We start from the raw sequence: 43,031 nt of genomic DNA, 5'->3' as shown, positions 1-43,031 counted from the left end.
TTCCCATTCCGAACAGAGAAGTTAAGCCCGGTCGTGCCGATGGTACTGCGTATAAGTGGGAGAGTAGGTTACCGCCGTTTTAAAAGGGAAGTCCTCGTACAGATAATGTATGGGGACTTCTTGCGTTTTATTACCTTCTGTTTTAACAGGCCTCACAATTACGGATCACGCTATCCAATAACCATTTTTCGCAAATCGGAAGTTGGATTGATGATGCAAATAACTTTGCTTCAGGTCAGTACATTGGGCAGTCCTTGTTTTTCATGGTTACAGGCTGCTTCCTCGAAACAGATCGATATCTGACTTTGCGAGGGGCACGAGGCGAGTACACAACCGCCGACGAAGACAGTTTATGTATGGTTTGGATATTTCAAGGAGGCCACGGGGCAATGAGCGGCGGTTACCAAACAGGTGCTCGCAGCGTATGTTGTGTAGCAGAATAGCTATATGAGTACGTAGATGTTTAATTCTCCTCCTGCACTAAAAGCAGGAGGAGTTTATAGAATATGGCTGTACACCAATAGGGTGTAAGAAAGACACCCCAGCAGATCATAGAAAATCAATAGCCTTAGTTTACAGTAACTTCAATAATAGAATCTATATCATCCAGATTACCATTTCTAGAAAATGTTACATCTCCGCTTTTTTTATCTTTTTTCCAGATTAATTCAGAATCTACATTTATCCATTTTGCTGATTTGATGTTTGGTATATTTAGCGTAATGGATGGAGTGTTTTTGTCTAAAATATGGATATAGTAGGTTTTTCCTTTTTGAGTAGAAGCTCCCCATGATTGAGGTGAAACAAAGCCCTGTTTGGTTTCATATATAGTATAACCGTATTTTTTTAGCCAAGCACCCATCTGTTCCAGGCGTTCCACGCATTCCGGTTGTATTTTTCCATTTGGCATAGGGCCTACGTTGAGCAATAAATTAGCTCCTGTTCCGGCTGTGCGGATGAGTAGATGTAACAGTTCCTTTTCCGATTTATACTTATCATCTGTTATACTGAAACCCCATGTAGCATTTATCGTTTGGCATGTTTCGAGCGGTAATTGTTGTGATATCTCTTGTCCACTGTGCCCCGCAGTGTTTTCTCCCGGTACATCGCGTTCAAATATTTGGTAATCTTCGCCCGCGAAAGGAGGCAAGTGATGATTGTTTGCGACCAGACATTCGGGTTGTAGCGTATGTATCAACTTATATATATCATCATAATGCCAGTCTACAAAAGTTTTAGGATTTGTCCGGTTTTTATCTTCTGTCTGATCCCAATGCCCGTCGAACCATATTCCGGCAATAGGGCCGTAGTTGGTAAGCAATTCGGTTAATTGGGCTTTCATAAAGTTTATATAATCGCTCCAGTTCCCTTTTTCGGTTCGCCCTGTACCTTTTCCTGTTCGTCCGGTCTCATATTGATAGTCGTTTCGCATCCAGTCTAATAAGGAATAATAAAGCACAAGTTTGATCTCCTCTTTGTGACATTCGTCTGCCAGTTGTTTTATCAAATCCTTTCCGTATGGAGTATTCATAATATTCCAGTCAGATTGTTTTGTTGCCCAATTGCTAAAACTATCATGGTGGCGCGAGGTAAATGTAATATATTTCATACCGGCATTCTTAGCAATTTGTACCAATTCCTTTGCATCGAATTGTTGTGGATTGAAGAAATCCAATAAACGTTTGTAATCAGTTGTTTTTATGGGTCGATTGTTCATAATCCATTCCCCATTAGCTAATACACTATAAGGGCCAAAGTGTACAAATAATCCGAAGCGAGCGTCCTCAAACCATTTCTTACGATTGTTGTCATTTGTATTTATATTAGACTGCCCATGTATTAAATTGATAGAAAATAAAAAAAGGATAAGGGTGTAGATTATCTTTTTCATTGTTTATAAGGTTTTAAGATTAGATTAACGCAAAGGTAATGTTTTTTAAGGGAAAATTTGTCTTTGTCGTTAAAATTCTGTAACCTGATATTTATTGTAGGCGGCGGCCAATTTTTCTTTTGTAGTAGCTGTTTTATGTAATAGAAAAGCAAAAAGAGAAAAATAAATAATAATAAAAGTAACTGCCGGAATGCCTATAGCCTTATCTTTGTTAAGGTGAAAAATTTTTAGATCAATTTCCATGAAAATATTAAAGACAGTTATTACTCTTGCTTTATTAATATTGTTATGTATTCAAACCAGCTGTTCAGCAAAACGAAATGGTATTTCTTCAAATACATCAGATTTAAAGGCTATCATGCAAAAGGTAGCTGATTGGCAAATCAAGAATTTTACGTACAAAAAAACAGGGAGTTCAGGCTATTTACATGATTATGGTATAGACGCTTGGACAAACGCCACTTTGTATATAGGGATGTTGGAATGGGCTAAAATGGCAGAAAATCAAACGGTTTACTTTGATTGGTTAAGAAAAATAGGTGCAGATAATAATTGGAATATTCCGGCAAATTTTAAGTCTAACCAAAGACTTAAATTATATCATGCCGATGAATTATGTATAGGACAATTCTATTTGGGTATGTATGATATATTCAAAGATGCAGCCATGATTAAATCTACTGAAGAACGTGTAGATTGGATAATGCACAATCCTCCCGATTCGGATATGAAAAATAAACAATCTTGGAGTTGGTGCGATGCTCTTTTTATGGCTCCTGCTGTTTATGCGCATATGGCGAAAATAACAGATGACGAAGCCTATCTTCGGTTTATGGATGTAGAATTCAAAAAAACTTATGACTATTTATATGATAAGGAAAGCCAATTGTTTTTCAGGGACGGAAGTTATTTTGAGAAGAAAGAAAGGAATGGAGAAAAGATTTTCTGGGGTAGAGGAAATGGTTGGGTAGCAGCCGGACTGGTAAATATATTGAAGTTCTTGCCGGAGGAATCTGCTTACAGGCCATTTTATGAATCTCTTTTCAAAGAGTTCGTCCCTGTTCTCGCTAAATTGCAGGATAGCAATGGTTTTTGGCATGCCAGTCTTTTAGATCCCGAAAGTTATCCTGCACCCGAAACAAGTGCAACAGCCTTAATTACATATGCCTTAGCCTATGGTATCAATAATGGCCTATTATCTAAAGACGTATATCAACCTGTTACGGAAAAAGCATGGGAAGCCCTTATCTCTGTCGTTGATAGAGACGGGAAACTAGGATGGGTACAGCCCATTGGAGCCGACCCGAAGAATGTAACAGCAAATATGACTGCTGTTTATGGCGTGGGGGCTTTTCTGCTGGCTGGGAGTGAAATGTATCGATTGAATAAGTAAGTTGGTTTTATATGAAATGAGAACCCTTTGGGTCAGTTTCAATAAAGTTATATAAAAAGTATTGCCTCCGCACGACAGGAAATGAACGAAAAAAGAGCTATAATAAAATGTTTTGGTAAAATTTAAACAGGCTCTAAGTATTAGCGAAAAAACTCTTACATTTGTGGCTCGACAAGTATGTTTGTCTTTATGCTGGAATTGTCTGATAAAAATACTTTTACTAAGGAAGAAAAGTTGTGTAGTACAAAAGCAATTGATACGCTTTTTTCTATTGGTGGATCATTTGTCGCTTATCCGCTGCGAGTGGTGTATTTAATTCATGACAAGTCTGAAGCTGAAACCCAAAGCGCTTCTGTGATGATAAGTGTTTCTAAAAGGAAATTTAAAAGAGCAGTGAAGCGTAACAGGGTCAAGCGTCTGATCCGTGAGGCATACCGGCTGAATAAACATGATTTGACGGTCCTTTTGGCAAAGCGTAATAAGCGTATGGATATAGCTTTCTTATATTTGAAAGATGAATTGCCGGAATTCTCAGAAATAGAAAAATCTATATTAAAGACACTAACAATACTTACTGATAAAATGGAGAAGGATAGATGAAAAAGATACTTGCATGGTTACTTTTATTACCTGTTTATTTTTATAAGTATAGTATTTCGCCAATGCTTCCCCCCTCATGCCGTTATACTCCAACATGTTCTGAATATGCTATTCAAGCAGTAAAAAAGCATGGGCCTTTCAAAGGCTTTTGGTTGGCAACGAAGCGTATCGCCCGCTGTAATCCGTGGGGTGGTCACGGCTACGATCCCGTTCCTTAAAAAAATAACCCACACCGGTAACGATGTGGGTGTAGAATAACTCTGAAGGAAATCATTATAGATTAATAGATTCCTTTATTTTTAATTTTTCTATTTCTTCTTCAGCTTTTTTCTGGGCTTTCACTTTTGCTTTTTCTGCCTTATCTTTAGCTTTAGCAATTGCATTTTCTCCTTTTTCCTGAGCTTTTTGAGCTCCTTTCTTAGTGTCTTCCTCTGCTTTTTTCTTAGCCTTTTCTGCTGAACTTACAATGTCTTTTTCTACTTGTTTTTTTGCTTCTTCAATTTCTTGTTTCATTTTTTTGTCTGCGTTTTCGGCGTCTTTGGCGGCTTTAGCCTTTATTGATTCTATCTTTGCCGCAGTCTGATTGCTTATTACTACTTGTTGTGCTGAGACTGATGTTGCGGCCAGAGCCATTGCTGTCATTATAAACAGGCCAATAAATAATTTTTTCATTTTTTTTAGTGTTAGTTAGTTCCGTTTGTATACATTTTGATACAAAGATAATATTAATTTTTTTTATCTGGTTGTATTTAGTATTGGTTGTATTTATAATTACTATATCCAGCTATACCTATAGTTTATAGGTCACTTAACTAGTATAACAAAACTTATATAACTTTTGTTTATTCTAAATTGTTATAAAAAAGTATTATACTGATGTCAATTATTTAAAAAAAATATGTTCTTTTAAAGAATAAATCAAATGACATGAAAGATACTATATTAAGAGAAGTTACTCCGCTTTCGCCAAGAGATTGTTTTATGATATTTTCACGAGTAAAGGCTCAATTTACCTTTCCTGTGCATGTACATGCCGAATATGAACTTAATTTCATCGAGAATGGTAAAGGTGCCAAACGTGTTGTTGGCGATAGTTTAGAGGATATTGATGATCTCGAGCTTGCTCTTATTACAGGCTCTAATTTGGAGCATGGTTGGTTAAATCATAAATGTACATCGGATGAGATTAAGGAGATAACAATACAGTTTCATGGTGATTTGCTGAATGAGCACTTTTTACAAAGAAATCAGTTCCGTTCGGTGAAAGAAATGTTTGAAAAAGCATCTTATGGTGTTGTCTTTTCCAGAAAAACAATAGAGGATATAAAAGAAAGCCTCTACTCTTTGGCATCCGAGCCCGAAGGTGTACATTCTGTATTGAAGTTTTTTGCGATCTTATATGATCTGTCATTGTCGCCAATGCGGGAACTGTCAAGCAGATCATTTAATGTACATGAGCAAAATTATAATAGTAGGCGGATTGAGCGTGCATATAATTTTATGTTAGAGAACTATAATAAGGAAGTCCGTTTGAGTGATGTCGCAGATCTTGTCGGCATGACGGAGGTTGCATTTAGCAGATTTATCAAACAGCGTACCGGACGTAATTTTATAGATTCGCTTAATGATATTCGATTGGGGCATGCCACACGTATGTTGTTAGATACGACTCATAGTATTGCAGAGGTTAGTCTTACATGTGGATTTAATAATTTGTCTAATTTTAATAGAATATTCAGAAAGAAAAAAGGGTGTACTCCCCGTGAATTTAGAGAAAACTATAAAGAATCCAGATATTTTCTGTGAATATTTATGATACTTTTTTGATTGTTCTAAATGCTAAAAAGTATCAGTTTTATTTATTGTTTTCACCTGATAGTTTACCTTTTATCTTGCCTATATATACTTGTTATGCAGATATTCACTGGTTTTTGTTGAATATCTGTATATTTTTTTTGATAAAAAAGTATTAAAATAAGATAATAAAGTATTTGTTATTTTTTGTATTCATAAATACTTTTGCAACATATGAATGTCTAACACATAAAAGCAGTTATTCACAAATTATATATTAACCATAATCGAAACCTTATGAGAAAAATCCTTTTTTTATTACTCCTGATTGTAGCTCCGTGCATTATATATGCTCAGAGCTATCAGATATCAGGGAAGGTAACCGATGCCGCTGACGGGTCCCCTGTACCGGGTGTTACTGTTCAGACTCAGGCAAAGGTTGGCGTTATGACCGATGCAGATGGAAATTATTCAATAAGAGCAAATAAGGGTGACATCCTTACATTCTCTTTTATTGGTATGACTGCCCAATCAGTAAAGGTCGAATCAAGTAATAATATTAATGTAACCCTTAAAGAAGACAATGTGGCTTTGAATGAAGTTGTTGTCGTGGGATACGGTACAGTCAAGAGAAAAGATCTGACAGGGTCTGTAAGTTCCATGGCTGGAGATAAACTGAAAGAAATACCTGCCGCTACCTTCGATCAAGCTATGCAAGGCAAATTGTCAGGGGTGCAAATTACTTCTAATTCAGGAACTCCCGGTGCACCAACGACTATACGTGTACGCGGTATTACATCTTTAAATAGTGGAAATGAACCTCTTTATGTAATAGATGGTGTGCCTCAGAAAGGAGAAGGAGGAACTATTGCCGGATTCGATTGGGCCGGAGGCGCTAACGGGCAAAACGTGACTAATCCCCTTGCGGGTATTTCTCCGAGTGATATTTTAAGTATCGACGTACTGAAAGATGCTTCGGCAACAGCTATTTACGGAGCTGCAGGATCTAATGGTGTTATCATGGTGACTACGCGTCGTGGTAAAGCAGGAGATATAAAGATAAACTATGATGGATATGCTACAGTTTCTTCTATTCCCAAAACGCTGGATATGATGAATTTACAGCAATATGCTTTGTATCAACAAGAATTGTCTGCTGATCTGGGCAATACTCTATCCGATTATTTTAAAGATCCTTCCATTCTTGGCAGTGGTCAGAATTGGCAGAAAGCTGTATTTCGTGAAGCGTGGGCTCAGAGTCACAATGTAACTATTGCGGGAGGATCTGAGAAATTACAATTTTCTGCTTCGGCCGGATGGTTCGACCAGGATGGAGTAGTTATTGGTTCGGGCTTTAATCGTTTCAATGGTCGCTTAAACTTTGACGCTCAGGCAAAAAAATGGCTTAAAATCGGTGGTTCATTAGCATACTCACGTACAAATGAAACTATTACATTGAATGATGGGGGGGACGGTGTTATTATGACAGCTCTGATGATGGGGCCGAATGTGCCCGTGTATGATATGGATGGTAATTTTGCAGGTCCTGAATCTGTTGAAGGCGTATCTTGGAATCCTGTAGCAATCGCTATGCAGCGTAGTAACAACCTGTTACGTAATAACTACTCGGGAAATTTTTATGCATCAGCAGATATTATGAAAGGTCTTACATTCCGTTCCGAATATTCATTTGCCGGTACTAGTAATACAAACAAGGCGTTTCATCCTACCTATAAGTGGGGAGCATTGCAGAATGATATAAGCCGTATCATGCAACGTGACGATCAGTCTTATTTCTGGATTAATACAGATTATTTGACATGGACTAAAGATTTTGGTCAGCATAACATTGTAGCTATGGCCGGTTTTGAAGCTCAACAATCGACTTGGGAAGCAAGCCAGTTAATAAAGAGTAATTTGAGTTCCAATGATATACATGTAATTGGCAGGGATGGGATATATGAAGATAATGATGGCCAGAAAGATAAAGAAACCAAGGCCTCTGTTTTTGGCCGTGCCAATTATAATTATGCAGGCAAATATTATTTGACCGCTACGTTTAGACGGGATGGTTCTTCCAAGTTCGGAGAAAATAATAAACGGGGTCCATTCCCCTCATTTGCAGCAGCATGGCGTGTGAGTGGAGAATCGTTTTTGGAAAATAATAAAGCAATTTCGAATCTGAAACTTCGTCTGGGCTATGGTTTAGTGGGGAACGATAAAATTCGGAATTTCTTGTACGGATCGGCTATGACAGTTCTGAATACACCGCTAGGCACAGGTTATCGTGTGTCGCGTATATCCAATCCTTCTCTAAAATGGGAATCATCTGTTCAATACAATGCCGGCCTCGATGTGGGATTGTTTAACGGGCGTTTCGACTTGACTGTGGATCTCTATTATAAGACTACCAAAGATATGCTGATGCAGTTTTCCATACCGAGCTATTTGGGAGGTACGGACTGGAACGATATTCAATCGCCTTGGGGTAATATGGGTAAAATGGATAACAAAGGAATAGATATTACACTAAATGCTCATATAGTAAAAGGTAAAGATTTTAACTGGAACTCAAATGTTGTATTTTCTCTGAATAGAAATAAAGTAAAAGAACTGAATGCTGAAAATCAGGCGTTTTATGGTGAACTGAACTGGTACTCGGAATTCCAGACAGCCACAATAACCAAGGTAGGTTATCCTGTCGGTGTATTTTATGGTTATAAAACAGAAGGCTTGTTTAAAGATAAAGAAGATATATTGAATCACTCGGTTCAGAAGGCCGACCCTACAAACAGTAAGATTAATTATGTAAATAAGACCGGTGGTGTTTGGGTAGGGGATATAAAGTTCGTAGACCTGAATGACGATGGAAAGATAGATACAGATGATCAGACCGTTATTGGTAATCCTAATCCGGATTTCACTTTCGGATTCAATAATAACCTCACTTTTAAAGACTTTGATCTCGGATTTTCATTTATAGGTTCTATTGGCGGCGATATTCTGAATTATGCCCAAAGCCAGATAGAAGGACAAACTAGTATTTGGAATAACCAGTCTGTAACAGTAATTGACAGAGCTAAAATAGGACTGTACAATGCAAGCGGCTCTCCTAGCGATCCGGACAATGTATATCTTATCAATACAGATGCGATAGTGCCTCGTGCAGCGACAAATGATGTAAACCGCAACAACCGTATGTCGGATCGCTTTATCGAGGATGGTTCTTATGTTCGCTTGTCTAATATAGCTTTGGGATATACTGTTCCTGCTAAACTTAGTAAAAAATGGGGTGTCGAAAGATTAAGAGTTTATGCAAGCGCCCAGAATTTATTAACTATTACAGGATATTCGGGCTATGATCCTGAAATCGGAGCTTATAACCAAAATTCGCGACTTCAGAATATAGATATGGGACATTATCCTGCTCCTAGGACGTTTATGTTTGGTTTAAATCTTGGCTTCTAATTATATGATATCTATGAATATGAAAAAATTTATTAAATATATATGCCTGATAGCCATCTTATTTGGCTCAGTATCCTGTAGCGATTTTCTGACAGTGGATCCTGAAGACTCTCTTACTACAGGCAACTATTATAACAGTGCAGAGAGAATACGCGCTAATACAGCAACACTGTATGGCAGTGTGTGGTGGGATTTTGATGCTCAGTTTATGTGGCTGGCAGGTGACCAAATGGCCGGAGACCTGTATTATACATACGATCAGGAAGGTCAGTTCTTCTATTTCAGCTACAACAATGGGAATACTTATATCACCAATGGATGGAAAGGTTTGTACCGCGTTGTGTCTTTTGCTAATTCAGTAATAAATGATATGCCTAAGGCTGCTTCGAATGTTTCGCAAAGTGTTGTTGATGCTGCTGTGGCAGAAGGTAAGTTTATACGGGCAGTTGCATACTATTACCTTACAGAATACTGGGGCGAAGTACCTATTATAGAAAACTCCTCAGATATGATTGTATCGGGTAATATGTTTGTACCTCGCAATACCCGCAAAAGCTGTTATGAATTTATGATTCGCGATCTGGAATATGCAGCAGAACATCTGCCGGCAACAGATTCTCAGGCGGGGAGGGTTACTAAATGGGCTGCAGAAGCTATGTTGGCAAAGGTACATTTAACCTATGCGGCATCAGCTATCGGCAATTCCGGTACATATGGTGATGCTGCGGCACATTTCACGAAAGCGAAAGAGCTATGCCAAAGTGTGATAGAAAATAGTGGCAGGACATTGGAATCCGATTATAGCTACTTATTTACGTGGGAAGCAAATAACTGTCCTGAATCACTGTTTGCATTTCAATGTAGAACAGGAACTTATGGTGGTGGTAATTCGCGTAATGTGAGTTTTTCCAGAAGTTCTGTAATCGCAGACCAGACGTGGGGTGCGGGCAAAGGGCCGACTCTTGACTTACAAAAAGCTTTTGACCAGCAAAAAGATAAACGCCGGGTATGGACCTATATGAAGCAAAATGATTATTATTCGATGTTGAATAAAGCAAACGGAGGTTATCATTACAACAATTACGTAGAAGCTGACAACGAGAACCCGCATGAAATGCTTGCCCATATTAAGAAATATGTAATAGGGAAAGCAGCAGATACGGATAACCATGTAGGGTTGAATCAGGATGCTGCAAATAATATACATGTAATACGCTTGGCAGATGTTTATTTGATGTATGGCGAAGCTGTTCTTGGTACCAGCGCATCTACATCCGATACCAAAGCTCTTGAGTATTTTAATGCTGTCCACGCCGACCGTGCGGGGCTGACTCCGGCATCTTCACTGACATTTGAAAGCATTTTGAAAGAGCGTCGTTTAGAGTTTGCTTTTGAATCTTTGCGTTGGCTCGATATCAAACGTTACTATTATCGTAATCCAACTGCAGCATTGGAACTTTTGAACAATCAGAAGCGTGAACTGATATATGTATTAAAAGATGGTATTTCTTCTGTTGAAGACAGAAATAATAACGATAACTATCAGGAATACACTCCTGAAGCCGGATTTATTAAGGTATACGACTCTCAGATGTTCTTGCCTATTCCGGCAGAAGCTCTTACAGGTAATCCTTTGTTTAAAGATCCTGCTGTGGATTATACATTTAACGATTAATAAAAGTTATGAAAACATATATAAAGAATATATTATTATTGACCGTAGTCTTCATAGCCTCGGTTGGTGTATTTTCTTCGTGTAGCGATGACAATGACAATGGTTCAGCTGTAGTCAGATATGTTCGGTCAACCGACGCTACAGCATCAGATTCTATTATCACTAAGGCTTTCTTAGGTGCCACTATTGCTATAATCGGAGATAATCTGGATGGTGTAAAAGAAGTCTGGTTTAACGATCAGAAAGCGAAATTAAATCCTGTATACGTAACTAATCATTCCATATTGGTATCCATCCCGAACGATATACCGGGTGAAGTCACAGGCAAAATACGCTTGGTAACAGGTGCCGGATCGGAAACTCTTTTCGACTTTGGCGTTGATGTGCCTACTCCTGTTTTGACTTCATTGAAATGTGAATACGTTGCAGACGGGGATATTGCAGTGATTAACGGAGATTTCTTCCTCGAACCTAAAGTATATTTCAATGGAAATATGTTGGCTGAGATAGTCTCTTTTACAAAAACTCAGATTCAGGTAAAAGTTCCGGCAGGTTCAAAAGCAGGACCTATCACAGTCGAGTCTTTATATGGTTCTACCCGCTCTAAATTTAGTTTCAGGGATAACAATGTACAGACTCCGACAACCCATATCTTTATAGATTTTGAAGATACAAGTTGGAATACTTGGGGATTTAGCGCTTTTGCCAATGGTGGCGGGCCTACAGGTACATATATGGTGATGGAAGGTTCCCTTGGATCATGGGCATGGCCGGCAAATCCATTACAATTTTATTACAACAGCCCTACTCGTCAGCCGATTGCTTCCGAAGGAGAAATAAGTGAAATGGCTCTTCGTTTTGAAGTTTACTCACATGAATGGCATGATACACCATTATTAATATGGTTCTCTAACCAGGCAGATACTCATAACGTTGATGGCAACGACGCGCAAGCCCATTGGAAACCATACTTGAAAAACGGGGTTAAATCTAATTATGTAACTGACGGATGGGTTACTGTGACTATTCCTTTGACAGACTTTAAATATAGCAAGGATGAATCTGAAGAAGGGCGTTCTATCACGAGCCTGAACGAACTGGTAGATCTTCATGCCATGTTTTTTGGAGCGGCAGATGCTACTACGAATGTAAAGCTGTGGATCGACAATATGCGTATTGTAAAATATAAATAAGCCTAAATAACTATGAAAAAGAATATAATAAAATATTGTACATTACTTCTTATTGTTGTGGCTTTGGGGTGTTTCTCAAGTTGTAGTAAGGATGATGACAACAGTGTGCATCTGGACGCTTTTGGTCCAAGTCCGGCTTTACGAGGGGGTGAACTTCGCTTTCTTGGTAGCAATCTGGACAAAGTAACGGAGATCATACTTCCCAATGAAATTTCTGTGAAAGAAATAACACAGGTTTCTAATGGCGAAATTGTTATTAAATTGCCGCAAAATGTTGTCCCCGGATATATTATACTGAAAACTCCTGATGGCGATATAACAACTAAGACTAAGCTGACTTTGTCAGAACCTATCACTATTACTAAGTTCTATAAGACAGGAACAGAAAATGTGACTTCTGTCAAGGCCGGAGATGAACTGACATTTGAAGGGGACTATCTAAACCTGATCCGTGAAGTTGTGTTCACAGATAATGTTGTAGTTTCGTTGGATAGAGAAGAAAATGGAAGTTATCCTCGCGATAAATTTACGGTGAAAGTTCCACTTGGTGCTCAAACAGGCAAGATTGCATTATCTAACGGCGCAGAAATCCCGATTCTGGTGTATACAGAGACAGATTTAACTGTAGCTTCGGTTTCTGTTACATCAATTTTGCCGGCAACAATCAAAGCCGGTACAGAACTAACCATCAAAGGTGTAAATCTTCAATTGGTTGAAAAAGTAAAACTGTCATCAAATTTGGAAATTACAGTTCCTCCTGCGGAAAATCCATATGCCGATCTTGCAGAAATAAAAATCACTGTGCCTGAAAATACTCAGGATGGGGATGTTCTTCTTGTCGCTTATTCCGGACTTGAAACTAACGCAGGTGCCATAACCATGATGTTGCCGACTGTTACATCTGTGTTGCCTAATCCTGTAAAAGGAGGTACACTGTTGACTATAAAAGGGACGAATTTGGATCTGGTAGCTAACATCAATTTTCCTAATGTAGAAAATGCTGTGGATGTGGTGTCAAAAACAGTGAGCCAAATTACGATAAATGTTCCTGTTGAAGCTGCTGATGGAAATTTGGTATTGAACACAAATTCAGGAAAGACAGTAGAGGCTGCTTATACTACAGTTAAGTCTGCTATAACAAATATCACGCCAACAAGTCTGGTAGCAGGTAATGATATTACTATTACCGGTACTAATTTAGATTTGGTGCGTTCGGTTACGTTTGGCGGAAATGTCTCTGTTGACATTACACCTACAAGCCCGACATCATTCGAGGTTACAGTACCTACTACAGCGACCAGTGGAACTGTGAAATTGACCCTGGTAAACAATGCAAGTGTGACATCTTCAGTGTCTTTGAATGTAACACCTTCTTCAAATCCGGTTATAGCTTCTATGCCGGCAAGTGCTAAGCCGGGCAGTGATATCACGTTAACAGGGACAAACTTGAATACTGTGGAAGCGTTTTATGTAGGCACAGTTAAGGTAACATCATATTCTTCACGTACAGCTACATCAGTAACCTTTACAGTGCCAGCTTCCGTAGTACCGGGTATTTATACTGTCAAAATGGTTAATTATAGTGGTGATACATTCTATTCCGGCAATACGATTACAATTACAGGTACAGATCCGGTTACAGATCTTTCTTTGATAATCTTCGATTTCGAGAATGGATTAGCCAATGACGGACGTTGGAATGGTGTAGGGCAGGAAAGTTCTACGGGTGGTATATCCGGTAAATACTATGAAATTACTGCAGCTACATGGGGTACAGATTATTGGTGGTTTGCCGAAAACTGGATGACTCATCCTTCGGTTTCCGGAAAATCCAATTATGCAGTAAAAATAGATGTTCGTTTGAAAACCGATGTTCCGGCTCCTGCTACAGGAAGATCTGAAGTTCGTTTGATGTTTAGTGGTAAAGTCGTTAACATTCTTCCGTATCTGCTAGATGAGAGTGACAGTGTCTGGACAACAGGAGGAGAATGGAAGACTATAACGATCCCATTAACTGCATGGAGTGATCTATCGGATCCGACGCCAGCAAGTGGTGGAGAATGGGGGATGGCGACATGGATTAATGGGTCCGATTTTACCGGATTCTGCGTAGATAATATCCGCTATCATAAAATTAATTAATTATATCTATTGATTGGGCTTTTTCATAAAAGCCCAATCAATACTAAAATATTGCTATTTATGAAAATAGAACAATATAAAACTACGATAAAACTGTTAATGCTACTATCTGTTTCATTTGTATTTCTTTCCTGTCAGGATGATTATGATGTAACAGGAGAACAAAAACATACGGAACCTCCTGTTCTGATCTCTACAGATCCGGCTTCAGGTGGTAGTATATCTCCGTTTTCCGATGGTGTAAGACTGGTTTTTGATAGAGAGGTTACAGTCGACTTGTCAAAAATTCAGTTACCGGGAGCTGTTATTACCGGTTCTTCTTTGTCTGAAAATACCTTAACGCTCGCTATAGATGATATGGAAGATAATACAGATTATACATTAACTATACCGAAAGGTACCATTAAAGGTGTTCCGGGTATACTGAATCAGGAAGATATTATTGTTAAATTTAAAGCAGGAGCGGTACCTGAAATAACAAAGACTCTGGTAACGCAGAATGCTTCCTCCCAAGCGCAAAAGGTATATAATTTCCTTATGGAAAAGTATAGAAGTAATATTATTTCGGGAGCCATGGCCAGAGTAAACTGGAATACGGAAGAAGCCGATCGCGTATATCGTTGGACAGGGAAATATCCCGCGCTGAATACGTTCGATTATGTTCATCATTACGCTTCTCCTGCAAGCTGGATAGATTATAGCAATACTACCGTTGTAGAAAATTGGTGGAACAATAATGGCCTGGTAAGTATTATGTGGCACTGGAATGTTCCTGCATCAGAGGGTAGTTCAGAATATGCTTTTTACACGGATGGCACTTCATTCGACGTTACAAAGGCTGTAACAGACGGTACATATGAGAATACGCAGGTGAAAAGTGATTTGAATAAGATAGCTGATTATTTATTGCTATTACAGGCTAAGAACGTTCCTGTTATCTGGCGTCCCTTGCATGAGGCGGCAGGAGGTTGGTTCTGGTGGGGAGCGAAAGGATCAGATGCTTATAAGAAATTGTGGATTATGATGTTTGATACATTTAAAACGAAGGGCATCAATAATCTCATATGGGTTTGGACTACTGAGACCGGAGACGAAAGCTGGTATCCGGGAGATACTTATGTAGATATTATCGGACGGGATATTTATAATAATACGGATGCATCGAGCTTATATAGTGAGTATAGAAGTATACGTAAGCTACATCCCAACAAAATGGTAACTCTGTCGGAATGTGGCAATGTAGCCAATATTGCCGATCAATGGAATGCTTTAGCTAAATGGTCGTGGTTCATGCCTTGGTACGATTACGATGCAACAGACGAGTCCGTTCATATGCATGCGACAAAGGAATTCTGGATAAATGCTTTTAACTCGGATAAGGTAATAACACGCGATATGATGCCGAGTTTAAAATAAATAAACGATTTTATTTTATAGATAAGAGTTCTAATTATAACCATTTAATCTATTAAAACCATGTTTGTAAGAATATTATATTTTATAGGGATATTGTATATGCTTTCTTTTCCTACGGCCTGTGCAGAGACTCAACCATCAGAAAATAAAATAGAAACATTTGTTGATAAACATGGATGGTTATCAGTCAAAGGGACTTCATTGATAGATGAAAATGGTAAAATTTTAGTAATGAAAGGTGTTAGTTTAGGGTGGCACAATTGGTGGTCTCAATTCTACAATGAGTCTACAATAACGTGGTTGCAGAACGATTGGGGCTGCAACCTTGTTCGTGCTGCAATAGGTGTAGAACCCGATGGTGCATATACAGATAATCCTTCTTTAGCTAACAAGTGTCTCGACAATGTAGTTGATGCTACCATCAAAAATGGAATGTACGTAATCATTGATTGGCACAGCCACAATGTAAGAATGGAAGAAGCCAAAGAATTTTTTATGCGGGTAGCGAATAAATATAAGGATTATCCGAATATCATTTATGAAATATTTAATGAGCCCGAACGTATATCTTGGCAAGAAGTAAAATCGTATTCCGAAGAATTAATCAAGACCATCAGGGCTATTGACCAAAGAAATATAATCCTTGTTGGAACTCCCCATTGGGATCAGGATATTCATTTGGCGGCAGATAATCCGATAATAGGATATGATAATATAATGTATACCTTACATTTTTATGCGGCGACACATAAACAGGAACTTCGTACCCGTGCCGGTTATGCTTTACAAAAAGGCCTCCCGATATTCGTTTCGGAATGTGCAGGTATGGAAGCTACCGGAGACAGGCCTATTAATCATCAGGAATGGAATAACTGGGTAGAATGGATGGCTAAAAACAATTTTACTTGGGTAGCATGGTCTGTATCCGGCAAAAATGAAACATGCTCTATGATAAAAGATGATTCATCCCCTGTCAGCGGGTGGGCCGAAAATGATCTTAAAGAATGGGGCATGCTTGTTAAGGGCTTATTAAAAGAATGAATTTGACAAAAAAGTATTATATATTATAGCTTTTTTACTCATTTATTTTAGTAAGAAAGTATAGTGTTTTGTTAAAATAGTATTTGTTATCATAACTGGATACTGATAAATTTGTATCGTACAATATTCAATATATTACCATGAAAAGAAATATTCTAAACTATATTTTATTTTTCACTTTAATTACATCATTTTCCTGTAAATCGCAAGTTGCTGAAATTACAGATACTCTAAGTGAAGTTTATACTGATACATGGAAGTTTCGTGCCGGAGAAGGTAAAGATAGCCTTTGGATGAATGTTGGCTATGATGATTCAGGATGGGTGGATGTACTCTCTTCTAAATTATTAAAAGATCAAGGTCAATCTCCGGATAATGGTTTCGGTTGGTATCGTAAAAGCATACAATTGTCAGACAGTTTAAAAGACGGTATAAAAAAACAAGGTGCAGCAATGCTTCATTTAGGAAGATTGGCTGCAACGGATGAAGTATATCTTAATGGGAAACTGGTTGGAAAAACGGGAGAATTTCCGGATAACTACAGCGGGTATCACGATGGCGAACGTAATTACCTTGTATCGGAAGGAGATATAAATCTTACGGGAGATAATGTTATAGCTGTGAAATTCCATGACGGATGGAACCTTGGAGGTTTTCTTGAAGGGGCTAGGTTAAGTATTTCTACAGCACAGACGAAAGATAAATTATTGTTAAATGTTGCAGTTGCCGATTCCGATTATATTTTCATGTCTCCCGATCCTATTAAAATAACCGTAAATTTAGAAAACAAAAATTTATGGGATGTAGAGGGACAACTGGTAGTAAGCTTTACCACCGATGATTATCGCCCTGTAAAATCAGATTCTTTAAATATAGAACTAAAAGCTAAAACCACATATACCGGATCGTATGCATTAACCGGTCCGACTCCCGGATTTTACCGATATACAGTAAAGTTTAAGCGTAACGATGAACTACTTTGTGAGAAGAAATTCAATGTAGGCTATGAACCTGAAAAAATAGATTCGCCAATTGATACCAAAGAAGATTTTAAAGCTTTCTGGGATAATAACTTAAAAGAGTTGGCAAAGATAGCACCCGATTATAAACTGACGTTGGTTCCTGAATACTCTGAAATAGATTACGATGTCTATCTGGTAGAAATGAAATCGTTTGGTAACGAGCTGATAAGGGGATATTATGCTAAACCTAAGAGGGAAGGGAAACATCCTGTAATTGTGGAATATATGGGTTATGGCTCGCAACCTTATCCGCCAAATCGATGGTGGGATGCCTTTGCTTACTTTGTCTTGTCTATCAGGGGACAAGCTTTGAATCAGCCTACAAACCGCTTTGGCACATGGATTACTTACGGACTGGATAATAAGGATGACTATTATTACAGGGGAGCATTTCTCGATGTGGTACGGGCTCTGGATTTTGTATGCAGTCGTCCTGAAATAGATAGCGATAAGATTGCTGTACGTGGTGGCAGCCAGGGTGGTGCATTATCTTTCGTGGCGGCCGCCCTCGATAAGAGGGTTAAAGTAGCTGCTCCCAGCATCCCGTTCTTGTCCGATTATCCTGATTACTTCAAAATAGCGCCTTGGCCGAAGAGTGATTTCGATTTTTATATGAACAATCATCCGGACGCAAAATGGGAAGATATTTATAGCCTGCTTACATATTTCGATATAAAGAATTTGGCACAATGGATAGAGTGCCCTCTGATTATGGGCATCGGGGTGCAGGATAATGTTTGTCCGCCACATATCAATTTTGCTGCGTACAATCAGGTAAAATCAGAAAAAAGATGGATGGCCTTCCCCGAGTTTGGACATAGTGTCGGTAAAGAATATAATGAGGCTGCAAAGGCTTTCTTTAAAGAAAAACTGAATATTAAGTAAATTCTTGAAAATAAAAAGAAATATATAATGGGAAAACTAATTCTTTTTGCAGTAATGGCTTTATTTACAATTTCTTGTACTCATAAAAAGACGAATCAAACATCTGGTGAACCCGCTTTTGTTAAGCAAAAGGACGGACATTTCGTAATAGGCGATAAGCCTTATTACTTCATCGGTACAAACTATTGGTATGGAGCGATACTGGGTTCTACCGGAGAAGGTGGAAATCGGGATCGTCTGCTCAAAGAACTCGATTTTATGAAAGAAAACGGCATAACAAATCTTCGTGTGCTCGTTGGAGCAGATGGCGTTGCCGGGCAGGAAGTTAAAATAAGACCAACATTGCAAACCGCTCCCGGAGTGTATAATGATACTATTTTTGATGGTCTGGATTTCTTTATGGCCGAATTGGATAAGCGTGATATGCATGCGGTATTGTTCATCAACAACAGTTGGGAATGGAGTGGGGGATATGGACAGTATCTCGAGTGGGCAGGAAAAGGAAACGTTCCTGAAAAAGGAGTATACGACTGGCCTGTGTTTGTGAAACATGTGGCCCAATATGCCGGTTGCGACAGTTGTCATGAAATGTTCCTGAATCATGTAAAACATGTAATAACGCGTACCAATAGATATACAGGCAAAAAATATATCGATGATACGGCCATCATGTCGTGGCAGGTGGGTAACGAGCCGCGCGTATTCAGCGACGAAGGCAAGCCGGCTTTTGTAAAATGGATGAGAGAGGTTACTGCCTTAATACGTTCGCTGGATTCGAATCATCTTATCTCGACCGGAAATGAAGGCTTAATGGGTTCAGAAGGTGATATGACGTTATATGGAGACATACACGCTGATCCTAATGTAGATTATCTGACTATACATATCTGGCCGAAGAATTGGAGTTGGATTGATATAACTAAGATAAGGGAGTCGGTCGATACTGCTATTATTAGAACAAATCAATATATCGCAGACCATATTGCTATTGCTAAGAAATTGAATAAGCCGATAACAATAGAAGAATTTGGTTTTCCGCGTGATAATCATAAATATACACTTGACGACCCGGTTACTGCCCGTGATAAATATTATTCAAATATATTTACGCAGATAGTTGCGTCAGCCAAAGAAAGAGGAAATTTGGCCGGATGTAACTTCTGGGCTTGGGGTGGATATGGGCGTCCGGTTCATGAGTTTTGGAAACCGTGGGATGATTATGTAGGTGATCCCTCTCAGGAGGAACAGGGATTGAACTCTGTATTCGATACAGACCCTACAATCAAAGTAATAAAAAATTATGCCGAACAATTGAAATAATAAAAGGAAGAATACTAAATAATAGAAAAACCTAAAAATACATAGTACGATGAATGAGCTTTTTAAGAAACGTCTTGCGGCTGTTACAACAGAATATGAGCAACTGGTAGCATTGAAGAATGAGCCGATATTACCGGGTAATGGTATATTCGAACGATATAAAAATCCAGTGTTAACAGCAGGTCATACTCCTGTTTTTTGGAGATATGATCTATCGCCCGAAACGAATCCGTATTTTATGGAGCGTTTCGGCATTAATGGTACATTTAACGCAGGCGCTATAAAGTGGAACGGTAAATATATAATGGCTGTGCGTGTGGAAGGAAACGACCGTAAATCCTTCTTTGCCATAGCCGAAAGTCCGAACGGGATAGATAATTTTCGCTTTTGGAATTATCCTGTAATAATGCCCGAAACAGACAATCCTGATACGAATGTATATGATATGCGCCTGACGGCTCATGAGGATGGTTGGGTCTATGGAGTGTTCTGTTCCGAGCGTAAAGATCCGAATGCTCCTGCCGGAGATTTATCGTCTGCTGTTGCGGCAGCGGGTATTGCACGTACAAAAGATTTAATCAATTGGGAACGCCTTCCCGACCTTAAAACAAAAAGCCAGCAACGCAATGTTGTCCTTCATCCTGAATTTGTAAATGGTAAATATGCCCTTTATACCCGGCCTCAGGATGGATTCATCGATGCCGGAAGTGGTGGTGGAATAGGCTGGGCGTTAGTTGATGATATAACAAATGCAGAAGTAAAGGACGAAAAGATAATTAATTTCCGTTACTATCATACAATCAAAGAATTGAAGAACGGAGAGGGGCCTCATCCTATAAAAACGTCTAAAGGCTGGCTTCATTTGGCACATGGTGTTCGTGCCTGTGCCGCCGGATTGAGATATGTTATCTATCTTTATGTTACAGATTTGGAACAACCTGATAAGTTGATCGCAGAGCCGGCAGGACATTTAATGGCTCCTCTTGGAGAAGAACGTGTGGGGGATGTATCCAATGTGTTGTTTACTAATGGTTGGATTGCAGATGACGATGGTACGGTATATCTTTATTACGCGTCTTGCGACACTCGTATGCATGTAGCTGTATCGTCGGTCGACCGCTTGTTAGATTATTGTTTTAATACGGTATCTGATGGTTATCGCTCGGCAACATCTGTTGAAACATTGACGGCATTAATAAAGAAAAATCTGGAAAAAAAATAAAACCTGAGAATTGACATAATATATAAATACCATGAATACAAATAAAGTTTCGTTAAAAGAGAAGGTCGGCTATGGTTTCGGAGACATGGCGTCATCTATGTTTTGGAAAATATTCGGAATGTACTCGTTGTTTTTTTATACCGATGTTTTCGGAATAACGGCTGCCGCTGCCGGAACGATGTTCTTGGTTGCCCGGGTATGGGACTCTTTTTTCGATTTATTTGTTGGTATTGCAGCCGACCGCACCAAAACCCGGTGGGGTAGATACCGGCCTTATATATTATGGTTTGCTATACCTTTTGCCGTAATGGGCGTTATTACTTTCTTTGTTCCTGATTTTGGAGCTACGGGTAAGCTGGTATATGCATATGTTACCTATTCGCTAATGATGATAGTATACTCTCTCATCAATGTACCTTATGCATCTTTGTTGGGAGTAATGTCACCTGATCCGCAGGAACGGAATATACTTTCGTCATATCGTATGTCGTTTGCATTTATCGGTAGCTTTATTACATTTATGCTGCTACAGCCACTTATCGATGGTTATGCAAAAGCTTTTGATACAGAAGGAGTTCAAGCCGTAGAAAAAGCAGTGGAGACAACAGTCAGTACTTCTCCTGTTGGCTGGACATTGGGTGTGGCTACTATTGGTATAATTTGTACTATACTATTTTTCTTTTGCTTCAAGTGGACACGCGAGCGTGTTGAGCCTGTAAATAAAGAAGAAGATACTTCTGTAAAACAAGACTTGAAAAATCTTTTTTATAATGCTCCTTGGTGGATATTAGTAGCAACCGGGCTTGCTGCATTGCTATTTAATGCTGTACGTGATGGGGTTGCTATTTACTATTTCAGAGATTTTGTTCATGTAACGTATAAGATGCCACTTACAGGTTGGGATATGACTACTATCTATTTTTTGATCGGACAGGCAGCTAATCTTGTCGGAGTTATTTTAGCACCTACTTTATCTGCAAAATACGGAAAGCGAAGGACTTATATGATTGCAATGGCAGGAGCTGCTATACTTAGCATTATATTCTTCTTTGTGCCTAATCATTTGGTTTGGATATTGTTATTGCAAACCCTGATTTCACTCTGTGCCGGTTATGTGTTGCCTTTGCTTTGGAGTATGTTTGCTGATATTGTAGACTATCAGGAGTTAAAGACGGATCGTCGAACTTCGGGTTTGATATTCTCTTCGTCGTCCATGTCCCAAAAATTAGGTTGGGCTTTGGGAGCTGCACTTACAGGATGGATATTATTTATATTCAAATACAATCCTGATTTGGCACAACAAAGCACTGAAACTATTTTTGGCGAGCGTCTGATGATTAGTTTAATTCCGGCTATATGTTGTTTATTGGCATTCATTGGCATGTATTTTTATCCGTTGACAGAAAAGAAAGTAAAAGAGGTGACAGCCGAACTGGAAAAACGCAGATCTGATAAATTGGAAAATCAATAGGAGATATGTACGGATTTAAAGAGGAACTTGAAAATAATATACTATCCTTTTGGATAGAAAAGATGCAAGATAAGGAACATGGTGGCTTCTATGGACAGATAGACGGCAATAATGTATTGTATCCGCGAGCCAATAAAGGGGCTATACTGAATGCTCGTATTCTGTGGACATTTTCATCTGCATACCGGATTTTGCGAAATCCAAAGTATTTGAAAATAGCTCAGCGGGCGTTCGATTATATTGTAACTTATTTTATAGATAAAACATATGGAGGCGTCTATTGGGAGTTGGATTATAAGGGAAATCCTGTAAATACGAAGAAACAGACTTATGCACAGGGCTTTGCATTGTATGGATTTTCTGAATTTTACAGAGCGACAGGAAATATATATGCATTGGAATTAGCTAAAGAGTTCTTTTATATGATAGAGAAATGCCATGATAATGATTTAGGTGGCTATCTGGAAGCCTTTACTCGGGACTGGGAGCCTATAGATGATATGCGCCTGAGTGAGAAAGATGCCAATGAGAAGAAAACGATGAATACGCATTTGCATGTGTTAGAGCCGTATGCTAATCTTTGTCGTATTTGGAAAGATGAACAATTGGAGAAGGCTCAAAGACGTTTGATAAATGTTTTTAAAGAAAAAATATTAGATAAAAAGACAAAACATCTCAACTTGTTCTTTGACGAACAATGGGATGTGAAATCGTCTGCCGTATCGTATGGACATGATATAGAGGCTTCGTGGTTGCTTTTCGAGGCTGCGGAGATATTGGGCGATAAAAAAATATTGGCCGAGATTACGTCTATTTCGCTTGATATAGCTAATATCGCTTCGGAAGGCCTTGAAGCTGATGGCAGTATGATTTATGAAAAAGACGCGAATCATCTGGATAAAGAACGTCATTGGTGGGTACAGGCAGAAGCTGTAGTCGGATTTATGTATGCTTATAAAAATTCGCAAAATATTATATACAAAGAAAAAGCTGCCCGTATATGGAATTATATTCAAAACATGATCGTTGATAAGGAAAATGGAGAATGGCACTGGAGCCGTTTGCCGGATAATACAATAAATAATGAAGACGATAAAGCAGGGTTTTGGAAATGTCCTTATCATAATGGTCGTATGTGCATGGAGATGATCGAACATTTTGATATCGAATAATGAGCGTGTAATAAAAAGATTATATTTGCATCCATATGCAAATTTGTTAAATTGAGAAACATGAAAAAAGCACTTGTAATAATGGCTACTGTATTAGGGGTTTCGTCAGGACTAACAGCCCAGAAAAATGATGAAATAAATAAAAAAGCAGCAGAAATAGTGTCGAAAATGACACTCGCTGAAAAAGTTGGGCAAACAGCTCAAATAAGTATTGATCTGGTTACTAAAGGGAAGGATACACCTCCGGCCAGTACACTGGAAGTAGACATGGATAAGCTTCGCGAAGCTATCGTAAAATATCACGTAGGTTCTATATTGAATTCTCCGAATACTCGTGCCCGTACGCCGGAATGGTGGACCAAGGCTGTGGAACAGATGCAAAGCGTGGCAATGAATGAGACCCGTGTTAAAGTACCTATTATTTATGGATTGGATCAGATTCATGGTGCTACTTATACAGCCGGATCCACGATGTTTCCTCAGGAAATAACTGTGGCAGCTTCATGGAATCCTGCACATGCCCGCAAAATGGGAGAAATAACAGCATATGAAACCCGTGCCAGTAATGTGCCCTGGACTTTTTCTCCGGTACTCGATTTAGGCCTTGATCCTCGTTTTCCCCGTCAGTACGAAGGATTTGGGGAAGACCCTTATGTCGGATCTGTTTTTGGCCGTGAATTAATTAAAGGATATGAAGGTGATGATAATAATATAGGTAATCCACACAAAGTAGCGGCATGTATGAAGCACTTCCTCGGTTATTCGGCGCCTATCAGCGGGAAAGACCGTACTCCGTCCTATATCCCTGATAATGTATTGCGCGAATATCATGTTCCTGCATTTCAGGCAGCTGTTGATGCCGGCGTACATACAGTGATGATAAACTCGGGTATTATAAACAATGTACCTGTACATGCCAGTTACGAACTGTTGACAACATTACTTCGCAAAGAGATGGGTTTTCAGGGAATGATTGTAACCGATTGGGAAGACATTAACAAATTATATAGTCGCGACAAAATGGTTACTTCGATAAAAGAAGCTATCAAAGTGGGAATCAATGCAGGAATTGACATGTCAATGATTCCAATTGCTTACGAAGAATATTGCCGGCTCTTGACAGAACTTGTAAATGAAGGACAAGTGCCGATGTCCCGTCTTGATGATGCGGCGACGAGAGTAGTAGCTTTAAAGCTAAAACTGAACTTATTTGATGTACCGAATACATACCGAAAAGATTACCCGGAATTTAATTCAAAAGCGTATCAACAAGCATCATACGATGCCGCGGCAGATGGTATTACTCTATTAAAGAATGCAGGAAATGTTTTACCGTTGAAAAAGGGTACGAAAATTCTTATTACAGGACCTAATGCAGTAAGTAAACGTTCTTTGAATGGGGGATGGACTTTCTCCTGGCAAGGCGAGAAGATAGATGAATTTGCGAGCCGGTATCATAATTTATTAGATGCGATACAACTTAAGTTTGGTAAGGAAAATGTTTCTTATGTTCCGGGTGTAAGTTATACAAACGAAACAAAGTGGGATACCGAGCATAAAGATAAGTTTGATGAGGCTATCGCAGCAGCTAAAAATGTGGATTATATTGTGCTTTGTCTGGGTGAAAACTCATATTGTGAGAAACCGGGCGACTTGAACGATCTGTATCTGAATGAACTGCAAACAGAATTGGCTCAGGAAATGCTTAAGTTCAATAAAAAAGTTATCCTTGTTTTAAGCGAAGGACGTCCGCGCCTTATTTCCAAGTTTTCTTCAAAATTAGATGCTATTGTACAAACTTATTTACCGGGAGTTTATGGTGCAGATGCACTAGCTGACATTTTAGCGGGAGATGTAAATCCATCCGGAAAATTACCGTATACCTATCCGGCATTCCCGAATTCATTGGTTCCGTATTATCATAAATACGCAGAGGAACAAGTAAATACAGATGCCGCTTACAACTATGAAGGTGACTATAATTTTGAGTATCCTTTTGGCTATGGTCTTAGCTATACAACATTTGCATACTCTAATCCGAGAATAAACAAAGCGGAATTGCCTCTTGGTTCGAATGAAGATATTTTGATTTCTATTGATGTAACAAATACAGGAAATAGAGAAGGGAAAGAAGTTGTTCAGTTGTATTCAAGTGATTTATATGCTTCGCTGGTTCCTGATGTGAAAAGACTTCGCCGGTTTGAAAAGATAACATTGAAAGCGGGGGAAACAAAGACTGTTACATTTAAACTGAATGTAAATGATCTATCTTTCATCAATCTGGATAACAAACGTGTTGTAGAACCAGGTGATTTCGTGTTTCAGGTAGGCTCTTCATCAGATGATGCCGCAAATAAGATAGCATTTACAGTAAAATAAACAGATATGAAAAAAGGCTTATTTATATTAATGTTAATCGCGGGCTTTGCAGCTTGTAAGCAAAAAGAAATTTTGACAGAAATGAAACAACCTATTGACAAGGATGCAACTAAAGAAACGGTTGACCTGTACAATAAATTGTTTAAGTCTTTAGATCGAGGTATAATGCTTGGTCATCAAGATGCATTAGCCTATGGTCATGCATGGTATAAAGAGGCCGGACGCTCCGATGTTAAAGATGTGACAGGTGACTATCCTGCTGTAATAGGGTGGGAGTTAGGTCATGTAGAGATTGGCGCGGAATTTAATCTCGATTCTATCTATTTCAGTGATATGAAGCAGTATATCAGGGATACATACGCGCGGGGTGGTATTACTACAGCCAGTTGGCATGGTGATAACATTGTGACAGGGAACACTGCTTGGGATTGTAAACAGGATTCTGTTGTACGTACTATTCTGCCGAAAGGTTCTAATCATGCAAAATATTTGACATGGCTGGATCAGGTAGCCGGTTTTTTCCTTGACCTGAAAGATAAGGATGGTAAATATATTCCGGTCGTTTTCCGTATGTATCACGAACATACCGGTAATTGGTTCTGGTGGGGCAATGAGCAATGTACTCCCGATGAATATAAGCAACTGTGGATAATGACAGTTGAGTACCTCCGGGATAAAAAGAATGTGCATAATTTACTATATGCTTACTCTCCGTCAGAAATAAAAGATGAGGCTCATTTCTTAGAACGCTATCCGGGTGATGAATATGTAGATATTGTAGGTTATGATAGCTACGTACCCGGAAAAGACTCTATGGCTATCCTGAAATATAAAGAGGCCATGGAACGTAATTTGAAAATAGTGACAGGATATGCCTTAAAATCGGATAAAATACCGACTATCGGGGAAACAGGAATGGAATCGATACCTGATTCTACCTATTTTACACAAGTAGTATATCCTTTGATCAGTCAGCATAAAATAGCATGGGTACTATTCTGGCGCAATGCCTGGGAAAGAAATATGCCGGGCCATTTTTATGCTCCGTTTGCCGGACATCCTTCTGCGGAAGATTTTGTTGAGTTTGTCAGTAAAGACAACATCTTAATGAATAAAGATATCAAATGATACTCGACAAAACTATAATATGAAAGAGGGTGTGTCAAAAGTAGAACAGCACTATCATACTTTAGACACACCCTCCTTTATCGGTTACGGCATCGTCGATTAAACTCCTCCCGCATTAAAAGCAGGAGGAGAATTGAAATCAGACGTAGTTATATAGTTACTTTGCTATGCAACATGCTAATAACCAGTACTTTAAGGTTGCTACATTTAGATCGGTTGAACTTTTGGTTGCTGAAAATCTTATGGTATTAATTCCATCTCTTTTATTACTCCATAGAGCAGCTCGGTTTCCCCTGGCATCTAACTTGCCTTCTGGGTTGTTACGCCGACCTGCAGCAGGAAAATATATAGACGTCCCGAATCTCCATCCATTACTAAAGTTATTTGCGTCATCGCTGTCGAAAGCGCCGGGAGCTTGTGTTTTGGGATTCAGGGTGGAGTTGGTAATAAATTGCCATTCTGAATCATTTGGCACACGAAGGTGTACACTTGTCTGCCCGAGTAAAGCCAGGCGCCACTTGGATCTGGTTCTGTCACCGTTGTTGGCACCCCGTCTACCGTCTCGTCTGTCGCATCCTGTTCTACTGTCTGCGCAAAATCGGTACTATAATAGAGCTTGTGGGCGGTCAGTTTGCCGTTAACGTCATCGTTACCCTGCGCTATATCGAAGATGGTTCTGCCGGTGAACGTACCCGAACCGGAAGGCAAAGTTCCGGGGTCAATCAAGTCTTCACAGAGTGAAATCCATTTCTGTTTGTTCCAATATTCCATACAACCGGTGTCGGTATTGTAGATGACAAGCCCCGGAGCGTTCGCCAGCTCGGTGGCGGTGACTCCGCTCCCCGATGGATTTACAGGGTTGCCGGTGGCTGTCCCTAAAAAGTAGTCGCGCCAGTCATTGCGCTCTTGGGTAGATAACTGCGGCAGGCGAAGCCCACCCTTTGTAAGATTGGTGGAAATCTCCAGTACAGAAAAACTCTGGGGAGCTGTACCTTCGCCGATCGTTACTTGCGCGGAAACTGTCCCTGCATAAGCTGTGAGCAGCAGTATAATAATCGTAAGTTTCACTTTCATTTTGTTCATGTATTTATTATATCAAGTAATCTAAAATATTTACTGTCGCATGTCATCCTGACCGCAGGGAAGGATCCAAATCTCCGAGAAATAGGAGATGCTTCCTGTCGTCAGCATGACAAACCAGAATTTAACTAAAAAGTAACAAACTTCTACAGTTATCAGTAAACAGTAGTCAGTAGTCAGTAGTGAGTAGTCAGTAGTGAGCGCTCAGAACTTTTTGACTCCTGCTTTTTTAACTAAAATGTAACAAACTTCTACAGTTATTTTTTAGCCGTTAGTCGATAGCCTTTGCTCGCGCGGCTATCCTCTTTGTCATCCTGACCGCAGGGAAGGATCCAAATCCCCGAGAAATAGGAGATGCTTCCTGTCGTCAGCATGACAAACCGGAATTTAACTAAAAAGTAACAAACCTCTACAGTTATCAGTCATCAGTCAACAACTTGTACCTCGTATCTCGTCTACTCGTATCTTTTTAACTAAAATGTAACAAACTTATACAGCTATTTTTTAGCCGTTAGTCGATAGCCTTTGCTCGCGCGGCTATCCTCTTTGTCATCCTGACCGCAGGGAAGGATCCAAATCCCCGAGAAATAGGAGATGCTTCCTGTCGTCAGCATGACAAACCAGAATTTAACTAAAAAGTAACAAACCTCTACAGTTATCAGTAAACAGTAGTCAGTAGTCAGTAGTCAGTAGTCAGTAGTGAGCGCTCAGAACTTTTTGACTCCTGCTTTTTTAACTAAAATGTAACAAACTTATACAGTTATTTTTTAGCCGTTAGTCGATAGCCTTTGCTCGCGCGGCTATCCTCTTTGTCATCCTGACCGCGGGGAAGGATCCAAATCCCCGAGAAATAGGAGATGCTTCCTGTCGTCAGCATGACAAACCAGAATTTAACTAAAAAGTAACAAACTACTACAGTCATCAGTCAACAGTTATCAGTAAGCAAGGCCTTTTCGTCATTGCGAATTGAAAATCGGCGGAGCCAACAGGAGTGAAGCAATCCAGAGTATTGATTATTAATGGATTGCTTCGGGCGAACCCTCGCAATGACGTGCGACAGTCAACAGTCAACAACTCGTACCTCGTATCTCGTCTACTCGTAACTGTTTAACTAAAAAGTAACAAACCTCTACAGTTATCAGTCATCAGTCAACAACTTGTACCTCGTATCTCGTCTACTCGTAACTGTTTTCAAAAAGTAACAAACTCCACACTCATTTTCAAATTTTCAAATTATCTAATTATCTAATTATCACTACATCTATAGATAAAACCAGCGCCGGACAATGTTTCACTTTTGGCTCCGCCGATTTTGCCTCGCCTTCGCTTCGGCGATTGATAATTCAATTCATTCTTCATTTTTTTGACGGGTTGCCCTGATCCATGAACAGTGCGTTTTTATTTCTACTTTAAGTTCTATAAATAAATATTTTATAAAACTTAAGCAACAAAAATAATTTATTGATATATTTTTGTCATCCTGAGTGAAACGAAGGATCCCAGCCTTAACAGGCACCAGATGCTTCCTTCGTCAGCATGACAAAGAGAAAGAAAAAATATATCATTAATATTTATAGAATACTAAGATTTTGTGTTTATTACTGATAACATAATTTATACCTTTGCAAGATGGGGAACTAAAACAATCTAACATGAATACGAAGTTATTTATCTCATTTCTTTTATTGATCGTTTCGGGAAATACCTTTTCTCAGAAAAAACAGTCTTTACCGCAGATATATGCTGCGACTCCGGTAACTGTTGTGCAGCCTTTCAAAGTAGATAGCCTGAATCTAAAAGGTGAAAAATTCAGTGAAAAAGACATGCTGAAGATGTCCTTGTCCATTCCGGGGCGAGAGGCTTTTGTAAGGCCTTTAAAAGCCGATACGGCAGGTTATTTCTTTCCTGAAAAACCAGCGGATAAAAATACCACCATACAGTTATTTGCTTTTAATGTAAGTACAGACAGGTATGCAAAAGGTACCTTGAAAGTAACCACACCCAATATGATGGAAATATATGTGGATGGAAAATTGGCCGCAACAAAAGCGACTGAAGAAAAAACATTTCGTAACGATAAAAAATCTGTTACGGCTTCACTTACCCCATATCCGGAACAAAGTCAGGTTGTAATAAAAATGATAGTTACAGGCAAAGACGAACCGATAACAACACTGAAAGAAGATGTACCTCCTACATTTAAGGTGGAGATAGAAAACGAGAAAAACGATTCGTTAACAGTCTTTTCTTTTTCGAACTCGGACAAACGCCTTGTTAATTTTACAGATATGATGCTGGGCAAACGTGTAACGAATATCCGTATTTCACCCGAAGGACAATATATATTAATATCATACAGGAATACATTTGGAGAGAAAGGATCATCTACCACAGAACTATACAATATAAAGGCTAAAAGTTCGGTTTTGATAGACACCGACGGAGCGAAAAGACAATTGAGCTGGATGCCTAAGAGCGAAAAGCTGTTTTATATATCAAAAACAGAAGAGGGTGTAAACCTGATAACAATAGATCCGGCAACGATGCAAGAAAGTACCTTAGCTAAAAATATACCGGATCAATATATCCAAATAGCACCCAACGAAAGAGTTTTGTTTTATTCCAAACAGGAAAAAGGAGAAGAGAGCAAAAGTGACTTAAAGCTATTGAAATCACCGGAAGACAGGCAGCCGGGGTATACTAACCGGTCGTTTATCCATAAATACGATCTGGTATCCGGATTTAGCCAGCAACTGACTTTTGGTTCGCATTCCACATGGCTTAGCGATATCAGTCCCGATTCGAAACAGATACTAATTTCTTTTTCAGATGAAGTTATAACAGAACGTCCATTCCGTAAATCCACTCTGTTGAAACTGGATCTCGCCACAATGAAAGCTGATACACTATGGATAGACCAGTCATTTGCCGGAGGTGCGTCTTTTTCACCTGACGGTAAAAAACTACTTGTTTCCGGGTCGGGAGAAGCTTTTAATGGTATCGGGTTGAATATTGGCGAAGGACAGATATCTAACACTTACAATACATTGTCCTTCATTATGGATTTATCTACTAAACAGATAGAGGCCATAACTAAAAATTTTGATCCGAGTATCGATGCCGGAGTGTGGAACAGGAAAGATAATCTTATCTATTTTCGTACCACAGATATGGATTATGTAAATGTATATTCTTATAATCCGTCTAATAAGACTTTTACCAAATTGCCCTTACACGAAGATGTAATCCGTGTTTTCGATCTGGCTAATAACGCAGAGACAGGAGTGTATATGGGGGTTGGACAATCGAACTCTACGAGAGCATATATCTATGACTTAAAGTCTAAAATATCTACTTTGATCGCTGATCCTTACAACGATAGGTTGAGCAAGATGGAATTAGGAAAAGTTCAGGACTGGAATTTTACCAATTCGGATGGGGTGGAAATAAAAGGTCGCTTCTATCTGCCACCGAATTTCGATGCTGCAAAAAAATATCCGATGATCGTCTATTATTACGGTGGGACAACGCCTACTGCCCGTACTTTCGAACACCCTTATCCGGGACATGTATTTGCAGCTCAGGGGTATGTGGTGTATGTAGTGCAGCCAAGCGGTGCGACAGGATTCGGACAGAAGTTTGCCGCTATGCATGTGAATGCTTGGGGTAAGCGTACAGCCGAAGATATTATAGAAGGAACAAAGCTGTTTATGAAAGAACATCCTTATGTAAACGATAAGAAAATAGGTTGTATAGGAGCATCATATGGCGGCTTTATGACCATGTACCTGCAAACTCAGACGGATATGTTCGCAGCGGCAGTATCCCATGCCGGAATTAGTTCCATAAGCAGTTATTGGGGCGAAGGTTATTGGGGATATACTTACAGTTCGGGAGCCAGTGCAAACAGCTATCCTTGGAATAACCCGGACTTGTATGTGAAACAAAGCCCGCTCTTCAATGCCGATAAGATTAAAACGCCTATATTGCTGACGCACGGCACAGTTGATACAAACGTGCCTATCGGCGAAAGCATCCAGATGTACACCGCTTTGAAAATATTAGGAAAGCCTGTAGAGTTTATACAGGTGAAAGATGAAAATCATGGGGTAGCAAATTTTAAGCGTCGTGTAGAGTGGAACAATTCCATAATGGCATGGTTCGATAAGTGGCTGAAGGATGATAATGGCTGGTGGAAAGCTTTGTTTCCGGATAGTAAGTGATATAAATATATTAATCAAAGGGGGCACTTCAGATTGCGCTGCCCCCTTTGATTATTGTTACTGCGCCAAAACACCTTCGATTAATCTTAATTCTTCTTCCGAGAAATTAGCATTATCTCTTGCTTTCAGATTGTCCTGAAGCTGTTTCAGTGAACTTGTTCCTACTATAACCGATGTTACTTGTTTATTGTACAGTAACCATGCCAAAGCCATTTCGGCAAGCGTTTGCCCGCGCTGTGTGGCCAGGTCGTTCAGGGCAGAAACTTTCGTGATAACTTCCGGCGTAATTTCACTTTCCTGCAAGAAACCATGACTTTTATGGGCACGTGACATTTCCGGAATACCTTTCAGATATTTATTGGTAAGCACCCCCTGTGCAAGCGGAGAAAACGCGATGAAGCCAACACCATATTTCTCATTGATAGCCATATGTTCTTCTTCAGGGTGGCGTACCAGCATACTGTATTTATCCTGATAAATGAGGCAAGGCACGTGCTGGGATTTCAATATGTCATATGCCTGTACTAATTTTTCGGGTGGATATTTAGATATTCCTATATATAGGGCTTTTCCCTGACGGACGATATCTATCAATGCCTGCATGGTTTCCTCAATTGGTGTTTGCGGGTCGTAGCGGTGCGAGTAGAATATATCGAAATATTCCAGTCCCGTACGCATAAGGCTTTGGTCTATACTCGCCATAATGTATTTACGCGAACCACCATCTCCGTATGGCCCGTTCCACATGAGATGCCCGGCTTTGGACGATATAATCAGTTCATCTCTGTGTCCTTTTAGTTCTTTGCCCAGTACTTTCCCAAAATTGGTTTCAGCGCTTCCGGGAGGAGGCCCGTAATTATTTGCCAGATCGAAATGGGTTATTCCCTTTTCGAATGCATACAGAATCATAGATGTAGCGACTCCGAAGTCATCTACATCGCCAAAATTATGCCACAATCCCAAAGATATTTCGGGTAATTGCAGTCCACTATTTCCACAAAAATTGTATTTCATGACCTTTTTTATTTATATGTGTAATGTCCTGTTATCTTGTAACTAAAAAGGCAGTCTTGCAGGACTTGCCCTTGTCCGATGTTGTGCACTATAAGAGGCCGTTTACCGTCACCGGACTTACGGTTGCTAACAATGCCTATGTGAACGATCCCTTTTCCTAAATTCCACGTGACAATGTCACCGGGCAGGTAGTCTTCGCCTTTATTCGATATTATTTTTATAGTGCCGAAACGAGAAAAGAAAGTAGCCTGATTGGGGACTCTGCGATGATCTATATTCCTGTCAGTAGATTTCATTCCCCACGTTTTCGGATACTTACCGAAATTAGCTTTCATATCTTCGTGTATCTTTTTTTGAAGATCTATCCCTAGTTTCCGGTATGCCCTGATTATGACATCCGTGCATACTCCTTTGTCAGGAGGCACATCCCCATTGGGATATGGTATATTGAAATAACGGGGATCATAAGTCACTTTGTCTTTAGTCAACTCCATTGCCGCGTTCGACAACCCTTTATAAAAATCGTCACTTTGAGCCTGAACGCAAACCGAAACAAAGAGTAAGAACAGGGAAAAGGATATATGCTTCATTCGTTAACTATTAGAATTCAAATATAGTTAAGTTTTATTGTTTTAACAGTATGTTTTGTCAACTCTGTTTGTTATTATTTTCCGATCGCTTCATGACTTATAAATCGCCTCGATTTGAGGCGGATTCCATTCTTTTCATATGTAATGTATTTTATTCATTATATATATCCAACTGTTCTAATTCATTTAAGAATTTGTATGTAACTGCATACCACTCTTTAGGATATTTGATCAGGTAAGATTGATGTGTTGATTCCGGAAATATCTCAAGCTTTTTTTTGCTGCCGGCTAACTGGTCAAATATATGAAAAGTTTCTTCCGTTGGTATATTTTGATCCTTACCTCCACACATGAGTAATGTCGGTACATTTATTTTTTTTGCATAGTCCTGAGGGTTCGCCTTAAATGCATTGAATCCGTTTATTACCCCAGTCCAAAAAGTGAACAGATCAGCCGCAGGCCATTTAGGTATGCTTAATTTACCGATACGATTACCGACTGCATTTTTAAATGAACTATATGGCGCCTCTAATATCAGACCTTGTGTAAGCAGGTCGTAATCGGCTTGGGCTTTCATTATGGCAGCCGCACCCATCGAAAAACCAGCCATTATAATTTTGTCCTCTTTCAATGCAGATACTGTATAGTCGTGAACTGCTTTAACATTTTCAGCTTCCAGAAAACCAATAGTCGTTTGGTTTCCGTATGATCCTCCGGCACCCATAAAGTCAATTAAAAGGACATCGTAGCCCATATCCAGAAAAGCGTATGCTCTGTCGAGCATAGATGATTTTTCATCCATATACCCATGAAAGCACAGAACGGTTCCATATTTTATAGAGTCGGTATGTATAGACCAAGCTTCCAGTTTTCGGTTTTCTCCGGCAGATATGTATAACGTCTCGTAATGGCGGTTTGGATATTGTCTGGCTTTTGGTTTAGGCATATCCAGACCAAATAAGGCAATACCTATGGTTTCCTTAAAAGTCGGCTCGTATTCCGGATCCATCGGTTTTGCATTTTCATCAAAGTGGGTAAGGCTATACGATTGTACAATGATACCAGCGTTAAGCACAATAAATAGAATAATAATTATGCTTATTGTAATTTTAATATATTTCTTTTGTTTTTTTGTCATAAACCGACCTGGATTTTATGTCATTTAGTATAGAATACCGGAGCTAAATAAGGCCTGTTTTCCCATTTACCTGAAAATGGATTCAGTTCGCGGATAATACCACCTTCTATGCCAAACTTTTCTGTTATTTTAAGCTCAAGCGTCCCTCCGTAATAGGTGCTCGGATACATGTTCATAAGTGGGCCATAGACTTTATTTTGGTCTGCGAATGCAGAATATTGTCCGTATCCATTGATGCTGATTCTATCTGTAAGCCTGAATTTTAAAGAACCATTTACACCAACATCGTTATTGTTTAAACCATAAAAATTATATTTTGACCCATATGGTCCCACACTTACAGTTAGCCAGTCGGCAGGCATATAATTGAAGTTTACACCAACAGACCGTATTGCTCCGAGTGTAGGATACCCGAACTGACGGGAAGATGAGGTCAGCCATGCCCTGTCGGAGATAATCATTCCCGAAACAAATGAATAATCATTGGCAAACGGATAACGGGTAAATGTATTGTTTTCCAGAGGGGGACCAAGATATACGTTCAACGGAGGAAGTTTCAGATCAATACTTTCTGTGTTTTTTGCTTTCAAGGGTTCGTATACCGGAAAAACGGATTTGTCAATAGCCGGAGAGTAATCCGGTTTTAAAGAATAGTCGAGCTTTTCGTCAAACCTCAAAGGTTCTTTCATCAAATGGACAGTATCTTTCTGTGCTTCAGTCTGAGCATATAAAGCAGGAGATATTGCCAATAGTAGTATAAGTGTCAGATTTTTCATAATTCCCTGCGTTTAGTTACTACAACTGTAAAGCTAATAAAATATTTTTCTATTTCAGAAAAAAATAAAAATGTATCAGTTGTTACACGATATTTATTTTTCTTTTATATATAAATATATTTATAGATATGTATTATTTTTATTATTTTGTTAATATATATTTATGTTGTAATTTTGTAGTGCAGAACAAATTATATTCTGATAATATTATATTAAGTAATGGAAAGTATTTATTACAACATAATTTTCGTTTTTGTCATGCTGACGATAGGAAGCATCTCTTGTCAGTTCCGCTTTTAAGGAACAAGATCCTTCGTGCCTCAGAAACAACGTTCGGCAGAGCGAAGCGGAGCCAATGACAAAGAGAATGTTGCATTAATTATCATAAATTACTTAAAAACTAAAAATAGAAAGGGAAATTATTATGAAAACAACATTGTACCGCGCTTCATCGAGAGGTCATGCTTATCACGGCTGGCTGGATTCATATCATACATTCAGTTTTGCAAATTATTACGATCCCACTCGTATTCATTTTGGAGCACTTCGGGTTATCAACGATGATATAGTAAAAGGAGGAGAAGGCTTTGGCACCCATCCGCACGACAATATGGAAATAATATCAATACCGTTATACGGAGACCTGGAACATAAAGATAGTATGGGGCATACCGGTGTTATCCATGCGGGCGAAGTTCAGGTGATGAGTGCCGGTAGCGGTATCACACATAGTGAGTATAATGCCAATAAGGAGAAACCTGTTAATTTTTTCCAGATATGGGTTTTCTCTGATAAGGAAAACGTAGAACCTCGTTACGATCAGAAAGCCTTTGATTTTTTACACAATAAAAATCAGCTTGTTCAGGTTGTTGGCCCTAAGCATGACGCGGCAACAGGATTATGGATACATCAGGATGCCTGGTTTAGTATAGGTACTTTCGACAAAGGGCATGTTCTCGATTACAAGATGAAAAAAGAGGGCAATGGAGTATTTGCCATGGTGGTTGAAGGTGAATTTACAATAGAAGGACAAAAGTTACATCATAGGGATGGTTTTGGTATATCCGATACCGGTAGTATTAAAATAACAGCAGATTCGAAAAACGCCCGCATTTTATTGATGGATGTACCTATGTCATTTTAAAACAAAGTAATTGACTAGTCCTAAATAAGCGTTACAGGTTTATTTAGGACTAGTCAGTATTTTATTCCTTATCTGTATCTACTGATTTCCAAACCAGAGCAGCCAGAGCGGCTCCGACAAATGGAGCAACAATAAATATCCATAATTGAGAAAGGGCTTTTCCGCCTTCGATAGCATCGAATAGAGCCGGGCCGATACTACGTGCAGGGTTTACAGATGTCCCTGTAAGAGGTATACATACTATATGCACCAATACAAGGCTAAGACCGATTGCCAGTCCGGCAAAGTTTCCGGCTCCACCTTTCGATGTAGTGCCTAAAACAACTAATACAAAAACAAAAGTAAATACGATTTCAGCCAATAGTCCCCCCATAAGGCTTACACCCGGCTGAAGACCATTTGCCCCTGTTGTTGTTGCAAAAGCGCCGCCTTGAGCGATATACGAAGCCGAACCGGTATCGATAGATGATACGATACCATAAAGGATAGCCGAACCGATGATAGCTCCTATTACTTGAAATACGATATACATCCCCGCATCTTTGCCCGACATTCTCTTAGATAGAAAAACACCAAGAGTGATAGCCGGGTTGATGTGGCATCCTGAAATTTTACCAATGGTATAGGCCATAGCTACAACGGATAATCCGAAGCCGAATGCTACAGTCAGAACCTGCGCTGTAGAACCAACTCCCCAATTAAAAATTGCACTACCACAACCCATGAGAACCAGAACCATGGTTCCGATCATTTCTGCTAAATACTTTTTCATAAAGTTTTCACTTGAGTTAAACATTTTGTATAATTTGCTGAATTTGTGTAATTAGGCATAAATGTAATGAAAATATATAAATTTCATAAAAAAAAGAAGTAAATCTATCCTTATTTTTAACATAGATGTCATTATATTTGTTTTATAAAATTTAAACAGGCTCTTAAATCTAAAATTCTGCATTATGAAGAAAACGCTACTTTTGGTTGTGTTTGTTGTATCCACTTTCTCGGTGTATGGCCAGGAATATATGGTTCCTAAAAATGTAAAATTCGAAAACAAGGAAGATTATGCTGCCTATGAGCCACAGGTGAAAGAAACAATAAATTGGTTGTTAGCTACATCTTTGGGAAAAGAAGCAAATAAAAGAACCGAAGCGAATGCTTTTCTGATAATGTGGCTGACCGGGACACCGAATGTTTCTATTAATGTGAACACTGACATACTACCGTTTATAAAAAAGAGCCCGGAACTACTTCTTCCTTTCATTGCCGGATGTGTCAAATATTCGTTAGAGAATAATTATTCGAAGGATGATATATTGCTGAATAAAGCCGGAATAGAAACTATTATTGCCTTTTACCGGAATAATAGAGGATATTTGAAAAAGGATGACAGTATCGAAAAATATGAGAAATTGATAGAAAAAGGGAAGCTGGAGGAAGATATAAAAAAGAAACTTGAAAAAGCTCTGAAACATTAATTATATTTATTATTGAGATAAAAATCGAAGCTGCTCGAAATAAAAACCTTGCCGAACATACCAAATCCTATGATATGGGTATCGTTATCCCATGCGACATTAGTAGTAGATAAAAAGAGATAGTTCGTAGAATTGACAGATCTCATTATTGTTTGGTCTACAAAGGGATTTCCTTGTACTGAAGTTAGAGGGCTTCCGGAATGGTTCTGTAAATAGTTATCGAACTTAGCCTTTACTGCATTCTGATGTTTTTCCTGAGAAGGATTTGTCAGAATGGCAACAATAGCGGTCAAAAGAAATATATACTTCTTTTTGAACCTGTGTCTGTTCCTCTGTTTATATAATTCCGCGTATTTATCTACTTCCATTGCTCATTTCCTCTTCGTCTGAATTCCGCGCATATTATTGCTGTCGCGATGGCTACGTTCAACGACTCTGATGTTTGCTGCCCGGCCGGATAATTTGGTATATATAGTTTTTTGCCGATAAGTTTTTCTATTCCGGGACGTATACCATTTCCTTCGTTTCCCATAACTATGATGCCATGTGCGGCGATGTCTTGCTCATACATATTTGTGCCGTCAAGAAAAGTACCGTATACAGGAATATCTTTATTTTTATTCAAAAAACCGGCTAAGTCAGTATAATGTACATTTACGCGAGTCAGGGCTCCCATAGTGGCTTGTACTACCTTCGGGTTGTATATATCGGCTGTGTCGTGCGAGCAAAATATATTTTTTATCCCGTACCAATCGGCTAGCCTGACTATAGTCCCCATATTTCCCGGGTCTTGTATCCCGTCTAAGGCTAATACCAGTTGTCCTTGTATATCTTCTATGTTATCTCTTTCCGGCTGAAAGAAGATCCCCAGGGCTTGTTGCGGGTTTTGAAGAAAGCTGGCCTGTGCCAGTTGGCTATCATTAACCTCTATTATTTCATCTATGTTGCTGCTATCTGTTGTCGCTAAAAATGAGGAAGTAGCCACTAGTATCTGGCACTTGAGATGAGGTAAGAGGTCGCATACCAACTTATTCCCTTCTGCTACGAATGTGCCGTATTCCGAACGGTATTTTTTATCTTTTAGCGAACGTATATATTTCAGCTTATTTTTACTTAAACTCATAAAATATTACTTGTTACTCATCACTTCAAGCCTGTTCCATTCAGGGTCTAAGGTCTCAAATTCATAATAGCCGTCACCTGTCAGGCGTGGCCCTCTCAGTATAGGATAACCCGCCTCCTGCAATTTTTTAGCCTTGTCTTCTACCTCCTCCCGTGAGTCTACCAAAAATGCCAGATGGATATATCCTTTGTGTTGTTTTACTGTATCGTTGGCATTGTCCGGTATATCAGCCCGATGCATTATCTCCAGTTTGCTACCCGATTCGAAACTCAGAAAATAACTTGCAAATCCTGTATCCGTATTTGTATATTTGTTATTTGATGTGGCATGGAAAAACTGAATATAGTAAGCTTTTATTTTTTCCAGGTCATGTACCCATATAGCTGTGTGGTGAAGTTCCATTTTTTTGTTTTTAATTATCTGTTCTTTTTACAGCAAAACTACAAAAAGAAACAATTAAAACCCTAAATTTGTCGTTCATTTGATATATAGTTTTCTGTTAGTGCATTTTCAATGAAGAGTAAACCAGTCATTTTTTTTGTAATTATAATATTTTGCGTTGCTCTGATACAGTCGTGCAGCTCCACGAAGTTTGTACCCGACGGTGAGTACCTGCTCGCCAGTGCTACAGTAAAGAGTGATAAGGAAGTTGTTCCTGTAATGGAAATGGAAAGTTATATAAAGCAAAAGCCTAATTTCAAGACATTTGCTCTCTTTAAATTGCCTCTTTTTTTATATAACCTGTCGGGCAAAGATACGACTAAATGGATAAACAGGACTTTGCGTAGTGGAGGTGATCCTCCTGTTATTTATGACAGTACAATGTTAGACCGGACGGTTGTTGATCTGAAACGTATGATGACAAACAAAGGCTATTTGAACGCGACAGTTACCCCTATTGTAAAATTGAATAAGAAGAAAGCAAGGGTTGTTTATAATATCAAGGCAGGGGAACCCTATCGTATTGACAATTATAAAATAGCAGTAAGTGATACTGTATTGCCTAAACGTAATCTGCCCATACCATCTGAACTATTGCGTACAGGCAGGAATAGAAGTAATCTGACGATGAATATCGATTCTGTATTGTACCGGAACACTCTGGTTCAGAAAAATTCTTTATTCGATCTCGATAAGCTGGATATGGAACGTGACCGGATAACTTCTATTTTGCGCCGTACAGGCTATTATGCCTTTAATAAAGAGTATCTGGGATTTGAAGCTGATACTACGCCAGGCAACAATAAAGTAGATTTGGATCTTACTATTTATCCGTATTCGGAACGCACACAGGCCGGTTATTTAATAGAAACGCCCCATCGTCAATATATAATAAAAGACGTAGAATTGTTGGTCGACTATAATCCGCTCGAGGATGGCAGTATTAATGAATACGTGTCTACAAGTGTTTATGAAAGAAATGGTTATAGGATAAAATATGGTATAAGAGGGGAGTATATTAAACCCGATATAATATTAAGCAATTGTTATGTGATACCGGGAGCCTTATATAGCGAAACTATGACTTCTCTCACATACAGCGCCTTGTCCCAGTTGCAGATATTGAAGAACGTAAATATCAGTTATACTACCATTTGGGAAAATGATTCTACAAAATTACGCTGTGTTATAACTTGCGTATCGGATAAAAAGCAAGGCATTTCAGCAGAAATAGAAGGGACAAATTCGGATGCGTATTTAGGAGTTGGTGCAGGATTAGGATATCTACATAGAAATATATTCAAAGGTTCTGAATTATTTAATATTAAGCTTCGTGGTTCTTATGAAGCGATTACCCCCGATTTTACTAATTTTGACGACAACTACTTCGAAATAGGAGGAGAGGCTTCTGTTACTTTCCCCCGTTTTATGTTTCCTTTCCTCAACGAAGATTTCCGCCGGAGTATCCATGCGTCCACACAGTTCAATTCCAGTTATACATTTCAGCGACGTCCGGGTTATTTTGTCAGAACAGTGTTAGCTACGGGTGTTAAATATATATGGCAAGACAGAAGATTGTCGTTGAACAGACACGTGTTCGATCTCATAAACGTAAGCTATATACATTTGCCCAAAAATAGTTTAAATCAGGACTTTCTTAACGATTTGACTCCGGCTGCCCGAAGATATAGTTTTGAAGACCACTTTATATTAAGCACAGGTTATACTTTTTCCAGGAGCAATGTAGCCAGTCCAACCCGAAGGGGACAGCCGATATACTCCTTGAGGGCTTCCGTTGAGACAGCAGGTAATTTGTTGGCATTAGCAGCCAAGCTGACCGGCGCGAAGGCAGATGAATTAGGCTCAAAGCAAATCTTTGGTACTAATTTTGCCCAATATGCACGAGGTATAGTAGATTATAGCCGTACTCATCAGGTGGATGAGAAGAATTCGATAGCCTGGCATGTCGGGGGAGGGCTGATTTACCCATACGGAAATAGTAAACAGAACCCTATCCAAAAGAGGTTTTTCTCAGGCGGAGCCAATAGTGTAAGAGGATGGGCTATCCGGGAGTTAGGTCCCGGTTCGTATTATTTTATACCTGCTTCTCCTACCGACAGGGATAACTTCTACTATCATTCAGGCGATATTCGTTTCGATGCCAGCATAGAATACCGGAGTAAATTGTTTTGGATTGTAGAATTAGGTGCATTTGTCGATGCCGGAAATATCTGGACTATAAAGTCATATGAGGATCAGTCCCGGGGATTCTTTAAACTAAATCAATTCTATAAGGAGATCGCAGTGGCTTGGGGATTAGGCTTGCGGCTCGATTTCGATTTTGTTCTTATACGTCTCGACGGAGGATGGAAAGCCTATGATCCATCAGATCAACCGGGAAAGACAAGGTGGCCGATAAAAGATCCTTTCAAATTCAACGATAACTTTGCCTGGCATATTGCTGTGGGTTATCCGTTCTGATTTTGTACTTATATTAAGTTCTATTTATCTTATTTATTTTCCAGGTTCGCTAGTTAAAACCATGTACTTTAGTGCAAGGCTTTAGCTTCTATAAATGTTTAAAATTCTTACATAAGTACAACGTTAATGGAAAATCGTAGCAGTACACATAATGTCAATAGGTTGCAAGTACATTTGGTTTGGATAACCAAATATCGCTACCATGTGCTACAAGGTGATATCCAACGACGTTGTCGCGATATTCTTCGTCAAGCATGTAATTCTTTGGACATTCATATAATCAAAGGAGTAGTCAGTAAAGACCATATCCATTTGCACTTGAGTTATCCCCCCA

General features: G+C 39.1%; 34 protein-coding genes and 1 rRNA gene. 23 read left to right on the top strand and 12 right to left on the bottom strand.

Annotated features, from left to right (window positions below; translation table 11 throughout):
* Positions 1-80: ribosomal RNA gene (rrf, locus tag ACYPZI_RS10760) — 5S ribosomal RNA — on the top strand; the annotation flags it as partial.
* 488 nt (positions 81-568) lie between these two features.
* Here rrf and ACYPZI_RS10755 read toward each other — a convergent pair.
* Together ACYPZI_RS10755 and ACYPZI_RS10750 are read right to left on the bottom strand one after the other, a co-directional pair.
* Positions 569-1,891, bottom strand: coding sequence for an alpha-L-fucosidase (locus tag ACYPZI_RS10755; RefSeq protein WP_459601427.1), 1,323 nt, complete (start codon positions 1,889-1,891; stop codon positions 569-571).
* 69 nt (positions 1,892-1,960) lie between these two features.
* Positions 1,961-2,134 carry a hypothetical protein gene (locus ACYPZI_RS10750; RefSeq protein WP_459601425.1) on the bottom strand — a complete coding sequence of 58 codons (174 nt, stop codon included), beginning with the start codon at positions 2,132-2,134 and terminating at the stop codon, positions 1,961-1,963.
* Between ACYPZI_RS10750 and ACYPZI_RS10745 the strand changes: the two genes are divergently transcribed.
* The 3 genes from ACYPZI_RS10745 (at position 2,133) to yidD (ending at position 4,102) form a co-directional block, all read left to right on the top strand.
* Positions 2,133-3,284, top strand: coding sequence for a glycoside hydrolase family 88/105 protein (locus ACYPZI_RS10745; RefSeq protein ID WP_459601423.1), 1,152 nt, complete (start codon positions 2,133-2,135; stop codon positions 3,282-3,284). The genes ACYPZI_RS10750 and ACYPZI_RS10745 overlap by 2 nt on opposite strands.
* Positions 3,285-3,473: 189 nt before the next feature.
* Entirely contained in the window at positions 3,474-3,884 is a 411-nt protein-coding gene (gene rnpA, locus ACYPZI_RS10740) for a ribonuclease P protein component (protein WP_459601421.1), read from the top strand.
* Entirely contained in the window at positions 3,881-4,102 is a 222-nt protein-coding gene (gene yidD, locus ACYPZI_RS10735; RefSeq protein WP_459601419.1) for a membrane protein insertion efficiency factor YidD, read from the top strand. The genes rnpA and yidD overlap by 4 nt, the downstream gene beginning before the upstream one ends.
* 55 nt (positions 4,103-4,157) lie before the next feature.
* Here yidD and ACYPZI_RS10730 read toward each other — a convergent pair whose 3' ends face one another.
* Entirely contained in the window at positions 4,158-4,556 is a 399-nt protein-coding gene (locus ACYPZI_RS10730) for a hypothetical protein (RefSeq protein ID WP_459601418.1), read from the bottom strand.
* 255 nt (positions 4,557-4,811) lie between these two features.
* Here ACYPZI_RS10730 and ACYPZI_RS10725 point away from each other — a divergent pair, with 255 nt between their 5' ends.
* The 14 genes from ACYPZI_RS10725 to ACYPZI_RS10660 all read left to right on the top strand — a co-directional run bounded on the left by ACYPZI_RS10725 (position 4,812) and on the right by ACYPZI_RS10660 (position 27,212).
* Positions 4,812-5,690: an AraC family transcriptional regulator gene (locus ACYPZI_RS10725; protein ID WP_459601416.1), complete on the top strand. Its 879-nt coding sequence runs from the start codon at positions 4,812-4,814 to the stop codon at positions 5,688-5,690.
* Between the two features lie 285 nt (positions 5,691-5,975).
* A complete protein-coding gene (locus ACYPZI_RS10720; protein ID WP_459601414.1) occupies positions 5,976-9,146 on the top strand; it encodes a SusC/RagA family TonB-linked outer membrane protein in 3,171 nt (1,056 codons plus the stop codon).
* A 19-nt stretch (positions 9,147-9,165) separates the two neighbouring features.
* Positions 9,166-10,821 (top strand): RagB/SusD family nutrient uptake outer membrane protein, encoded by a 1,656-nt coding sequence (locus ACYPZI_RS10715; RefSeq protein ID WP_459601412.1) that lies wholly within the window; start codon positions 9,166-9,168, stop codon positions 10,819-10,821.
* 8 nt (positions 10,822-10,829) lie between these two features.
* On the top strand, positions 10,830-12,014 hold the full coding sequence (locus ACYPZI_RS10710; RefSeq protein ID WP_459601410.1) for a glycan-binding surface protein: 1,185 nt from the start codon (positions 10,830-10,832) through the stop codon (positions 12,012-12,014).
* 12 nt (positions 12,015-12,026) lie between these two features.
* On the top strand, positions 12,027-14,156 hold the full coding sequence (locus ACYPZI_RS10705; protein ID WP_459601408.1) for a glycan-binding surface protein: 2,130 nt from the start codon (positions 12,027-12,029) through the stop codon (positions 14,154-14,156).
* A 60-nt stretch (positions 14,157-14,216) separates the two neighbouring features.
* The gene (locus ACYPZI_RS10700) at positions 14,217-15,572 is read left to right on the top strand and encodes a glycosyl hydrolase (RefSeq protein ID WP_459601406.1); all 1,356 of its coding nucleotides are present in this window, start codon (positions 14,217-14,219) and stop codon (positions 15,570-15,572) included.
* Positions 15,573-15,632: 60 nt separating this feature from the next.
* Positions 15,633-16,613, top strand: coding sequence for a glycoside hydrolase family 5 protein (locus tag ACYPZI_RS10695; RefSeq protein ID WP_459601404.1), 981 nt, complete (start codon positions 15,633-15,635; stop codon positions 16,611-16,613).
* A gap of 140 nt (positions 16,614-16,753) precedes the next feature.
* Entirely contained in the window at positions 16,754-18,520 is a 1,767-nt protein-coding gene (locus ACYPZI_RS10690; RefSeq protein ID WP_459601402.1) for an acetylxylan esterase, read from the top strand.
* Between the two features lie 27 nt (positions 18,521-18,547).
* Entirely contained in the window at positions 18,548-19,840 is a 1,293-nt protein-coding gene (locus ACYPZI_RS10685) for a glycoside hydrolase 5 family protein (protein ID WP_459601400.1), read from the top strand.
* A 49-nt stretch (positions 19,841-19,889) separates the two neighbouring features.
* Positions 19,890-21,062, top strand: coding sequence for a glycoside hydrolase family 130 protein (locus ACYPZI_RS10680; protein ID WP_459601398.1), 1,173 nt, complete (start codon positions 19,890-19,892; stop codon positions 21,060-21,062).
* 31 nt (positions 21,063-21,093) lie between these two features.
* Positions 21,094-22,533 carry an MFS transporter gene (locus tag ACYPZI_RS10675; RefSeq protein ID WP_459601396.1) on the top strand — a complete coding sequence of 480 codons (1,440 nt, stop codon included), beginning with the start codon at positions 21,094-21,096 and terminating at the stop codon, positions 22,531-22,533.
* A gap of 5 nt (positions 22,534-22,538) precedes the next feature.
* Positions 22,539-23,705, top strand: a complete 1,167-nt coding sequence (locus ACYPZI_RS10670; RefSeq protein WP_459601394.1) for an AGE family epimerase/isomerase — start codon at positions 22,539-22,541, stop codon at positions 23,703-23,705.
* Between the two features lie 60 nt (positions 23,706-23,765).
* Positions 23,766-26,084: a glycoside hydrolase family 3 N-terminal domain-containing protein gene (locus ACYPZI_RS10665; RefSeq protein ID WP_459601392.1), complete on the top strand. Its 2,319-nt coding sequence runs from the start codon at positions 23,766-23,768 to the stop codon at positions 26,082-26,084.
* 81 nt (positions 26,085-26,165) lie between these two features.
* Entirely contained in the window at positions 26,166-27,212 is a 1,047-nt protein-coding gene (locus tag ACYPZI_RS10660) for a glycoside hydrolase family 26 protein (protein ID WP_459601390.1), read from the top strand.
* Positions 27,213-27,641: 429 nt separating this feature from the next.
* Here the strand turns inward: ACYPZI_RS10660 and ACYPZI_RS10655 are convergent, their stop codons facing one another.
* Positions 27,642-28,295, bottom strand: coding sequence for a hypothetical protein (locus ACYPZI_RS10655; protein WP_459601388.1), 654 nt, complete (start codon positions 28,293-28,295; stop codon positions 27,642-27,644).
* 1,649 nt (positions 28,296-29,944) lie between these two features.
* Between ACYPZI_RS10655 and ACYPZI_RS10650 the strand changes: the two genes are divergently transcribed.
* A complete protein-coding gene (locus ACYPZI_RS10650) occupies positions 29,945-32,515 on the top strand; it encodes a S9 family peptidase (RefSeq protein ID WP_459601386.1) in 2,571 nt (856 codons plus the stop codon).
* Between the two features lie 57 nt (positions 32,516-32,572).
* On the opposite strand, the gene ACYPZI_RS10645 is transcribed toward ACYPZI_RS10650, so the two are convergent.
* The 4 genes from ACYPZI_RS10645 to ACYPZI_RS10630 form a co-directional block, all read right to left on the bottom strand.
* Positions 32,573-33,529, bottom strand: coding sequence for an aldo/keto reductase (locus ACYPZI_RS10645; RefSeq protein WP_459601384.1), 957 nt, complete (start codon positions 33,527-33,529; stop codon positions 32,573-32,575).
* Positions 33,530-33,537: 8 nt separating this feature from the next.
* Positions 33,538-34,119 carry a DUF1287 domain-containing protein gene (locus ACYPZI_RS10640; protein ID WP_459601382.1) on the bottom strand — a complete coding sequence of 194 codons (582 nt, stop codon included), beginning with the start codon at positions 34,117-34,119 and terminating at the stop codon, positions 33,538-33,540.
* Between the two features lie 151 nt (positions 34,120-34,270).
* Positions 34,271-35,257 (bottom strand): alpha/beta hydrolase family protein, encoded by a 987-nt coding sequence (locus tag ACYPZI_RS10635; protein WP_459601380.1) that lies wholly within the window; start codon positions 35,255-35,257, stop codon positions 34,271-34,273.
* A gap of 20 nt (positions 35,258-35,277) precedes the next feature.
* Positions 35,278-36,033, bottom strand: a complete 756-nt coding sequence (locus ACYPZI_RS10630) for a hypothetical protein (RefSeq protein ID WP_459601378.1) — start codon at positions 36,031-36,033, stop codon at positions 35,278-35,280.
* Between the two features lie 424 nt (positions 36,034-36,457).
* Between ACYPZI_RS10630 and ACYPZI_RS10625 the strand changes: the two genes are divergently transcribed.
* On the top strand, positions 36,458-37,177 hold the full coding sequence (locus tag ACYPZI_RS10625) for a pirin family protein (protein WP_459601376.1): 720 nt from the start codon (positions 36,458-36,460) through the stop codon (positions 37,175-37,177).
* Between the two features lie 61 nt (positions 37,178-37,238).
* Here the strand turns inward: ACYPZI_RS10625 and ACYPZI_RS10620 are convergent, their stop codons facing one another.
* Positions 37,239-37,949, bottom strand: a complete 711-nt coding sequence (locus ACYPZI_RS10620) for an MIP/aquaporin family protein (protein ID WP_459601374.1) — start codon at positions 37,947-37,949, stop codon at positions 37,239-37,241.
* Positions 37,950-38,133: 184 nt separating this feature from the next.
* On the opposite strand from ACYPZI_RS10620, the gene ACYPZI_RS10615 reads away from it, so the two are divergent.
* Positions 38,134-38,652 (top strand): hypothetical protein, encoded by a 519-nt coding sequence (locus tag ACYPZI_RS10615; RefSeq protein ID WP_459601372.1) that lies wholly within the window; start codon positions 38,134-38,136, stop codon positions 38,650-38,652.
* Here ACYPZI_RS10615 and ACYPZI_RS10610 read toward each other — a convergent pair.
* Genes ACYPZI_RS10610 through ACYPZI_RS10600 form a run of 3 tightly spaced genes read right to left on the bottom strand, consistent with a single transcriptional unit; the run spans position 38,649 to position 40,177 of the window.
* Positions 38,649-39,020: a hypothetical protein gene (locus ACYPZI_RS10610; protein ID WP_459601370.1), complete on the bottom strand. Its 372-nt coding sequence runs from the start codon at positions 39,018-39,020 to the stop codon at positions 38,649-38,651. The genes ACYPZI_RS10615 and ACYPZI_RS10610 overlap by 4 nt on opposite strands.
* On the bottom strand, positions 39,011-39,775 hold the full coding sequence (locus ACYPZI_RS10605; RefSeq protein WP_459601368.1) for an RNA methyltransferase: 765 nt from the start codon (positions 39,773-39,775) through the stop codon (positions 39,011-39,013). The genes ACYPZI_RS10610 and ACYPZI_RS10605 overlap by 10 nt, the downstream gene beginning before the upstream one ends.
* A gap of 6 nt (positions 39,776-39,781) precedes the next feature.
* A complete protein-coding gene (locus tag ACYPZI_RS10600) occupies positions 39,782-40,177 on the bottom strand; it encodes a VOC family protein (protein ID WP_459601366.1) in 396 nt (131 codons plus the stop codon).
* Between the two features lie 111 nt (positions 40,178-40,288).
* Between ACYPZI_RS10600 and tamL the strand changes: the two genes are divergently transcribed.
* Positions 40,289-42,697 carry a translocation and assembly module lipoprotein TamL gene (gene tamL / locus ACYPZI_RS10595; protein ID WP_459601364.1) on the top strand — a complete coding sequence of 803 codons (2,409 nt, stop codon included), beginning with the start codon at positions 40,289-40,291 and terminating at the stop codon, positions 42,695-42,697.
* A gap of 126 nt (positions 42,698-42,823) precedes the next feature.
* Positions 42,824-43,031 (top strand): IS200/IS605 family transposase (tnpA, locus tag ACYPZI_RS10590; RefSeq protein ID WP_459601362.1); only part of this gene is annotated, 208 nt, incomplete at its 3' end.

It is taken from the genome of Dysgonomonas reticulitermitis (assembly GCF_054601275.1).
The sequence above is the reverse complement of the archived record's forward strand: the minus strand, read 5'-3'. Positions and strand labels throughout refer to the sequence as shown.

Coding starts and splice junctions, on each gene's coding strand:
- ACYPZI_RS10755 (WP_459601427.1), bottom strand. CDS start 1,891: ATGAAAAAGATAATCTACACCCTTATCCTTTTTTTATTTTCTATCAAT.
- ACYPZI_RS10745 (WP_459601423.1), top strand. CDS start 2,133: ATGAAAATATTAAAGACAGTTATTACTCTTGCTTTATTAATATTGTTA.
- ACYPZI_RS10750 (WP_459601425.1), bottom strand. CDS start 2,134: ATGGAAATTGATCTAAAAATTTTTCACCTTAACAAAGATAAGGCTATA.
- rnpA (WP_459601421.1), top strand. CDS start 3,474: ATGCTGGAATTGTCTGATAAAAATACTTTTACTAAGGAAGAAAAGTTG.
- yidD (WP_459601419.1), top strand. CDS start 3,881: ATGAAAAAGATACTTGCATGGTTACTTTTATTACCTGTTTATTTTTAT.
- ACYPZI_RS10730 (WP_459601418.1), bottom strand. CDS start 4,556: ATGAAAAAATTATTTATTGGCCTGTTTATAATGACAGCAATGGCTCTG.
- ACYPZI_RS10725 (WP_459601416.1), top strand. CDS start 4,812: ATGAAAGATACTATATTAAGAGAAGTTACTCCGCTTTCGCCAAGAGAT.
- ACYPZI_RS10720 (WP_459601414.1), top strand. CDS start 5,976: ATGAGAAAAATCCTTTTTTTATTACTCCTGATTGTAGCTCCGTGCATT.
- ACYPZI_RS10715 (WP_459601412.1), top strand. CDS start 9,166: ATGAAAAAATTTATTAAATATATATGCCTGATAGCCATCTTATTTGGC.
- ACYPZI_RS10710 (WP_459601410.1), top strand. CDS start 10,830: ATGAAAACATATATAAAGAATATATTATTATTGACCGTAGTCTTCATA.
- ACYPZI_RS10705 (WP_459601408.1), top strand. CDS start 12,027: ATGAAAAAGAATATAATAAAATATTGTACATTACTTCTTATTGTTGTG.
- ACYPZI_RS10700 (WP_459601406.1), top strand. CDS start 14,217: ATGAAAATAGAACAATATAAAACTACGATAAAACTGTTAATGCTACTA.
- ACYPZI_RS10695 (WP_459601404.1), top strand. CDS start 15,633: ATGTTTGTAAGAATATTATATTTTATAGGGATATTGTATATGCTTTCT.
- ACYPZI_RS10690 (WP_459601402.1), top strand. CDS start 16,754: ATGAAAAGAAATATTCTAAACTATATTTTATTTTTCACTTTAATTACA.
- ACYPZI_RS10685 (WP_459601400.1), top strand. CDS start 18,548: ATGGGAAAACTAATTCTTTTTGCAGTAATGGCTTTATTTACAATTTCT.
- ACYPZI_RS10680 (WP_459601398.1), top strand. CDS start 19,890: ATGAATGAGCTTTTTAAGAAACGTCTTGCGGCTGTTACAACAGAATAT.
- ACYPZI_RS10675 (WP_459601396.1), top strand. CDS start 21,094: ATGAATACAAATAAAGTTTCGTTAAAAGAGAAGGTCGGCTATGGTTTC.
- ACYPZI_RS10670 (WP_459601394.1), top strand. CDS start 22,539: ATGTACGGATTTAAAGAGGAACTTGAAAATAATATACTATCCTTTTGG.
- ACYPZI_RS10665 (WP_459601392.1), top strand. CDS start 23,766: ATGAAAAAAGCACTTGTAATAATGGCTACTGTATTAGGGGTTTCGTCA.
- ACYPZI_RS10660 (WP_459601390.1), top strand. CDS start 26,166: ATGAAACAACCTATTGACAAGGATGCAACTAAAGAAACGGTTGACCTG.
- ACYPZI_RS10655 (WP_459601388.1), bottom strand. CDS start 28,295: ATGAACAAAATGAAAGTGAAACTTACGATTATTATACTGCTGCTCACA.
- ACYPZI_RS10650 (WP_459601386.1), top strand. CDS start 29,945: ATGAATACGAAGTTATTTATCTCATTTCTTTTATTGATCGTTTCGGGA.
- ACYPZI_RS10645 (WP_459601384.1), bottom strand. CDS start 33,529: ATGAAATACAATTTTTGTGGAAATAGTGGACTGCAATTACCCGAAATA.
- ACYPZI_RS10640 (WP_459601382.1), bottom strand. CDS start 34,119: ATGAAGCATATATCCTTTTCCCTGTTCTTACTCTTTGTTTCGGTTTGC.
- ACYPZI_RS10635 (WP_459601380.1), bottom strand. CDS start 35,257: ATGACAAAAAAACAAAAGAAATATATTAAAATTACAATAAGCATAATT.
- ACYPZI_RS10630 (WP_459601378.1), bottom strand. CDS start 36,033: ATGAAAAATCTGACACTTATACTACTATTGGCAATATCTCCTGCTTTA.
- ACYPZI_RS10625 (WP_459601376.1), top strand. CDS start 36,458: ATGAAAACAACATTGTACCGCGCTTCATCGAGAGGTCATGCTTATCAC.
- ACYPZI_RS10620 (WP_459601374.1), bottom strand. CDS start 37,949: ATGAAAAAGTATTTAGCAGAAATGATCGGAACCATGGTTCTGGTTCTC.
- ACYPZI_RS10615 (WP_459601372.1), top strand. CDS start 38,134: ATGAAGAAAACGCTACTTTTGGTTGTGTTTGTTGTATCCACTTTCTCG.
- ACYPZI_RS10610 (WP_459601370.1), bottom strand. CDS start 39,020: ATGGAAGTAGATAAATACGCGGAATTATATAAACAGAGGAACAGACAC.
- ACYPZI_RS10605 (WP_459601368.1), bottom strand. CDS start 39,775: ATGAGTTTAAGTAAAAATAAGCTGAAATATATACGTTCGCTAAAAGAT.
- ACYPZI_RS10600 (WP_459601366.1), bottom strand. CDS start 40,177: ATGGAACTTCACCACACAGCTATATGGGTACATGACCTGGAAAAAATA.
- tamL (WP_459601364.1), top strand. CDS start 40,289: ATGAAGAGTAAACCAGTCATTTTTTTTGTAATTATAATATTTTGCGTT.